The 57,671-nt window shown below is 32.6% G+C and carries 54 protein-coding genes and 4 tRNA genes; 22 read left to right on the forward strand and 36 right to left on the reverse strand.

Annotated features, from left to right (window positions below):
• Positions 1-197 precede the first annotated feature (197 nt).
• Positions 198-908 carry a hypothetical protein gene (locus HXZ69_RS03735; protein ID WP_286495049.1) on the forward strand — a complete coding sequence of 237 codons (711 nt, stop codon included), beginning with the start codon at positions 198-200 and terminating at the stop codon, positions 906-908.
• 56 nt (positions 909-964) lie between these two features.
• On the opposite strand, the gene HXZ69_RS03740 is transcribed toward HXZ69_RS03735, so the two are convergent.
• The gene (locus HXZ69_RS03740; protein WP_280052022.1) at positions 965-1,345 is read right to left on the reverse strand and encodes a PUR family DNA/RNA-binding protein; all 381 of its coding nucleotides are present in this window, start codon (positions 1,343-1,345) and stop codon (positions 965-967) included.
• A gap of 117 nt (positions 1,346-1,462) precedes the next feature.
• Complete coding sequence (locus HXZ69_RS03745) at positions 1,463-3,220, reverse strand: ABC transporter ATP-binding protein (protein ID WP_286495050.1); 1,758 nt, start codon at positions 3,218-3,220, stop codon at positions 1,463-1,465.
• On the opposite strand from HXZ69_RS03745, the gene nusB reads away from it, so the two are divergent.
• The 6 genes from nusB (at position 3,211) to HXZ69_RS03775 (ending at position 8,149) form a co-directional block, all read left to right on the forward strand.
• Positions 3,211-4,233, forward strand: coding sequence for a transcription antitermination factor NusB (gene nusB, locus HXZ69_RS03750; protein WP_260509518.1), 1,023 nt, complete (start codon positions 3,211-3,213; stop codon positions 4,231-4,233). The genes HXZ69_RS03745 and nusB overlap by 10 nt on opposite strands.
• Positions 4,234-4,277: 44 nt before the next feature.
• A complete protein-coding gene (locus HXZ69_RS03755) occupies positions 4,278-4,769 on the forward strand; it encodes a DUF1573 domain-containing protein (RefSeq protein WP_221853954.1) in 492 nt (163 codons plus the stop codon).
• Between the two features lie 24 nt (positions 4,770-4,793).
• The gene (gene yajC, locus HXZ69_RS03760) at positions 4,794-5,150 is read left to right on the forward strand and encodes a preprotein translocase subunit YajC (RefSeq protein ID WP_221853955.1); all 357 of its coding nucleotides are present in this window, start codon (positions 4,794-4,796) and stop codon (positions 5,148-5,150) included.
• A 70-nt stretch (positions 5,151-5,220) separates the two neighbouring features.
• Entirely contained in the window at positions 5,221-5,823 is a 603-nt protein-coding gene (gene coaE / locus HXZ69_RS03765) for a dephospho-CoA kinase (protein WP_221853956.1), read from the forward strand.
• 72 nt (positions 5,824-5,895) lie between these two features.
• Positions 5,896-7,449, forward strand: coding sequence for a sensor histidine kinase (locus HXZ69_RS03770; protein WP_221853957.1), 1,554 nt, complete (start codon positions 5,896-5,898; stop codon positions 7,447-7,449).
• A 4-nt stretch (positions 7,450-7,453) separates the two neighbouring features.
• Entirely contained in the window at positions 7,454-8,149 is a 696-nt protein-coding gene (locus HXZ69_RS03775) for a response regulator transcription factor (protein WP_221853958.1), read from the forward strand.
• 2 nt (positions 8,150-8,151) lie between these two features.
• Here the strand turns inward: HXZ69_RS03775 and HXZ69_RS03780 are convergent, their stop codons facing one another.
• The 5 genes from HXZ69_RS03780 to HXZ69_RS03800 all read right to left on the reverse strand — a co-directional run bounded on the left by HXZ69_RS03780 (position 8,152) and on the right by HXZ69_RS03800 (position 12,850).
• Positions 8,152-8,331: a glycosyltransferase family 2 protein gene (locus HXZ69_RS03780; protein ID WP_221853959.1), complete on the reverse strand. Its 180-nt coding sequence runs from the start codon at positions 8,329-8,331 to the stop codon at positions 8,152-8,154.
• Between the two features lie 193 nt (positions 8,332-8,524).
• Entirely contained in the window at positions 8,525-9,241 is a 717-nt protein-coding gene (locus HXZ69_RS03785; protein ID WP_221853960.1) for a hypothetical protein, read from the reverse strand.
• 701 nt (positions 9,242-9,942) lie between these two features.
• Positions 9,943-10,353 carry an ABC transporter permease gene (locus HXZ69_RS03790; RefSeq protein WP_221853961.1) on the reverse strand — a complete coding sequence of 137 codons (411 nt, stop codon included), beginning with the start codon at positions 10,351-10,353 and terminating at the stop codon, positions 9,943-9,945.
• A 262-nt stretch (positions 10,354-10,615) separates the two neighbouring features.
• Positions 10,616-11,662, reverse strand: coding sequence for a dTDP-glucose 4,6-dehydratase (gene rfbB / locus HXZ69_RS03795; RefSeq protein WP_286495056.1), 1,047 nt, complete (start codon positions 11,660-11,662; stop codon positions 10,616-10,618).
• A 21-nt stretch (positions 11,663-11,683) separates the two neighbouring features.
• Positions 11,684-12,850: a nucleotide sugar dehydrogenase gene (locus HXZ69_RS03800; RefSeq protein ID WP_221853963.1), complete on the reverse strand. Its 1,167-nt coding sequence runs from the start codon at positions 12,848-12,850 to the stop codon at positions 11,684-11,686.
• Positions 12,851-13,097: 247 nt separating this feature from the next.
• Between HXZ69_RS03800 and panB the strand changes: the two genes are divergently transcribed.
• From panB to HXZ69_RS03845, 9 genes are all read left to right on the forward strand, one after another.
• Positions 13,098-13,913: a 3-methyl-2-oxobutanoate hydroxymethyltransferase gene (gene panB, locus HXZ69_RS03805; protein ID WP_221853964.1), complete on the forward strand. Its 816-nt coding sequence runs from the start codon at positions 13,098-13,100 to the stop codon at positions 13,911-13,913.
• Positions 13,914-14,011: 98 nt separating this feature from the next.
• Positions 14,012-14,695 (forward strand): RluA family pseudouridine synthase, encoded by a 684-nt coding sequence (locus HXZ69_RS03810; protein ID WP_221853965.1) that lies wholly within the window; start codon positions 14,012-14,014, stop codon positions 14,693-14,695.
• Positions 14,696-14,719: 24 nt separating this feature from the next.
• Positions 14,720-15,580, forward strand: a complete 861-nt coding sequence (locus HXZ69_RS03815; protein ID WP_221853966.1) for a lysophospholipid acyltransferase family protein — start codon at positions 14,720-14,722, stop codon at positions 15,578-15,580.
• 13 nt (positions 15,581-15,593) lie between these two features.
• Positions 15,594-16,586, forward strand: a complete 993-nt coding sequence (locus tag HXZ69_RS03820; RefSeq protein ID WP_286495060.1) for a glycosyltransferase family 2 protein — start codon at positions 15,594-15,596, stop codon at positions 16,584-16,586.
• A 106-nt stretch (positions 16,587-16,692) separates the two neighbouring features.
• Positions 16,693-17,481, forward strand: a complete 789-nt coding sequence (locus HXZ69_RS03825; RefSeq protein ID WP_221853968.1) for a GLPGLI family protein — start codon at positions 16,693-16,695, stop codon at positions 17,479-17,481.
• A gap of 65 nt (positions 17,482-17,546) precedes the next feature.
• On the forward strand, positions 17,547-18,332 hold the full coding sequence (locus tag HXZ69_RS03830; protein WP_221853969.1) for a GLPGLI family protein: 786 nt from the start codon (positions 17,547-17,549) through the stop codon (positions 18,330-18,332).
• A gap of 98 nt (positions 18,333-18,430) precedes the next feature.
• Positions 18,431-19,033, forward strand: a complete 603-nt coding sequence (pncA, locus tag HXZ69_RS03835) for a bifunctional nicotinamidase/pyrazinamidase (protein ID WP_221853970.1) — start codon at positions 18,431-18,433, stop codon at positions 19,031-19,033.
• Between the two features lie 139 nt (positions 19,034-19,172).
• Positions 19,173-19,949, forward strand: coding sequence for a GLPGLI family protein (locus HXZ69_RS03840; protein WP_221853971.1), 777 nt, complete (start codon positions 19,173-19,175; stop codon positions 19,947-19,949).
• Positions 19,950-20,045: 96 nt separating this feature from the next.
• Positions 20,046-22,793 carry a TonB-dependent receptor gene (locus HXZ69_RS03845; RefSeq protein WP_286495062.1) on the forward strand — a complete coding sequence of 916 codons (2,748 nt, stop codon included), beginning with the start codon at positions 20,046-20,048 and terminating at the stop codon, positions 22,791-22,793.
• A 46-nt stretch (positions 22,794-22,839) separates the two neighbouring features.
• Here the strand turns inward: HXZ69_RS03845 and HXZ69_RS03850 are convergent, their stop codons facing one another.
• Genes HXZ69_RS03850 through dapF form a run of 3 tightly spaced genes read right to left on the reverse strand, consistent with a single transcriptional unit; the run spans position 22,840 to position 26,078 of the window.
• A complete protein-coding gene (locus tag HXZ69_RS03850) occupies positions 22,840-24,240 on the reverse strand; it encodes an FAD-binding oxidoreductase (RefSeq protein WP_286495063.1) in 1,401 nt (466 codons plus the stop codon).
• Between the two features lie 29 nt (positions 24,241-24,269).
• Entirely contained in the window at positions 24,270-25,292 is a 1,023-nt protein-coding gene (mltG, locus tag HXZ69_RS03855) for an endolytic transglycosylase MltG (protein ID WP_125349426.1), read from the reverse strand.
• Positions 25,293-25,301: 9 nt separating this feature from the next.
• On the reverse strand, positions 25,302-26,078 hold the full coding sequence (gene dapF, locus HXZ69_RS03860; protein ID WP_125349427.1) for a diaminopimelate epimerase: 777 nt from the start codon (positions 26,076-26,078) through the stop codon (positions 25,302-25,304).
• Positions 26,079-26,241: 163 nt separating this feature from the next.
• Here dapF and HXZ69_RS03865 point away from each other — a divergent pair, with 163 nt between their 5' ends.
• The 3 genes from HXZ69_RS03865 to HXZ69_RS03875 all read left to right on the forward strand — a co-directional run bounded on the left by HXZ69_RS03865 (position 26,242) and on the right by HXZ69_RS03875 (position 28,872).
• Positions 26,242-27,759: a Do family serine endopeptidase gene (locus HXZ69_RS03865; RefSeq protein WP_286495064.1), complete on the forward strand. Its 1,518-nt coding sequence runs from the start codon at positions 26,242-26,244 to the stop codon at positions 27,757-27,759.
• 263 nt (positions 27,760-28,022) lie between these two features.
• Positions 28,023-28,322, forward strand: coding sequence for a hypothetical protein (locus HXZ69_RS03870; RefSeq protein ID WP_286495066.1), 300 nt, complete (start codon positions 28,023-28,025; stop codon positions 28,320-28,322).
• A 67-nt stretch (positions 28,323-28,389) separates the two neighbouring features.
• Positions 28,390-28,872, forward strand: a complete 483-nt coding sequence (locus HXZ69_RS03875; RefSeq protein ID WP_286495068.1) for a hypothetical protein — start codon at positions 28,390-28,392, stop codon at positions 28,870-28,872.
• Here HXZ69_RS03875 and HXZ69_RS03880 read toward each other — a convergent pair.
• A complete protein-coding gene (locus HXZ69_RS03880) occupies positions 28,844-29,359 on the reverse strand; it encodes a hypothetical protein (RefSeq protein ID WP_286495070.1) in 516 nt (171 codons plus the stop codon). The genes HXZ69_RS03875 and HXZ69_RS03880 overlap by 29 nt on opposite strands.
• Before the next feature lie 100 nt (positions 29,360-29,459).
• On the opposite strand from HXZ69_RS03880, the gene HXZ69_RS03885 reads away from it, so the two are divergent.
• Positions 29,460-30,035: a DUF3575 domain-containing protein gene (locus HXZ69_RS03885; protein WP_286495072.1), complete on the forward strand. Its 576-nt coding sequence runs from the start codon at positions 29,460-29,462 to the stop codon at positions 30,033-30,035.
• A 40-nt stretch (positions 30,036-30,075) separates the two neighbouring features.
• On the opposite strand, the gene HXZ69_RS03890 is transcribed toward HXZ69_RS03885, so the two are convergent.
• From HXZ69_RS03890 to HXZ69_RS03980, 19 genes are all read right to left on the reverse strand, one after another.
• The gene (locus HXZ69_RS03890; protein ID WP_286495074.1) at positions 30,076-31,395 is read right to left on the reverse strand and encodes a dihydrolipoamide acetyltransferase family protein; all 1,320 of its coding nucleotides are present in this window, start codon (positions 31,393-31,395) and stop codon (positions 30,076-30,078) included.
• A 235-nt stretch (positions 31,396-31,630) separates the two neighbouring features.
• On the reverse strand, positions 31,631-31,924 hold the full coding sequence (locus HXZ69_RS03895; protein ID WP_038331074.1) for a DUF3467 domain-containing protein: 294 nt from the start codon (positions 31,922-31,924) through the stop codon (positions 31,631-31,633).
• Positions 31,924-36,201 (reverse strand): DNA-directed RNA polymerase subunit beta', encoded by a 4,278-nt coding sequence (gene rpoC / locus HXZ69_RS03900; RefSeq protein WP_125349433.1) that lies wholly within the window; start codon positions 36,199-36,201, stop codon positions 31,924-31,926. The genes HXZ69_RS03895 and rpoC overlap by 1 nt, the downstream gene beginning before the upstream one ends.
• 62 nt (positions 36,202-36,263) lie before the next feature.
• Positions 36,264-40,106 (reverse strand): DNA-directed RNA polymerase subunit beta, encoded by a 3,843-nt coding sequence (gene rpoB / locus HXZ69_RS03905; protein WP_125349434.1) that lies wholly within the window; start codon positions 40,104-40,106, stop codon positions 36,264-36,266.
• Between the two features lie 102 nt (positions 40,107-40,208).
• Entirely contained in the window at positions 40,209-40,577 is a 369-nt protein-coding gene (gene rplL / locus HXZ69_RS03910) for a 50S ribosomal protein L7/L12 (RefSeq protein ID WP_019974307.1), read from the reverse strand.
• A gap of 46 nt (positions 40,578-40,623) precedes the next feature.
• Complete coding sequence (gene rplJ, locus HXZ69_RS03915) at positions 40,624-41,136, reverse strand: 50S ribosomal protein L10 (RefSeq protein WP_286495168.1); 513 nt, start codon at positions 41,134-41,136, stop codon at positions 40,624-40,626.
• A gap of 18 nt (positions 41,137-41,154) precedes the next feature.
• Complete coding sequence (gene rplA, locus HXZ69_RS03920) at positions 41,155-41,850, reverse strand: 50S ribosomal protein L1 (protein ID WP_038331070.1); 696 nt, start codon at positions 41,848-41,850, stop codon at positions 41,155-41,157.
• Between the two features lie 17 nt (positions 41,851-41,867).
• Complete coding sequence (gene rplK / locus HXZ69_RS03925; protein WP_038331069.1) at positions 41,868-42,308, reverse strand: 50S ribosomal protein L11; 441 nt, start codon at positions 42,306-42,308, stop codon at positions 41,868-41,870.
• A gap of 73 nt (positions 42,309-42,381) precedes the next feature.
• Entirely contained in the window at positions 42,382-42,930 is a 549-nt protein-coding gene (nusG, locus tag HXZ69_RS03930) for a transcription termination/antitermination protein NusG (RefSeq protein WP_219033762.1), read from the reverse strand.
• 32 nt (positions 42,931-42,962) lie between these two features.
• On the reverse strand, positions 42,963-43,151 hold the full coding sequence (gene secE / locus HXZ69_RS03935) for a preprotein translocase subunit SecE (RefSeq protein WP_038331172.1): 189 nt from the start codon (positions 43,149-43,151) through the stop codon (positions 42,963-42,965).
• A 15-nt stretch (positions 43,152-43,166) separates the two neighbouring features.
• Positions 43,167-43,237, reverse strand: a tRNA-Trp gene (locus HXZ69_RS03940).
• Between the two features lie 60 nt (positions 43,238-43,297).
• On the reverse strand, positions 43,298-44,485 hold the full coding sequence (tuf, locus tag HXZ69_RS03945; RefSeq protein WP_038331067.1) for an elongation factor Tu: 1,188 nt from the start codon (positions 44,483-44,485) through the stop codon (positions 43,298-43,300).
• A 185-nt stretch (positions 44,486-44,670) separates the two neighbouring features.
• A tRNA-Gly gene (locus HXZ69_RS03950) sits at positions 44,671-44,743 on the reverse strand.
• 73 nt (positions 44,744-44,816) lie between these two features.
• Positions 44,817-44,897, reverse strand: a tRNA-Tyr gene (locus HXZ69_RS03955).
• Between the two features lie 31 nt (positions 44,898-44,928).
• Positions 44,929-45,002, reverse strand: a tRNA-Thr gene (locus HXZ69_RS03960).
• 130 nt (positions 45,003-45,132) lie between these two features.
• On the reverse strand, positions 45,133-45,432 hold the full coding sequence (hpf, locus tag HXZ69_RS03965) for a ribosome hibernation-promoting factor, HPF/YfiA family (protein WP_038331066.1): 300 nt from the start codon (positions 45,430-45,432) through the stop codon (positions 45,133-45,135).
• Positions 45,433-45,434: 2 nt separating this feature from the next.
• Positions 45,435-46,334, reverse strand: a complete 900-nt coding sequence (locus HXZ69_RS03970) for a tyrosine-type recombinase/integrase (protein ID WP_286495076.1) — start codon at positions 46,332-46,334, stop codon at positions 45,435-45,437.
• Positions 46,335-46,416: 82 nt separating this feature from the next.
• On the reverse strand, positions 46,417-46,611 hold the full coding sequence (gene rpsU / locus HXZ69_RS03975) for a 30S ribosomal protein S21 (RefSeq protein ID WP_038331168.1): 195 nt from the start codon (positions 46,609-46,611) through the stop codon (positions 46,417-46,419).
• A 68-nt stretch (positions 46,612-46,679) separates the two neighbouring features.
• Complete coding sequence (locus HXZ69_RS03980; RefSeq protein ID WP_038331167.1) at positions 46,680-47,822, reverse strand: acyl-CoA dehydrogenase family protein; 1,143 nt, start codon at positions 47,820-47,822, stop codon at positions 46,680-46,682.
• Positions 47,823-48,061: 239 nt separating this feature from the next.
• On the opposite strand from HXZ69_RS03980, the gene HXZ69_RS03985 reads away from it, so the two are divergent.
• Complete coding sequence (locus tag HXZ69_RS03985; protein ID WP_286495079.1) at positions 48,062-48,706, forward strand: OmpW/AlkL family protein; 645 nt, start codon at positions 48,062-48,064, stop codon at positions 48,704-48,706.
• Between the two features lie 98 nt (positions 48,707-48,804).
• Here HXZ69_RS03985 and HXZ69_RS03990 read toward each other — a convergent pair whose 3' ends face one another.
• The 5 genes from HXZ69_RS03990 to HXZ69_RS04010 all read right to left on the reverse strand — a co-directional run bounded on the left by HXZ69_RS03990 (position 48,805) and on the right by HXZ69_RS04010 (position 55,868).
• Complete coding sequence (locus HXZ69_RS03990; protein WP_125349438.1) at positions 48,805-49,734, reverse strand: cation diffusion facilitator family transporter; 930 nt, start codon at positions 49,732-49,734, stop codon at positions 48,805-48,807.
• A gap of 58 nt (positions 49,735-49,792) precedes the next feature.
• A complete protein-coding gene (pruA, locus tag HXZ69_RS03995; protein ID WP_219033765.1) occupies positions 49,793-51,421 on the reverse strand; it encodes an L-glutamate gamma-semialdehyde dehydrogenase in 1,629 nt (542 codons plus the stop codon).
• Between the two features lie 113 nt (positions 51,422-51,534).
• Positions 51,535-52,254, reverse strand: a complete 720-nt coding sequence (locus HXZ69_RS04000; RefSeq protein ID WP_114998848.1) for a DUF1003 domain-containing protein — start codon at positions 52,252-52,254, stop codon at positions 51,535-51,537.
• A gap of 66 nt (positions 52,255-52,320) precedes the next feature.
• Positions 52,321-54,882, reverse strand: a complete 2,562-nt coding sequence (locus HXZ69_RS04005) for a hypothetical protein (RefSeq protein ID WP_286495082.1) — start codon at positions 54,880-54,882, stop codon at positions 52,321-52,323.
• The gene (locus HXZ69_RS04010; RefSeq protein ID WP_286495084.1) at positions 54,879-55,868 is read right to left on the reverse strand and encodes a hypothetical protein; all 990 of its coding nucleotides are present in this window, start codon (positions 55,866-55,868) and stop codon (positions 54,879-54,881) included. Before HXZ69_RS04010 ends, HXZ69_RS04005 begins: the two co-directional genes overlap by 4 nt.
• Positions 55,869-55,968: 100 nt before the next feature.
• Here HXZ69_RS04010 and HXZ69_RS04015 point away from each other — a divergent pair, with 100 nt between their 5' ends.
• Positions 55,969-56,328, forward strand: a complete 360-nt coding sequence (locus tag HXZ69_RS04015) for a DUF2200 domain-containing protein (protein WP_219033767.1) — start codon at positions 55,969-55,971, stop codon at positions 56,326-56,328.
• Between the two features lie 5 nt (positions 56,329-56,333).
• Here HXZ69_RS04015 and HXZ69_RS04020 read toward each other — a convergent pair whose 3' ends face one another.
• On the reverse strand, positions 56,334-57,590 hold the full coding sequence (locus tag HXZ69_RS04020) for a type IX secretion system plug protein (RefSeq protein WP_286495085.1): 1,257 nt from the start codon (positions 57,588-57,590) through the stop codon (positions 56,334-56,336).
• Positions 57,591-57,671: the final 81 nt, after the last annotated feature.

Here is a 57,671-nt window from a genome sequence, read left to right on the forward strand (position 1 = left end):
TGAACTCGTTATAGTGTACTCAAACTCTTTTCTCTTCTTTTTATACTACAATTTAAGATTTTCAAATCTAAAGGAACCTGTTTCAGAATCTCACGAGATGCGAACCTGAAATAAATTCTACTTGACATTTTGTAATTAAATGATTTTACTAAATAAAGCTGATAAATTAAAATATTGTAATTTTAGAAAAAATAAATATGGACAATAGGTCTATTATAAGTAAATATAAAGATTTACATAATGAAGTTTTAAGTGATTTTTCAATTAAATGGAATCCTGAAAAATCTAAAAATTTTAAATCAGATGTTATTAAATTCTTTTACTTTGAAAAAGAATTTGATTGGAATATATTATTAAATGCTCTATACGTAATTGATGACACAGAATACGCCAAGAAAAATTACTTAAAATTTAAATTATCTGGACCTACTAAAATACTAGATATAGGAGAACAATACCTGAGGCTTTACGGAATTTTAAATGCTGTTTATCAACAACAATTAGCAATAATTAACTTAATTGAGATTCATAAAATTCCACACAAATCCAAAATAGTTAATGATTTAAAAAAGTATAAAATAATTGAATTAAGAAATAAAATTGGTGCTCACTCTACGAATTACATAAGCAATGACTCTAAAGATTTTGATGTTTACGAAATTTCACGGGTTGATTTAGAAAATGATAAAATTCTATTAATAAAAAATCAAGATATTGATGAATCTTATGATCTTGAATCTCTATTATGTGAGTTTGATTATGAGATTCAAAGAATATATTCAATAATATTAAACAAATTTCTCAAGAAAAAGAATATAACTAAATATCTAACTATTTTGGATAATATAGATTTTGAAAAAGATGGAGGATTGTTGATAGGAGACATAAAAATATTCAAGCATAAATAAAAACCTCCGCTCAAATTATTGAGTGGAGGTTTCTTTTTACGCATATTTAGTAAAGTCTATATATCGTCAAAATCGATATTGGTAAAAGATTCAACTTGCGTTTCGTCTTTACCCACAACTTTAATTTTTGGATCAAAATCTTTCTGATGTCTTTCCGAAATTACCTCTTGTCCTTTTTGAGCAAAAACAAAATCGGTCGTTTCGTCTAACATATCTTTGAAACTTTCAAAATCTTCTTTGTACAAGTAGATTTTATGTTTTTTGTAATACACATTTCCATCTTCCTGCGTATTTTTTTTACTTTCAGTAATCGTCAAGTAATAATCCCCTGCTCTTGTTTCGCGGACATCGAAAAAATAAGTTCTTCTTCCAGCCCTTAATACCTTTGAAAAGACTCCTTCTGCATCCACCTTTTCTTGGTTTTCAAAATCATTCATAAGTCTAAATAGAGTTTAATTGTTAAATGTTTCCTAACAAATCTAAAAAAAATTAAGAAAATAACAACGTTTTAAACAATTATTTTCTATTATTTTATTAAATCTATATAAATAAACTTAATCTAGCAGTTGTTTATTGTACAATTCATAATAATAACCATGCTTATTTAATAATTCGCTGTTCGAACCATTTTCTAAAACATGACCATCTTCTAAAACCAAAATCTGATCAGCGCGCTTTGCAGAAGACACACGATGCGTAATAATGATGGTTGTTTTACCATTAATCTCAGAAGATAAATTATTCAAGATTTGTTCTTCGGTTTCGGTATCTACAGCAGACAAACTATCATCAAAGATTAATATTTTCGGATCATTTACCAATGCACGAGCTATAGAAACACGTTGTTTTTGACCTCCAGAAAGCGTAACGCCGCGTTCACCAACAACTGTTTCGTAACGTTCTTTAAATCGATCAATATTATCATGAACAACAGCTTTCTTCGCAAAAATTTCAGCCGTTTGCTCATCTGTATCGTCAGAACCAAACAAAATATTATTGGTTAGCGAATCCGAGAAAAGGAAAGCTTCTTGCGGAACATAACCAATTTCTTCTCGAATAGATTCTACATTAATATCATGAATATTTTTACCATCAATCAAAATTTCACCAGAAGTCGGTTCCAGCGAACGCGCAACTAACAAAGCAATTGTCGATTTTCCTGAACCTGTTTTTCCAAGAATCGCTAAAGTTTCACCTTTATTAATTTTGAACGAAACATTATCCAACGCCTTAATTCCTGTGTTTTCGTAGATATACGTCACATTTTTAAATTCGATTGTTCCTTCTACTTCATGATTGACTAATTGTTTTTCTTTCACATCAGTTTCAGCATTCAAAAATTCGTTGATACGAAACATTGATGCTTCCGCACGCTGCACAACCATTGTAATCCAACCCAACGAAGTAAATGGCCAAATTAACATATTTAGGTAAAGGAAAAATTGTGCAATAGAACCAATATCCATTGTTCCTTCTATATATTTTACTCCTCCCAAATACAAAATCACCAAATTACTCACACCAACTACAACAACCATCAATGGTCCAAAAGCTGCCTGAATTTGAGCTAAATTAAGCGCACGTTTCTGATATTCGTCTGCTTCTACTTCGTATTTAGATTTAATAAATTCTTCCGAATTGAATGATTTTATCACACGAATTCCAGCAAAAGTATCTTGTACAGATGACGAAATCGTAGATTGTTGTTCTTGTACGCGCTTACTTTTCTTGTTAATATTTCGTGCAACATTATAAATTAACAATGATAAAATCGGTAATGGAGCTAATGTATAAAGCGTTAATTGTTGATCAATTTGCAACATAAAATACGCAATGATCACAACTCGCGATACCAAATCAATTGGATACATAATTCCAGGTCCAAGATACATACGCACCAATCCGACATCTTCGGTAATACGATTCATCAAATCGCCCGTTTTGTGTTTTTTGTAAAAGGACAACGATAATTTTTGATACTTATCGTAAATCACATTTTTCAAATCGAACTCAATATAACGCGACGCCACAATAATCATTTGTCGTGTACCAACCGTCAAAACTCCTCCCAAAACTTTAAAAAAGAAAAAAGCCAAACTGGCATACATCAAACCATCTTTCAAAAGATCGAGGTTATCTGTTCCTTCTTTCTTAAAATTTCGTAGCAATTCTTCAACTGTATTAATCGCTTCTCTAATATATGTAACGGAATAAACCTGCACCCAATTGGCACAAATCGTAAAAATGAAGCCCAAAAATATTCTCCATTTATACTTCCATAAAAATTTATTTAACTTTTGTAATGATTTCACAAAACAAAATTACATTCTTTTTTTTACCTTTGCATCAATTTATTAGACGTTATATCATTGAAATTATGTTGGGAAGAAGACAACTACGCGAAAAAGTAATGCAGAATATCTATGCTTACAATAGTTTAGGAACTGAAGGCGAAGAAAGAGCGGTCGAGAAAAATATGATGAAAAGTATCGATCAAATCTATGATTTGTACATTTATCTCCTAAATTTGATTAAAGTTCAAAAGGACATTGCAGAGCATAAAATTGAACTTGCAAAATCAAAAAACTTTCCAACCCAAGAAGATTTAAATCCAAATTTAAAATTTGTTCAGAATAAAATATTCAAAATTATTGAACAAAATCTTGAATTATCTCGTTATTCAAATGACAACAAATTTTTACTTTGGGATATTTATGATTCTTATCCAAACAATATCTTTAAAAATTTGACAGAAAGCGAATTGTACAAAACGTACATGAGCAGCGACAAACATTCTTTTGAAGAAGACAAAGAATTTATCTTGAACTTTTTCGTAGAATTTATTGCTGAATATGAAGATTTGCACGATTACTTAGAAGGAATTCAGATCACGTGGGCAGACGATGTACATATTGCAAATGCGATGGTACACACAACGATAAAATCGTTCCGTCAAAACAGTTCTCCGTTGATTTCTTTGTTCAAAGTTTACAAAGATTTAGATGACAAAAAATTTACTGAAGAATTATTCCGTAAAACTATTCGTCACCAAGTAGAAACAAGAAAAATCATTGACGAAAAAGCTCAAAACTGGGAATTAGATCGTATTGCGACAATCGATTTGATTATTTTAGAAATGGCTTTGACAGAATTTTTATATTTCTCAAATATTCCTGCAAAAGTTACAATCAACGAATATGTGGAATTAGCGAAGAGTTATTCGACAGAAAAATCGCGTGTTTTTGTTAACGGAATCTTAGATAAAACATTAAAAGAGTTAAAAGACAATAATAATTTACCAAAATACGGTAGAGGTTTATTATAATCACTATTTTTTCTTAATTTTGACTAAGACAAATAATTATAAAAATGAAAAGTAAATTATTTATTTTAGGTGCATTTGCATTATCATTCGCAATCAGCTCTTGTGGAGAGAAAAAAGCTAGCGACAATTTTACAGCAGAAGAAACAGCTCAACAAGCTGAAAATGTTGTAGATCCAGCTACAGCTCCAGTTTTAACATTAGCAGAAGCAAATCACGATTTTGGAGATGTAAAAGCTAACAATAAAGTAGAAACATATATCAAGTTCAAAAACGATGGTAAATCTCCATTAGTTATTCGCGATGCGTCTGCAACTTGTGGTTGTACCGTTCCTGAATTCCCTTCTACTCCAATTGCGGTAGGAGCTACAGATTCTATCAAAGTTGTTTACACAGCTGGAAACATGAACGGAAAACAACAAAAAACAGTAACTTTAGTAACAAACACAGTAAACGGTCACGAGAAATTTGATATTTCTGCAAACGTTGTTGGAGCTACTGCAAATGATCAAAATGCGCAACAAGCATTTGGACAATAAGTATTAAATCGATAAAATATAAAAATGATTCAAACAATCTTTTTACAAGCTGGTGCACAAGGCGGAGGAATGTCTATGCTTTTGATGTTCGGAGGAATGTTCGTAATTATGTACTTTTTCATGATTCGTCCTCAACAAAAGAAAGCGAAACAAGAAAAACAATTTCAAACGGATATCAAACGTGGTGATCAAGTTGTAACAACTTCTGGAATTCACGGGAAAATCAACGAAATTTATGACGACGCTGTTATCATCGAAACTGGAGCTGGAAAAATTAAATTTGAAAAGGCTGCAATTTCTCGTGAATTAACTGCTGCACGTTATTCAAAAACGACTGACAAAGCTGAAAAATCAGACAAAGTAGTAGAAGAAAAAAACTAAGTTTAAGGTTAACATATATTTAACTGATTGCCGAAGGAATTATTCTTCGGCATTTTTTTAACTTCAAACCATGAAAAACAACCAACCTTTTGTAGCAGGTATTACTGGCGGAATAGGATCTGGCAAAAGTACAGCAGCAAAATTCTTCGAAGAATTAGGTATTCCGGTTTATAATTCTGACACAAGAGCGAAAACGATTCAGAATGAAAACTCTGAAGTAAAAGTTAAAATTATTGCAGCTTTTGGTGAAGAAGCGTACAATGAAAATGGTTTGAATAAACCATTTATATCAAAACAAGTTTTTCAGAATAATGAAAAATTGAAGCTATTAAATTCAATTGTTCATCCAGCAGTTTTCCAAGATTTTGAAGATTGGAAAAAAGCTCAAAAATCGGACATTGTAATGAAAGAAGCTGCCATTTTAATAGAAAGTGGTAGTTACAAAGATTGCGATGTTGTGATAAGTGTAGTGGTCGATATAGAAACGCGAATTGCACGAACTATAGAAAGAGATGGTTTATCACGAGAAGAAATTCTTGCGAGAATAAACAATCAGATTTCGGACGAAGAACGAATCGCTAAATCAGATTTTATTATTGATAATAATGGCGATTTAGCTCACTTGAAAAATGAAGTGGAACAAACGTTTATCAAAATCAAAAAAATGATTTAATCGTCCAAATTTTAACAAAAAGATAGAAATTAGAAAAGATTAAACTATTTTTAATCATTCAATAAAAAATAAATGAAAAAAGGATTTTATAAAATCTTAATCGTTATCATGAGTGTTGCGCTTATAGGATTGATAATTATTCAATTCTATTGGCTAAACTTAACAATTCAGAATGGTACAGACAGTTTTAACAACAATGTGTACCAAGCGATGAATTATACAACAGAGAAAATAAACAAAAACGAATTAGAGCGTTATTATAAGAAATTCAATAATATACAATCTGATTTAAAATCAAATAAAGATAAACCGCAAGTTGTAACCAATCAAGTCATCAAAGATTCGCTTGGTGTAACGTACGCTTATGTAACGCGCTATGTAGTCGAAAAATCGATGTTGCCATCATCTGGAAAATACAATGACAGCTTAACGAAAGCGAATATTTATTCGCAAGAACGCGTTTTCAAAATAGACAAAGATTCTTCTGCAAGAGGAATTCCGAATCTTAATCTGAATTTTGAACACGCTTTACAAGACGGAACATTTACATTGGAAAGTGCTGCACGTTGGGACGCTGGTTCTACGCCAATCGACAAACGTGTGAATTATGCGATGCTAGATTCTATTTTGAAAAACGAATTACGCAACAGAGGAATTCACCAAGCAATGCCAATTTTGGCAGTTTTGAAAAAAGATTCGACAGAAACAAATGTCAAATCAAAAGATTTCGATCGCAATAAAATTGAGTTTATGGTTCCGCTATTTTTGGATAGAAAGGATCATATCGAATATTATTTGGCAGCAAATTTTGTTAACCGAAATTTAGCCATTATTGCACCAACCGTTCCAGTTATTTCGTTGACATTTATCTTAACCATGATTATTATTACGGTTTTCTCCTTGTCAATTTATTATATGCAATTGCAACGCAAGAGTTCGGAAATCAAAACAGATTTCATCAATAATATGACGCACGAATTCAAAACGCCTATTGCAACCATTAATATTGCGTCTGATGCATTGCGTAATGAAAAGATATTTACTGATCCTGAAAAGGTGAAATATTATGCAGATTTGATCAAACAAGAAAACAAACGTATGAATGCTCACGTTGAGATGGTCTTACGAATGTCGAAGCTTGATCGCAATCAAATGGACATGAATTTTCAGGAAGTAAATTTGAATGGTATTGTACAAAAAAGTGTTGAGCCGATAAGATTTATTGTAGAAGAAAGAAATGGTACAATATTTGAGGAATACAACGCAGAACAATCATTTGTAAAAGGAGATCCCTTCCATTTAGAGAATATCGTTATTAATGTATTGGATAATGCTCGAAAATACTCTCCAAACACACCAGAGATTAGAGTAAAAACATACAACAAAGACAACAATTTTTTAATTGAAATTTCTGATAAAGGAATGGGAATGTCGCAAAACGTTCTGAAAAAAATATTTGAACAATTTTATAGAGAAGAAACGGGAAATATACACAATGTAAAAGGTCATGGACTTGGGTTGGCTTATGTCAAAAAAATCGTTCAGCTTCACGGCGGACAGGTTTGGGCAGAAAGTTCAGCAGGAAAAGGAAGTACTTTTTTCATTAAAATCCCTCTAAAATCATAGATCAATGAGTGATAAACAACGATTACTTTTAGTAGAAGATGATCCAAGCTTCGGAAGTGTATTAAAGGATTATTTGGTTATAAACGATTTTGACGTAACGCACGCAATCGATGGTGAGGACGGTCTTACCAAATTTAAAGAAAGTGATTATGATCTATGCATCCTTGATGTAATGATGCCTAAAAAAGATGGTTTTACATTAGGAAAAGAGATCAAAGAACTAAAAAGTGAACAACCAATTATATTTTTAACAGCGAAAAACATGCGCGAGGATGTTTTGAATGGTTACAAAATTGGAGCAGACGATTATGTCTTAAAACCATTTGATTCAGAAGTTTTATTGTACAAAATAAAAGCTGTTTTACAACGTAATTCTGGCGAAGAAGAAAAATTTGAACAAGAAGATTTCAAAATTGGTAAGTTTACGTTCAATGCAAAATTGAGACAATTAATTTACGATGGTAAATCACAGAAACTTTCGCCAAAAGAAAACGAATTATTACGTTTATTGGCAGTTTACAAAAATGATTTAATGCCTCGTGAGATTGCCTTAACACGTATTTGGCACGATGATAATTACTTTACATCACGTTCTATGGACGTATATATTGCGAAATTACGTAAGTATTTGAAGAAAGATCCAGCAGTAGAAATCGTGAATATTCACGGTGAAGGATTCCGACTTTTAATTCAGGAATAAGATTAATCTTTATAGAAAAAAACCTCAACATAGTTGAGGTTTTTTTGTGGTATTGTACCGTCATTTACAATAATACATTTCCAATTTTGATAGGTTTGATCTAAGACTGATTGTAGACATTCGTCCATATAAATAGACTGATTGTAGCAAGGAACAATAACCGAAATAAGAGGTTGTTGCATGATGTGTATATTAAGTGTTTCTAATTTAGCTGTTTACAATGTTACTTCATTTGTAAGAATATACAAGTTATTATTTGATGGCATTGCTCTTCTATTTTTTAAGCGTATTTATTTATCATTATTTATTTTATACGATAATTAAGATATTCTTAATGAAAAGTAGATTTACTAATTATAGCTTATGCTTTCTTATTTATAGGAATGTGGTGAGTGTATAGTGAAAAGGATGAAAGAGTTTAGCTTGTTCGTTGTCTTGTGTCACAATGGATATGCCGACAAAAGGAAAAATTGTTGATGAGTTTTGTTGTTCTTGTATTTGTGGTGATAATTTAATTTCTGCAAGTGGTGTAGCAAGGTTATCTATTGGAACATAGAAATTTTGAAAATTGATAAGATTTAACTCTAATTCTTCGGTGCAAACCAACCATCCTATACTGATTTCTAAAAAAGCGTTTGGGAATTTGGATTTGTGTTGAAATACTAGGCCTGCTTGTATTTTTAATTCATTTGTTTGGGCATTATATTCCACATAAAACGGGGATAGTTTGCACTTTTTGTTGAGTGAACGATGTTGTAATTTACCATTTTTGTAGGCTTCTACTAGTGCTGTGTACATGGTAGATTGATTGGTTTCTTTTTTTATAGTAGAAAAAAATGAAACCAATTGGTTGTGAAAAGTTCCGTCTTTTTGTTTCCAGTTGAATGGTAGTATGTGTTTCTTGAATGATGCGGAAAACATCGATAATTCTTTGAAACGTCTCTTAACTTCTATTGTATTTGGATGTTGTTGTGCTGAACTATTAACAAATCCGCCTGCATATTTTTTGACAAAAGATTTACCATTACGTTGAAAAAAAATTAAATTTCCTAATTTACCATTTATATTAAATTCATTATCTGTTTTAGCCATAAATTTACTATATTTAACTATTGAAAATCAATTAATTAAATTTAGCGAATTTATTTCTATTTTTCTCCTTTTTAATTATTTTTTACTTCTTCAACTGTATTCCTAAGTTATTTTTATAGTAGTTCTATGCTACCTCTGTGCTACCTTTATGTCGCCTCTAAGCCGACTTAAAGAGGAGGTTTGTTATAGGAATTTGTGATGATACTTCATGTATATTAGCTATAATGATGCTGAATAAATTTGTGGATTGCTTAATTTTGATTTTGATTTGTTTTATACAAACAGATTGTTTAGTGTTTCTTGCTAAATGTAGATTAGTAGAGGTTAGCTATTAGGTTTTGTTGTAAAGTAAAGTTGTTACCGATTAATATGAGCTTTTTCTAATTATAGGTATTTATATCCTTTAAATAGTCCTAATTTATATAGTAATTTTAGTAATCTTGATTTTTTTAGTAACTCTAATTTAGTAGAAATGTTGTCATTTCCATTTTATTAGTTTTAAAGATGTTCTAAAGCCAATATCTTTAATATAATTTATATACGAAATATCAAACGTTGAGTATTTCAAAATAAAAAAAATATGATTTTTAATTCTTTTATGAATTAGTTTCTTTTGTGAATTATTTAGCTTTTTTTTTAAAGTTTCTTTAATTTGCTAACCTCCTTATTATTAATATTTATAAGATTTGAATGATTTTTTGCTAACTGTGAATATATTCGGAAAAAGTATAAACGGCAGTAATCTGATTGATATAATAAACTGGGATATTGTTGATAGCAAAGCTAAAAATTAAAAGTACCACCAATAGAAATGGAAAGTAGAGAAAATTAATATCTAAATTAACACCGAAATAAATTAAAAAGACGACTAACAAAATAAGTTTCAATCCTAGATTGAAACTTATTTTATACATACCAGCCATTAGAAGCGCTTCTTTAGGGAAATTAATTTTAGAAATAATTCCCTTTCCTGCGTTTACAGAAACCATAGAGCTTTGAACTGTATCAGCAAATACACTCCATAAAATTGTACCAATCACAACAAACAAAGGATAAGGAATACCAACTCCTTGTACTGAAACAACACCTGATCCATTTAAAAACAGCCACACTAATTAGTTAATAATAACTGGAGCAAATGCCAAAAAATACCCAAATAAGACTGTCTATACTGTGCTTGTATGTCCCTTTTAGCCATCTGAAAAGCTAAAAAGTGAGAATTTGATATATCTTTAAATATATTTTTTAATTCCTTGAGGAAATGTGTTTTTTTTGTCAGAAGAGTAAACTACTGTTTTTAAACTCATAAAAACTTTTTAGGTTAAGGTTTTAAGTTTATAGATTAATTTCTTCATTAACCTATAAAACCCTTTTTTAATTATATTGTTTTTCGTAATAATTTTGATAATCGCCAGATGTTACATTGTCCAGCCATTCTTGATTTTCTAAAAACCAATCGATTGTTTTAGATAAACCTTGTTCAAATGTCACCGATGGTTTCCAACCCAATTCTTCGTTGATTTTAGTTGCATCAATAGCATAACGTAAATCATGTCCTGGACGATCTTTCACAAAAGTGATTAATTGTTCTGAAGTTCCCGCTTCTTTACCTAATTTTTCGTCCATTTGTTTACACAATTCTTTTACCAAATCGATATTTTTCCATTCGTTGAAACCTCCTACATTGTAAGAATCTCCATTTTTTCCCTCGTGGAAAACCAAGTCAATCGCTTTTGCATGATCGATTACAAATAACCAATCGCGTGTATATTTTCCATCTCCATAAATAGGTAGCGGATTTCCGTTCAAAATATTATGAATACACAACGGAATTAATTTTTCTGGAAAATGATTTGGCCCATAATTATTCGAACAATTTGTCATCACAATTGGTAAACCATAGGTATCATGATAAGCTCTTACAAAATGATCCGAAGATGCTTTTGATGCCGAATATGGTGAATGCGGATCATACGATGTTTCTTCCGTAAAGAATCCTTCATCACCCAAAGCGCCAAAAACCTCATCTGTAGAAACATGATGAAAACGTTTTCCTTCGAAATTATTGTTCCAAATTGTTTTTGCAGCATTCAATAAGTTTACTGTTCCAATCACATTTGTCATCACAAAGTCTAATGGATTTGTGATCGAACGATCCACGTGAGATTCGGCAGCTAAATGAATAACACCATCTGGCTGATGTCTTTCAAAAACTTCTAATATATGTTTTGCGTCAGTAATATCAGCTTTTACGAATTCATAATTTGATTTACTTTCGATATCTTTCAAATTCTCTAAATTTCCTGCATATGTCAATGCATCAAGGTTGATAATCTTCGTTTCAGGATATTTTAAGACAAATTCTCTTACAACGTGAGAACCGATAAATCCAGCTCCACCTGTAATTAAAATAGTTTTCATAGTATTTTATAGTTGTTATTTTTAATCGTTTCCAAACAAATCGCGCGTATAAACTTTCTCTTTCACGTCAGCTAATTCAGGTGCATTTCGATTCGAGATAATCACATCACATTCTTGTTTAAAAGCTTCAAAATCATTCATCACTTTCGATCCAAAGAAAGAATCTTCTTTCAGAACTGGTTCATAAACCACCACTTCAATTCCTTTTGCTTTGATACGTTTCATTACTCCTTGAATTGCTGATGCTCTAAAATTATCTGAACCTGATTTCATAATTAAGCGGTAAACACCAACTTTTTTAGGATTTTTTGCAATGATAGAATCTGCAATAAAATCTTTTCGCGTTCTGTTTGCATCAACAATTGCTTGAATAATATTATTCGGAACTGCATCATAATTAGCCAATAATTGCTTCGTATCTTTTGGCAAACAATATCCTCCATAACCAAACGATGGATTGTTATAATGCGAACCGATACGAGGATCCAAACCAACTCCTTCGATAATTTGTTTACTATCCAAGTTGAATGTTTGTGCATAACTATCTAACTCATTAAAATAAGCGACACGCAACGCTAAATAGGTATTCGAAAATAATTTGATTGCTTCTGCTTCTGTTGAATGTGTAAACAATGTCGGAATATCTTTCTTAATTGCTCCTTCTTTTAACAAATTAGCAAAAACTTCTGCTCTTTCACTTTGTTCACCGATAATAATTCTTGATGGATACAAATTGTCGTATAAAGCTTTTCCTTCTCGCAAAAATTCGGGAGAAAAAATAATATTTTGATAGTCTAATCGTGATTTTAAATCTTCAACAAAACCAACCGGAACAGTTGATTTTATAATAACTACAGCATTCGGATTATATTGCTTGACATCCTTTATAACCGATTCTACGCTTGATGTATTAAAATAATTTGTTTTTGGATCATAGTCCGTAGGCGTTGCAACAACCACATATTCTGCATTTGCATACGCAGTTTCTTTGTCTAAAGTCGCAAGAAAATTAAGCTCCTTATTCTGCAAAAAATCTATAATTTCTTTATCTTCAATTGGAGATTTTTTTGCATTGAGCATTGCAATCTTTTCTGGAACAACATCTAACGCCACTACCTCATTACGCTGAGCTAATAAAATTGCGTTAGACAGACCAACGTAGCCTGTCCCCACTATTGCTATTTTCATTTATGGTTATTTAAAATTAGTTTAAGAGAACAAATTTAGTGAAATTCTCTCAATTCGAACACCAATTTACTAAAAATGAGCAAATAGACAAGTATATTTACTTTTACAAAATTGTGAAAATTGTTATTTCATTTTTAACTAACCGTTTATCTTATTCCTCATCTGTCAAACTGGAAAAAATATCAGTCAAAATTAGTTCTGTCTTAATATTCAAATTAACTTTACAAAAGTTAAAAATATAAACGTAATGTCTGTAAATAAAGAAATCAAACGTATCACTACCGAAACTGTGCGTAACATGAAATTTACCGGAGAAAAAATTTCGATGTTAACGGCTTACGATTTTACAATCGCTTCGCTTGTAGATGCGGCTGGAACTGAAGTTATTTTAGTTGGTGATTCTGCAGCGAATGTAATGGCTGGTCACGAAACTACTTTACCAATTACTTTGGATCAAATGATTTACCATGCTCAATGTGTCGTTCGAGGAGCTAAACGTGCTTTGGTTGTGGTTGATTTACCTTTCGGAACTTATCAATCTGATCCACAAAAAGCCTTAGAGTCTTCTGTTCGAATCATGAAAGAATCTGGTGCACATGCGATCAAATTAGAAGGTGGAAAAGAAATTGAAGAATCTATTCGTCGTATCGTAAATGCTGGTATTCCTGTTATGGGACACTTAGGTCTTACACCACAATCTATTTACCAATTTGGTTCATATAAAGTACGTGCAAAAGAAGATGCGGAAGCAGAAAAATTAATTAGCGATGCTAAATTATTAGAGGAATTAGGATGTTTTTCATTAGTAATGGAAAAAATTCCAGCTGATTTAGCTGCTAAAGTAACAGCCTCTGTTAATATCCCTACAATTGGAATTGGTGCAGGTGCAGGTTGCGACGGTCAAGTTTTAGTTGTACATGATATGTTGGGATTAAACAACGAATTCAAACCAAAATTTGTTCGTAAATATTTAAACTTAGAAGATCAAATTCACCAAGCAATTGGACAATATGTTCTGGATGTAAAATCGGGCGACTTTCCAAATGTGAATGAACAATATTAAATAAGTCATGAGTAATAAGTTTTGAGTAGTGAGTTTTTCAATAACAACTTGAGGAAATTCTAACTCAAAACTTTTATCTCACCACTCAAAACTCACTCATGAATCCAAAAATTTTATTCGAAGATAATCATTTGTTAATCATCAACAAAAAAGCAGGTGAATTAGCACAAGGAGACGAAACAGGCGATATTCCGCTTATCGATAGTCTGAAGAACTATATAAAAGAACGCGATAACAAACCTGGAAATGTTTTCTTAGGGTTGGTGCACCGTTTGGATCGTCCAACTTCTGGTGTGTTGATTTTTGCTAAAACTTCGAAAGCGTTAACACGAATGAACGAAATGTTTCAGAAACGAAATATTGACAAAGTTTACCGTGCAATTGTTCAAAGTAAACCGTCAAAAGACTTCGAAAGATTAGAACATTATCTAAAGAAAAATCCAAAAAATAATAAAACAACTGTTTATTCTAAACCAACGCCTGATGCTAAAAAAGCAATTTTAGAATACACCTATTTAGGTGCTTTGGATACTTTTCATTGTGTCGAAGTGAAGTTATTTACAGGTCGTTCACATCAAATTCGCGCGCAACTTTCTTCAGTTGGTTGTCCTATCAAAGGCGATTTGAAATACGGCGCTAAACGTTCTAATCCTGATGGAAGCATTTGTTTACATGCGCATCGCATCACGTTTGAGCATCCTGTCAAAAAAGAAGAATTGACAATTGTAGCTCCTGTTCCGAAAGATGCAATTTGGCAAGCAACGAACAAATTTAATTCGTAAATTTGTCGCTTATTTGTTTGTTAAATGAACAGCATTTTTTATTTCATAATTTTTCAAATTTCACGTTTACCACTTTCGGTTTTATACAGATTTTCGGACTTTCTGTTCTTTCTGTTGTACACGGTTATTGGTTATAGAAGACGTGTCATTAGAACAAATTTAGAAAACTCTTTTCCTGAAAAATCTCACGAAGAAATCAAAGCAATTCATAAAAAATTCTATGCAAATTTTTGTGATTATTTGGTCGAAACTTTAAAAAGTTTTTCTATTTCTCAAGAAGAATTGGACAAACGATTTACATATTCTAATCTCGACGTTTTTAATGAAATAAAAACTGAAAAACGAGATGTCATGTTGATGTGTGGGCATATTTTTAACTGGGAATGGTTTATTGGAACGGTGAAACATTTACCAACAAAAGAAAGTGCAGCTGTTTATCATAAAATTCGAAATCCATTTTGGAACGATAAAATCAACGCTATGCGTGGGCGTTTCGGAACAAAAGCATTGGACATGAAAGATGTGTTGCGTTTTATGATGAAAGCTCCAAATGATGGAGAATTAGCCTATTTATTTGTCGCAGATCAAAGTCCAAAACAATCGGCTGTTCATTATTTTATTGATTTTCTCAATCAGAGAACTCCCGTATTTAATGGTTTTGATAAAATTGCACGCCGCAAAGATATGGCTGTTGTCTTTTGTCAAACCGAAAAAATAAAACGCGGTCATTATCACACAACTTTTATTCGACTACAACCTCAACGAGATAAATTTGAAGAAAATGAAATTGTTCATCAATTTTTTCATCATTTAGAACAAACTATTCAACAACATCCAGATAATTGGCTTTGGAGCCACAAACGTTGGAAATATGCCGATTTGTAATTTTTAAATATTCATGAAAACAGCAATTGCAATCCTAAATTGGAATGGCGAAAAATTATTGCCTCAATTTTTACCTTCGGTTATTAACAATTCTAAAAACGCAACAATTTATGTAATTGATAATGCGTCGACTGACAACTCTATCGAATTGTTGACAACTCAATTTCCTTCTGTCAAAATCATTCAGAACAAAGGAAATTATGGTTTTGCACAAGGCTATAACGAAGGTTTAAAAGAAATTGATGCAGAATATTTCTGTTTATTAAATTCGGATGTCGAAGTAACTGAAAATTGGATAGAACCAATTGAAAAATTGTTTGACAACAATCCTGATATCGCCGCAATTCAACCCAAAATATTAGACTACAAAAACAAAGAATATTTTGAATATGCGGGTGCTGGAGGAGGTTTCATTGATAAATTTGGTTATCCATTTTGTCGCGGACGTGTTTTTTCAACTTTAGAAAAAGACAATGGGCAATACAACGATACCGCACAAATTTTTTGGGCAACCGGTGCAAGTTTATTCATCCGAAAAAAAGATTTCTTTGATCAAAATGGTTTTGATGAAGAATTCTTTGCACATATGGAAGAAATCGATTTGTGTTGGCGGTTAAACAATGCTGGGCGAAAAATTTATTATTGTGGAGAATCAACTGTTTATCATTTGGGCGGTGCAACTTTGGATAAATCCAATCCAAAAAAATGGTATTTAAATTACCGAAATAGTTTGTGGATGATGCTTAAAAATCTACCTGCAAACAAACTTTTTCCGATGCTTTTCACACGTCTTTCAATGGATGGAATTGCTGCTGTTGCCTTTTTACCCAAACAAGGACTTCCACATGTTTGGGCTGTTTTCTTATCACATATGCATTTTTATTTTGGTTTTATAAAAATGTATAAAAAGCGTCAACAACATCAAATTAAAAATTATTCAGATAAAGAGTTATTGCCATTTCAATATTTCGTGCAAAAACGTCAGTACTTTAAGGATTTAAAATAATCTATCTTCAAATATTAAATCATTTCTTAAAATTTCTATAATTTTTTAAGTCTATTATTGTAGAAATAAAATCTTTTACTATCATTGTAGAACAAATCAAACTACAATGAAAAAAATATTGACAATCTTTACATTATGTTCTTTTCTAACAACTTCTTTTGCACAAAAACTTGAAGTGAATTATCAAGAAACTACTGATATTAATGTAGATGAGTTAAAGAAAAACATGAAAGTTGAAACTTCTGGTTCAGTTAATTTACCAAAAGATTTTTACGATAATATGTTTAAAAGTATGTCTGAACCAAAAGATTATACGTTGACTATTTATGACAATACATCAACTTATAAAAAGGTCGAAAAATTAAGTAATGGACAAGGAGGTGGAGGTTTTTCTATATCTGTTAGTTTTTCTGGTGGAGGAAACGGAATTTTGAAAGACTTGTCAACAAAAGAATATTCAAAAAGTGTCAACTTAATGGATAAGTCATATTTAATAAAAGATAAACTAACCGAATACAAATGGCAATTGACACGTGAAACAAAAAAAATAATTGGTTTTGATGTCAAAAAAGCAACAGCTGTAATTGATAGTACAAAATCTGTTGTTGCTTGGTATACTCCGAGTATCGCTGTCAAAGACGGACCTTCTATGTACAATGGTTTACCTGGATTGATTTTAGAAATGGAAATTATCAACACTTCAAAATCTGATAAAAAATCTTTTGGAAATGTAACTATAAAAGCTACAGAAGTTAAAGAAGTTCCAGATATGAAACCGATAGAAAAGCCAAAAGAAAAAAATGTAATTACAGAGAAAGAATTCAAAGAATTATCTGATAAGCAAATGGAACGATTCAAATCGATGCGCTCAGAAACTATTGATAAAAAAGATTAATTTTTTTAATTACTCATTAAACATTTTATACTATTTCTTGTCTAAGAGCTATAATCACATTTAAAATGAAAAAAATAATTTCAGTTTTTATTTTTCTATTTAGTTTTTCTGCCTTTGCGCAACAAGAAAAAGTAGAAATTTCGTACACAACGCGTATTATTTTGCCAGACGATTTTACGTTTCAACCTCCGGGAGGTGGCAATGGACGTACGATGCCAAAAGAAATGCAAGAGCAATTCAAGAAAAATATTCAGGAGCCGCAAGAAGCTAAGTTGACTATTTTGGGAGATGAATCTTTGTATAAAATGGTTGAAAAAATATCAAACGATCAAAGTCAAGGAATAAGGGGTCCACGTGGAGGCGGAATGCGAATGATGTCGATGAATGGAGATAATATTTATAAAAATAGTACAAATCATTTGCTTTTAAAAGAGCAAAACATGATGGGGAAAAGTTATGTTGTGAAAGATTCTTTGCAAAATTTTGATTGGAAATTAACGCGTGAAACGAAAACAATTTTAGGAAACGAAGCCAAAAAAGCAACTGCTATTATTGATAGCGTTCAGACAACAGTTTGGTACATTCCAACTTTGAAATATAAAACTGGTCCAGAAAATTATTGGGGATTACCAGGTTTAATCGCAGAAGTACAAACAGAGATTAACAGAGGAATGTTTAAAGGTTCTAAAATTATTTCTTTGACAGATATCAAAACATCAACAAATACAAAACCAATCGAAAAACCAAAAGATAAAGGTGCTATTTCTCAAACAGAATTTGATAAATTGATGCAAGAACAACGCTCACGTTTCGAAGAAATGAGAAATTCTGGCGTAAATAAACGAGATTAAGGTTTCTTAAAATTCGATTAATTTTCATAAAAATTGGTTCAATTTCATATTATAAAACTTATATTTAATTCTAAATTAATCTTAAGAAATAAAATACTATGAAAGCTTTAATCATCGTAGATATGCAATACGATTTTTTACCAGGAGGTTCGTTAGCTGTGAATGATGGAGATAAAATTATCGAACGCATAAATAAATTGCAAGAAAAGTATGATGTTGTTGTGGCAACGCAAGATTGGCATCCAGCAAATCACAAAAGTTTTGCTTCGCAACACACAGATAAACAACCTTTTGATGTAATCGAATTAGGTGGAAATCGTCAAGTTTTGTGGCCAGATCATTGTGTACAAGGCACTAAAGGAGCAGAAATACACAAAGATATCAAGCAAAATAAAATAAGTGCAATCATCCGAAAAGGTATGAATCCAGAAGTTGATTCGTATAGTGCTTTTTTTGATGTGAATAAAAAGAATCCAACAGGGCTAAATGGATTTTTGAAAGATCATAATGTAACGAGTGTATACATTTGCGGTTTAGCAGCTGATTATTGTGTGTATTATACAGCAAAAGATGCTTTAGAATTGGGATATACAACATATATTTTAGAAGGAACAACAAAGGCTATTAACCAAGAACTTTTTGATGAATTGAAAGAAGATTTTATCAAAAAAGGAGGAAATGTCTCGACGTATTTATTATAAAAAAATAATAAATTGCTAGATAAAAATGTCATTTGAAAATCCTTAACTTTTTGAATGACATTTTATTTTTAGAATAATTTAAGCAAATATCTGTAACATTAGTCAACAAAAGCAGACTAATTAGACAAATACAACAATTATGAGAAAAGCAATCTTAACATTTGCCTTAGGAATTATCACAACAACAATTTCTATCGCGCAAGACAATAAAACACAAAATATAGACGCAACTTATGTTTGCGAAATAAAAGTTGATTACGAACAAACTATGAAGGAGATTCCTTCTCAATATAAATCTCAGTTTGGACCAATGTTAAAAGCTGAAATTGATGCAGGAATTTTCATGACATATTTTTATAAATATAATGGTAAACAATCAACCTTTACTTTAGAACAAAAAGTAAATAATGGACAAGGTGGTTTAGGATTTATTGCGCAACAAATAACAGCAATGGATAACAAACCAACTTACAAGGATTTTACTGCAACACCAAATATGTACTATAAAGAAGTTGATTTTGGTGTAAAACAGATATTAATCAAAGATCAAATTCCAGATTTTAAATGGAAAATTTCTCGTGAAAAAATGGATATCGCAGGTTATCAAGTTACAAAAGCAGAAGGTGTAATGTTAGACTCTATTCCTGTTACAGCATGGTTTGCCCCTTCTATCCCTGTAAAAGATGGTCCTTATTCATTTGCTGGATTACCAGGATTTATCATCAAAGCGAATTTTAAAGTAAAAGGAACTGAAATGATTTATACCTTAAAAGATTTAAAAATTTCGGATAAAGAATTAAAAGTAACATTACCAACAAAAGGTGAAGTAATGAACGAAAAACAATATATACAATTTATTCAAGATTTTCAGAAAAAAATGCAAGAACAAATGAATAGCGGTGTAGACACCCAATAATTCATCAAACAAAATATAAAACGCATCTGTTTTTAACACATAAACAGATGTGTTTTACAAAAAACTCTATTTTGAGTCATCAACTAAAAAATACATATGAAGAAATTACTCTATCTAATTTTATTTACTTCTGCTGCTCAAATCTCATTTGGACAAGAATGTAAATTAAAAGGATCTGTTGCAAATGATGCTGGAATTCCTGTTACAGATGCTTCTGTCTCTATTTTTGATAGTAAAAACGAAGGAAAAGGTTTTGTTTTTACAAGCAATATGGGTGAATTTGAATTCAAATTGCCTTGTGGACAAAAATATGACATCGAAATTGAGCAAGCTGGTTACGAAACATATGTTGAGAATGTTGATTTGACTGAAAATGTCAACAAAAAAATAAAGCTTAAACAAGGAAAAGAAATTTCCTTAAAAGAAACAATTGTAAAAGCTCAACAAGCAATCAAAGTAAAAGGTGATACAATTGAGTTTGATGCAGATTCTTTCAAAGTTGGAAATGAGGAAACATTAGAAGATATCCTTAAAAAATTACCTGGAATTGAAGTTCAGAATGGTAAGGTAATGTACAAAGGTAAACCAATGTCGCAAGTAACAGTTGGTGGACGTGAAGTTTTGGGTGGTAACGAAAAATTATTGAACAAAAATTTACCTTCGGATGCGGTTTCTAAAATACAATTAAACACGAAGTTTAAATCAAATCCTTTTGCTTCTTCATTACAAGAAGATGACGAACAATTCTCGTTAAACATCGAACTAAAAGATGATATGAAACGTCTTGCATTTGGTAATGTAACACTAGGTGGAGATGCGGACAAACATACAGATGCACAAGCAAAGATTTTCTATTTCTCAGAAAAAACAGACGGGACATTAATCAATGATTTTAATACATTCGGGAAACAAGTTTTTGATCAAGATGATTATATGAGCTTCTTTGGTGGGTACTCTGAATTTAATTCTGAAGGAAGTATCTATTCATTAAGAGGAAATTCGAACAATCTAAACTTAATGACAAAAAATGATGCGCCGAGTATGAATACCTATAATGGTGCTGTGCATTTTGGTGTTGAACCAAATAAGAAACTAAAAATCTCTGGGTTTGGTTTACTTAATACAAATAACATTCGTTACAATTCTAAATCAGAACGTTATTACAACAACATCGAAACACCTTATACAACTGTCGATCAGGAACAAAATAAGAGCAATATTTTGATGGGAATGTCGCGTTTGCGTTTAGATTATAATCCGAATGATAAAGGACAAATTAAATATCGCTTAAACTTTAATTATTTAGATAGCGAAAACGAACAATTGGTTGATAGCTATTATAACGATCAAAAAAATAGCTTTAGAAATGTAAATTCTGAACAAAAGAATTACTCTTTATCACAAACTTTATCTTACATCCGTAAAGTTGGACGCGATGATAATGTTGGTTTATATTTCCGTCATCAATATCAAAAAGATACGCCAGATTACAATGTTTTATCAACAGCAAATCCGTTCTCGTCTTTTAATTTGTTCAAGAATTTATCTCAAGTAAATAATCAATATAATATCAATCAAGATCAAAACTTTGTTTTGAACACTGTTCAATTATACGGAATCTACAATCACTTGTTGACAAATACATCTAACCTTAAAGTGAAAGTTGGAACAAATTTTAGTACGCAAGATTTTGAAAATAAAATCTATGATTTTCAGAAATTAATGAATGATAATTCATTAATCAGTAATACAGATTTAGATTACAACGAGACTTTTGCTGATGTAACATTGACAAAAAAATTAGGAAACTTTCAAGTAGATGCTGGAGCTGGAGTTTCGTTCTTTAATGAAAAATCGAAATACCAAGATGGTGAAAAACTAAATCGTTCGGAAACGAAATTTTTACCTCACCTGAATTTGCAATACAAGTTCAACAATGCAACAAGTGTTCGCGCAAGTTATTCACAAAGCTATAGCTATCCGTACACAAAAGATTTTAATGATTCGTACACCATTCAAAGTTATCAATCTATTTTCTACGGAAATAGAAATTTAAGACAAGCTTTGACACATACAGCAAGTCTTAATTTTAGTCATTTTAACTCATTCACATTCTTTAATATTTTTGCGAATTTGAGTTATACATTACAAGAAAAAAGTATACAAACGCAATCTGTTTTAAACCGTGATTTTATCATCTCTGGAAACGATACAATTGTAAATAACTATCAATTCAATACCTTAATTAATTCTGGTAATAACCAAGAAACTTATTCAGGATATTTCATGATTGGGAAGCGTTTTGCTAAATGGTACAATGCACGATTAACAGGTAATATTTCTACTTCTAATTATTATACAATTACACGAAATATTGAATATGAAAATGGAGTTGTTAAAAATGATGATTTGAAGGATGTTAACAATAAAAGTTTTAATCAAACTTATAATTTAGAGAACTCATTTACATTCAAAAAGAAATTTGAATTAAAGGCTGGAGTTAATTTAAACCTAAGTAAATATCAATCATTATCTGAACAGAAATTTACGAACTGGCGTCCATACGGGGAAGCTGCTTGGTCCGCTACAAGTAAATTATTAGTTCAGACCGATTTCTCTTATCGTTTACAATACCGTGATGGAGTAGAAATAAACACAGCAAAAGAGTGGAATGCTTCTGCACGATATAATATTGCGAAGAAAACTTATTTAACTCTTACAGGTGGAAACTTATTAGGAAACAACGTAATTGTTTCGAATGGATTTAATGATAACTACATATCGACTACAACTAAAAATGTTTTGGGAAGATATTTTATCGTGAGTTTACGATATAAGTTCTAAAATAAATGAATTAAATAGTAAAAGCCCTTCTATAGAAGGGCTTTTACTATTTAATCACTTGTGGATAATCAAACAAATTATTTGGATCATATTTCTTTTTTAATTGCTGCAATCGAGCCAAATTATTTCCGAAATAAGCATTATTTGCATCAGGAAAATTAATATCCGGGTAATTTCGGTATTGTTTTATATTCCCAATATTTCTTAATAATTGTTGTATTTCTTCAAATGATTTTGTCAACTTTTCTTCTTGCGAAGGCAAATCCCAATACGCTTGTAACTCGCTCAAATAATTAATATCGCGATGTGGATAAGCAGAATCTGAAGCTTTGACTTCATTGATTTTTCCACCCAAAGTATTTATCTGATAAATCATTCCTTTAGAAGCGACAACTTTTGCAAAAATATCTTCCAAACCTTTCTCAATATCTTCAATTCCTGTGTACAAACCAGCAGAAGAATTTTTGAAATAAATCGGCTCTGTTACGCCATAATAATTTTTGAGCGCAGCAGCCAGATTTCTATTTTTCATCGGTTTATAATCATTCGATAATGGAATTAAACTCGAAAATATTTTCTCAAAATCTGTTTGATTTACTGCAAAATTGGTAAATAAAATGGTCAAAAACTTTCCATTCAACACAAAAGCAGAAAAAGCTTCTTTAGGTAATTTTTCCGTTGCTTGGAACCAAAGTCGAATTAATTTGACAAATTTATCTGATGTTAGATTTGTAAACTTCATACGATATCCGCTGAAAGATTGTGGGACTGGATAAGTTTTGAAATGTAATTCCGTTACAACGCCAAAATTTCCATTTCCGCCGCCTTTACACGCCCAAAGTAAATCGGGATCTTTATCAGAGTCGATTGTATTTCCTTTGTAATCGATCATTTTTACACGAAGCAGATTATCACAGGTCAACCCATATTTTCGGCTAAAAAAACCATAGCCACCGCCCAAAGTCAAACCACCAATAGCCACAGTTCCACATGATCCAGCTGGAATAATTCTTTTCTTAGGTAAAAAATTAGCATAAATTTCCTGCAATAAACAAGCTGGTTGTAATTTCACTTTATTCTCTTGCAACCACGTAATTTTGTTCATCAGTCCAAGATGAATCAACAATCCGTTATCAACATTCGAAAAACCTTCAAAACTATGCCCTCCACTTCGAATTGCAATTTTTAGTTTCTTTTCGTTTGCTAATGCAATTGCTTTTTTTATTCCAGTTTCGGATTTACAAACTGCTATAATTTTCGGAAACTTCTCAATTCTTTTGTTGAATGATTTTCTGTATTGATCATACTTTTCATCATCTTTTGTCAAGATTATTAAATCATCATCCAAAAAATCATCAAACGAATAAAAAGACATAAAAAAAATTCCTAAACTACCTGTACCAAGCAGTTTTAGGAATTCTCTTTTTGTATAATTTGATTGTAACATAGCTAAAATTGGTTTAGCTAAAGATACAACTATTTGATATTATTCTCTTTTAACCAGTTTCTATAATTCTCAGCATTTTTCAAATGTTCCTGATAATCGTTGGTATAAATGTGATAACCTGGTTTTTTAGGATCTGCAACAAAGAAAATAAAATCGTGATTTGCTGGTGATAAAACCGCATCAATTGCTCCTAAATTTGGTAAACAAATTGGTGCTGGTGGCAAACCTTTGTTACGATAAGTGTTGTACGCATTCGACGACCACGTCCATTTTTTGTACACACGTTGCACTTTTTGATCCCAACCATTTTCCATTTTATATGCATAAATAGAAGTTGGATCGGCTTCTAAACGCATATCTTTTGCCAAACGATTCATATATGCTCGTGCAACCTTTTGTTGTTCATCCATATTATCAGACGATTCTAATTGAACAATAGATGCTAATGTTGTAACTTGTAAAGGTGTCATGTTGAGCGCTTTTGCTTTTGCTAAACGTTCTGCATTCCATACTTTGTCGTGTTGCGCTACCATTTTGTCCACAAACTTTTCTGGTGTTAATCCCCAATACACGAAATACGTTTCTGGAATGAAATATTGCTTTACCGTTTCGTCGTTTAACGTTGTATCGTTTTTTTCTTTCACAAAATCACGAATAGCTGTCAAAACTTCGATAGAATCCATATCAATTTGTTTGGAAACTGATCCCGCCAAATGGTAAATTGTTGGTTCATTTTTGATACGAAGTTTCACTTCTTCTTGCTCTCCTCCTTGCAAACGATCAATAATATCGCGGTTAGAATCTGAGCTTGAGATTTTATATTTTCCAGATTTTATCGTTGCTGGATAATCTGCATCTTCTGCATATTGTTTGAACAATTTTTCATCCTTCAAAAATGGTTTTAAAGAATCTAAAACTTGCTCAAATTTAGCTCCACGAGAGATATAGATATAACCATCTTTGGTTGCATTTCCTTTGAAACCGTCTATAAATGTACATCCTACAAATGCGAATGAACAGATTAATATTAATACTAAATTTAATTTTTTCATTGGATTGAATTAAATTTCAATTTCACCTTCAAAAACTTTTACTGCTGGTCCATTTAACCAAACATTGACAAAGTTATGATTATTTTCTTCAAAATTTACAGATAAATCTCCTCCCATTGCTTTTACTTTGATATCTTTTTTGTCTACCAAATTTTTAACATAAGCAGAAATCGCAGCAGCTGTAATTCCTGTTCCGCAAGCCAAGGTTTCGTCCTCAACTCCACGTTCATATGTACGTATCGTAAGACTTTTATCTGGCATTACTTCAACAAAATTTACATTAGAACCTTTCTCAAAATAGGGCGCTCCATTGCGAATCGCTTTTCCTTTTTTATAAACATTAACATCTTTTACATTTTCCACAAATTCTACGTGATGCGGCGAACCTGTGTTCATAAATAAATATTTGTCGTGATCTTCTACTTCATTTACATCAATCATCTGTAAACGAATAACTTCTTGATCTACGATACCATGATGCAAACCATCAATCGCATTAAATGTCATTTTGTCATTAGCCACATCCAAATCATTTGCAAATCGAATAATACAACGTCCTCCGTTTCCGCACATTGTACTTTCGTTTCCATCCGAATTGAAATACACCATTCTGAAGTCTGAATTTTCATCATTTTGTAACAAAATCAAACCATCAGCTCCTATCCCAAAATTACGATCACATAGCCTATTAATCAATTCTGTAGAGATTGGAAACGTTTTTTCTCGATCATCAATCATGACAAAATCATTCCCAGCTCCTTGGTATTTATAAAATTTTAATTTCAACTTCTTAAATTTTAAACAAAGTAAAGACATTTTTGTCACTCTTAACTAATGTTATAAAAGATTTATAATATAGTGTTAACATGCGTTAAACGGTTTGAAATGTTAAAATTTTGGTCTTAAATTTGATTTAATCTAAAAACATTAAAAACTTATATAATTAAAGATGAAAAAATATACAGGATACTTATTAGTTGGATTAGTGAGCTCTATGACAACTATGGGAGGTTTTTATTTGATGAACGAAAATGGAAGTAATCCATTTATTACAAATGCAAGTAATCAGAAAAATGGAGACTTTGAATTTGTAGATTATAAAGGAAATTACAATTACGATGCGCCAAACTTTGTGCAAGCATCTAATAAAGCTGTACATACAGTTGTGAGTATCAAAAATTATTCGAATCAAAGACAGCAACAACAGCAACAAATGTTTGATCCTTTTGATTTCTTTTTTGGTCAACCAGAACAACAACAAAGAAGAAGACAACAACAGCAACCAGATCAAGATCAACCATCCGGAATGGGTTCTGGTGTAATTATTTCTCAAGATGGATATATAGTTACAAATAATCACGTGATACAAGGTGCTTCTAAGATTGAAGTGACTTTGAATAATCAAAAAAGTTATATTGCTGAATTAGTTGGAACTGATCCAAGTACAGATATTGCCTTATTGAAAATTAGTGAAAAAGGTTTACCATTCACAAAATTTGTCGATTCTGATGCCATTAATGTTGGAGATTGGGTGTTAGCAGTTGGTAATCCATTTGGATTGACTTCTACTGTTACAGCAGGTATTGTTTCAGCAAAAGGGCGTAGCATTAATATTTTAGGTAAAAATTCTGAATCACCAATCGAATCGTTTATTCAAACCGATGCAGCGATTAATCCAGGAAACTCTGGTGGTGCTTTGGTGAATGCAAACGGAGATTTAATTGGTATTAATACAGCTATTTCTTCGCCAACAGGAGCTTATTCTGGTTACGGGTTTGCTGTTCCTGCAAACTTGGTAAAAAAAGTTGTTGAGGATATCAAATCGTACGGAATTGTACAACGTGGATATTTAGGTATCAAAGGTTTTGATTTATCGAATGAAGATGCTGTAAAACAATATAACAAACAGTTCAAAAAGAACATTAAAACCGATAATGGAGTAATGGTAACTGAATTGGTTGCGAAAGGATCAGCAATTGATTCTGGAATCGAAGAAGGAGACATCATTACAGCTGTTGATGGAAAACCAATTACATCTTTCTCTTCGTTATCATTCATCGTAGGTAGCAAACGTCCTGGTGACAATGTTGCACTTACTGTAAGACGTGGAAACTCTGAGAAAACATACAACATCACATTGAAAGATGCTAAAGGAAGCACTAAAGTGAGAAGCAAATCTGACTTAACGCCAACTGAAGTTCTTGGTGCAGAATTTGAGCCATTAACAGAACGTCAAAAAGATAGTTTCGGAATTAATTATGGTGTCATGGTAAAACATTTAGATAATGCAGGAAAATTAGCAGCAGCAGGTGTTCAAGAAGAATTTATTATCTTATCTATCAATGATAAAAATGTAAGTTCACAAGACGATATCGAAAAAATCTTAAAAAATTATAAAGGTCGCGTGTCAATTAAATTTGCAGATTATTACGGACGAATCTATACAAAAGGATTCACGATGGATTAAAATTTTGAGTAGATTTTAAATTTTAATAAATCATTATAAATAGCTACAACAAGATAAGTTGTAGCTATTTATATTTACATTATATTTGTTTAACGAAAAACTATCCCATATTTATTAAAAAAATTATTCTTTCACTCTTTCTTTTGTTTAGTTCTTTTTCTTATTAACAAGAAGTTCTATGGGGACCAACCTTAAGCTACTCTAATCAATCTGGAAACTTTGGTAAAGCAGGTTTATTTTTTCTTTTCGGCTTAGGTGATAATATGGTTGATTTTAAATTAGACTCAAATGCTAATATGGGATATATGCGAGATAATTTTCACGTAATTCCTGAAGTTGGCATTACAGGATATGTTGCCGCGAGCCAGTTGATGTATATTTTTCCATTTGTAGAAAGTGAATTTACACCTTATACAATTACTCCAAAAGCTGGTATTTCATTAGCTTCTTTTGTAGATTTTGGTTTTGGATATGGTTTTAAGATTAATAAAAAAGATAGTTTTAAACCTATCAAAGGTTTTCAATTTTCAATTGGAGTAAATATACCTCTCAATTTGAAATAAAAAATCATTAATGATGATGAAAATTTATTTTTTGGGAGAAAGCTAAATAATTCATTAATTTTATCACATGAAAAAGTTCATCGCAATCTTTGTTTTTATCATTAGTTTTCAAGCGAAAGCACAACAAAATTTATCCGATTATTTTACAATTAATCTTGGTTATGAATATTGGAACGGAAATTACGGAAAAGTTGGAACAGATTTGTTCTTAGTACAAGATAATAACAATATTTTGACGTTTAGCGCCAATGCTAATTTGGGTTATATGAAAGACAAATTTCGTGTAATTCCAGAAGTTGGAGCTGGATATATGTTCAATTTTCGCAACAATACTGGTGATCCATATAGCTCTAACTTTAACTCTGCTTTTTATGTTATCCGTACTGAAGTTTCTCCGTGGACAATTACTCCAAAAGCTGGTATCGCAGTTTTGAGCATTGTAGAGTTAAATGCTGGCTATTCTTTCGAGTTTAGAGAAAATAAGGATTTTAAAGATATGAGCGGTTTCCGAGCTGGATTAACTATTCACTTGCCGACTCAGCTTTTTTAGCATTTCTAATACTTTTACGCAATTCTTTCAAACGAATATATAAATCTGAAGTCGACGCATTTTCTTCAATTGCATTAAAAATAAAGACACCTTTATCAATATAAAAGAAGATGATAGCTTCGTGATCTGCTACTTTAAAAGCATTTGTAATCCCATTTATTTTGTTCTCAACCCAAGATAATTTGCATGTTTTCAAATCAAAAATATGATCTTCATTACCCAAAATATCTTTGAAGATTAATTGTTCTCCTTGCGCATACAACACACCACTTCCTTGAAAAGATTTCATTTTAAGAAATCTACCTTGCGGACGCCCAATATTATAACGTACAACAGCCTTTAGATCTACCTGATTTGGCAAACTTTTCAGTGTATGTTGTTCATTTTTCTCTCTGACTTTCGCATCAGATACGGCAATAACAAAGAATATCGAAACAAAAATTCCGAAAATCAAAAATATAATTAGGATTGATATGATTGGTGCCATAATGTACTTAAATGTTAAGTAAAGTTATAAAAAAGCTTGAATTAAAATCTAAATAAACCATTTTTTTTACCTTAGCTTCGCAAACTGATAAAAATTACGAATGAATAAATTAATTTGGTTATTATTTCCCGCCACAATCTTTGCTCAAAAAGGCGAAACACAAATCAAAGCAAATGCCTTAACTATGCCTCTTGCAATGATAAATCTTGGTGTAGAGCATGCACTAACAGATAGAATAACTTTACAAGCTGACGGATTTATCTCTCCTTGGAAATCATTTGCAGGAAATCATTTACAAATGTATATGGCTTTTGGTGAAGGTCGATATTACTTTGATAAATCTTTTAGTAAGTTTTATGTAGGTCCAAATATTGGTGTTGGTTTCTTTGATATTCAAAAATGGAATTATTGGAACACTGATAAATACCAACGAGGAATAGCAATTTTAACTGGTGCTACAATTGGTTATCAAGTAAAAATCAACGAATATTGGGGATTGGATGTTTTTGTTGGTGGAGGACATTCACAAGGAAATTACAAAGGATATTATAAAGAAGATTCTCCTAATTTTGGTCGATACGATTCTGCGCAATCATTCAATAAAAGTGGAGAATGGTTACTTTACAAAGGTGGCGTCATGCTTACATATAAATTTAAACGAAAAAAATCCAACTAAAATTAGTTGGATTTTTTTATCTATGTTTCTTGTACTCTTTTTACACAGGCGTATTCATATCGAAAGCCTCAAGATATTCGGCAACACGTTTTACAAACATACCTCCCAAAGCACCATCCACAACGCGGTGATCGTAAGCATGAGATAAGTACATTTTGTGACGAATTGCAATCATATCTCCTTGTGGAGTTTCGATAACAGCAGGTTTTTTCACAATTGCACCAACAGCTAAAATAGCTACTTGTGGTTGAGGAATAATTGGCGTTCCTAATGTATTTCCGAAAGAACCAATATTTGTAATTGTATATGTTCCTCCTTGAATTTCTACTGGTTTCAATTTATTGTTACGAGCTCTATTCGCTAAATCATTAACTTGAGAAGCTAATCCGGCTAAATTATATTGATCTGCATTTTTGATAACAGGAACAATTAAATTTCCACTTGGTAAAGCTGCTGCCATTCCAATATTGATATTTTTCTTTTTGATGATTTTATCTCCATCAACCGAAATATTAATCATTGGGAAATCTTGAATTGCTTTTGCTACAGCTTCAATAAAAATTGGCATGAAGGTAATTTTCTCACCATGTTTTTTCTGAAACTCATTTTTATTTTTATCTCTCCACAACACAATATTCGTCATATCAACTTCTACGAAAGACGTTACGTGCGGAGCAATTTGTTTTGCTTGTAACATATTTTGCGCAATAATCTTACGCATTCTATCCATTTCGATGATTTCATCACCTTCACCAACAGAAATAGGCGCAGATTGCACTTGTGGTGCTTGAGGTTGAGCAACTGGTGCAGCAACAGAAGTCGTAACAACTGTTTTCGCTGGTTGATTTCCTCTATTTTTAACGAAATCCAAAATATCATCTTTCGTTACACGTCCGTCTTTTCCTGAACCTAAAATTTGATCTAACTCAGCCTGAGAAACACCTTCTTCTTTCGCAATAGATTTTACTAAAGGAGAATAAAATTTATCATCTGACGAAGTAATAAGCGTTTCAGTTTTGATTGTTGCAACTTCAGCTTCGATAGATTTTGCTGCATCAGCAATTTCCTGATCGCTATTTGTATCTACTTCTTCTACCGAATCAGCTTGTTCTACAACTCTATCAACAGACAAAATTGCGATAGGCTCACCTACTTTTGCAATTTTGTCTACTGGAACTAAGATTTCTTTTAAAACTCCTGCAACTGGCGAAGGAACATCAGAATCTACTTTATCTGTTGCGATTTCTACAACCGATTCATCTTCACTAATCGAATCGCCAATATTTTTGATCCAATTTGTTACAGTAGCTTCCATTACACCTTCTCCCATAGAAGGTAGAATTAATTTATAGTCAGACATTCTTGTGTTATTTGCTAAATACAAATCTAAACATTTTTTCGATTCAAAAAAATACTGTTAAAAAGATTAATGTATTTTATTTTTAAATTATTCGCATTAATATCATAAATAATTATCAATTTAATAATTGATCTAACATTTATAAGATTATTTTTAATGATTTGATAGTTTTGATTGCATAAAAAAATCCCCCAATCTAAGATTGAGGGACTTTTTGAAATATTAAGAATGATTCTTAAGCTTCGTAAGTTGCAGTACCGTTGTTTACTTGAGGTTCTTTGATTTCACCAAAGCTTTTCTCAAAGTTAGTTACGTTTTCTGCTAACGATTGAGATAATTGTTTTGCTTGTAATGGAGACAAAATAATTCTTGATTTTACTGATGGTCTAGCACCTGGTAAAAATTGAACGAAATCTACAACGAACTCAGATGGTGAGTGGTTGATGATTGCTCCTGTAGCATAAACACCTTGAGCTACTAATTCGTTTAACTCAATGTTTAATCCTTCGTTTTGTTGATTTTCTGACATTATAATTCTTGTTTTGCGTTTATTAATTCCTCGTATTCACGGTTAGATCCTACGATGATGTTTTGATACTCTTTTAATCCAGTTCCGGCAGGAATTAAGTGACCAACAATAACGTTTTCTTTTAATCCTACTAAACCGTCTACTTTACCAGCTACAGCTGCTTCGTTAAGAACTTTTGTAGTTTCCTGGAACGATGCCGCAGACATGAAAGATTTAGTTTGTAAAGACGCTCTTGTAATACCTTGTAAAACTGCCTCTGCTGTTGCAGGTAAAGCCTCACGAGCTGTCACTAAGTTTTTGTCTTCACGTTTTAATTTAGAGTTTTCGTCACGTAATTCGCGAACTGTGATGATTTGTCCTGGACTTAATGTGTCAGAATCACCAGCATCTTCTACGACTTTCATTCCAAATAAACGATCGTTTTCTTGCATGAAATCGTCTTTGTGCTCTAAACTATCTTCTAAGAATCTTGAATCTCCTGAGTCTACAATACGAACTTTACGTAACATTTGACGTACGATAATTTCGAAGTGTTTGTCATCGATTTTTACCCCTTGTAAACGGTATACATCTTGAATCTCGTTTACTAAGTATTCTTGAACCGCTGTCGGCCCTAAGATTCTTAAAATATCTTCTGGTGTAATTGCTCCATCTGATAAAGGCTCACCTGCACGAACGAAGTCATTTTCTTGAACTAAGATCTGTGCTGATAATTTAACTAAGTAACGACGGATTTCACCATTTTTAGATTCAACGATGATTTCGCGGTTACCACGTTTTATTTTACCGAAAGATACAACTCCATCCATTTCACAAACAACTGATGGGTTAGATGGATTACGAGCCTCTAACAACTCTGTAATACGAGGTAAACCTCCTGTAATATCGCCAGATTTAGCTGACTTACGAGGGATCTTAACTAAGATTTTACCTGCATTAATTTTTTCACCATCATTTACCATTAAGTGTGCACCTACTGGTAAGTTATATGTTTTTTCTTCACCATCAATCGTGATAACTCTTAACGCTGGAACTAATTTTTTATTACGTGATTCAGAAATAACTTTTTCTTGGAATCCTGTTTGCTCATCGATTTCAATTTGGAAAGTTACCCCTTGCTCTAATTGTTCGTATTCGATTTTACCAGTAGATTCTGCGATGATTACCCCGTTATAAGGGTCCCAACTTGCAATCTCTTGACCTTTTTGAACTTTAGCTCCGTTTTTGACAGATAAGATAGTACCATAAGCGATGTTAGTTTGTTGACGAACGTTTCCTAAATCGTCAATTACTTTCATCTCTGTAGAACGAGAAACAACTGTATCTACTTTGTTACCTGCATCATCTGTCGATTCAACAGTACGTAAGTCATCAAACTCAACTGTACCATCAACTTTAGCATTAATTGTATTTTGCTCAGAAACGTTACCCGCAGTACCCCCAACGTGGAAAGTACGTAATGTTAACTGTGTACCAGGCTCACCAATAGATTGCGCAGCAACTACACCAACTGATTCACCTTTCTGAACACCTTTACCTGTAGCTAAGTTGCGTCCGTAACATTTAGCACAAATTCCAGTTTTCGCTTCACATGTTAATGGAGAACGAACTTCTACATTTTCAATACCAGCTGCTTCTAAGGCATCACCAATATCTTCTGTAATAATGTTACCAGCAGAAATGATTAATTCACCATTATCTGGGTTGTAAATATCATTTAATGAAGTACGACCTAATACACGAGAAGATAAACTTTCGATGATTTCTTCTTTTTTCTTAAGTGCAGATACTTCTAAACCTCTTAATGTACCACAATCTTCGTGCATTACGATAACGTCTTGTGCAACGTCAACTAAACGACGAGTCAAGTATCCAGCATCGGCAGTTTTTAAGGCAGTATCCGCAAGACCTTTACGCGCACCGTGCGAAGAAATAAAGTACTCTAAGATAGACAGACCTTCACGGAAGTTAGAGATAATTGGGTTTTCGATGATATCCCCACCAGTAGAACCAGCTTTTTGAGGTTTAGCCATCAATCCACGCATACCTGATAACTGACGAATTTGCTCTTTAGATCCACGAGCTCCAGAATCAAGCATCATGAATACAGAGTTAAATCCTTGTTGATCTTCTGTCATACGTTTCATTACAATTTCTGTTAAAGTTGCGTTTGTTGTTGTCCAAACATCAATAACTTGGTTGTAACGTTCGTTATTTGTAATAAGACCCATGTTATAGTTCATCTTAATGTTCTCAACTTGGTTGATCGCACCTGAGATAAGGTCTTTCTTTTGTTCTGGGATTAAGATATCTCCTAATGAGAATGATAAACCACCCTCGAAGGCATTACGGTATCCTAATTGTTTCATATCATCTAAGAAAGCAGCCGTCGTAGGGAAATCTGTAATCTTGATAATTTTATTAATAATTGTGCGTAACGATTTTTTCGTTAATACTTCATTAATATAACCTACTTGTTTCGGAACGATTTGGTTAAATAACACACGTCCTACTGAAGTTTCGATTAATTGATTTTCTACTAACTCCTCTCCTACACGAATTGTTCCTTTTACACGAATTGGCGCGTTTAAGTCAACAGCTCCTTCGTTGTATGCAATTTGAACTTCTTCATCTGAATAGAAAGTTAATCCTTCACCTTTTACTGTAAATTGGTGGTCTGTACGACGAATTTTCGTCATGTAGTAAAGACCTAAAACCATATCCTGAGAAGGTACAGTAATTGGAGATCCATTTGCAGGATTCAAAATATTTTGAGAAGCCAACATTAATAATTGTGCTTCTAAAACAGCTTCTGGTCCTAATGGTAAGTGAACAGCCATCTGGTCACCATCGAAATCGGCATTGAAGGCAGTACACACTAATGGGTGTAAACGAATTGCTTTACCTTCGATTAATTTCGGTTGGAATGCTTGGATACCTAAACGGTGTAACGTAGGGGCACGGTTTAATAAAACTGGATGACCTTTGATTACATTTTCTAAAATATCCCAAACAACTGGCTCTTTTCTATCGATAATTTTCTTAGCCGATTTAACTGTTTTTACAATTCCACGCTCGATTAATTTACGAACTACGAATGGTTTGTATAATTCAGCTGCCATATCTTTTGGTAAACCACATTCGTGTAATTTAAGTGTTGGTCCAACAACAATTACAGAACGAGCAGAATAATCTACACGTTTACCTAATAAGTTTTGACGGAAACGACCTTGTTTACCTTTTAATGAATCAGATAATGATTTTAACGGACGGTTACCATCAGCTTTTACAGCAGATGCTTTACGCGTGTTATCAAATAATGAATCAACCGCTTCTTGTAACATACGTTTTTCATTACGTAAGATTACTTCTGGCGCTTTGATTTCCATTAATCGTTTCAAACGATTGTTACGGATAATTACACGACGATATAAATCATTTAAATCTGATGTTGCAAAACGACCACCATCTAATGGAACTAACGGACGTAATTCTGGTGGAATAACCGGAATAACGCGCATTACCATCCATTCTGGACGGTTTACGTGGTGCATATTTGACTCACGTAACGACTCAACAACTTGTAAACGTTTTAACGCTTCTGTACGACGTTGTTTAGAAGTTTCGTTGTGTGCTTTGTGTCTTAATTCGTAAGATAACTCATCTAAATTGATACGAGATAATAGGTCTTCTAATGCTTCAGCACCCATTTTCGCAACGAATTTATTAGGATCTGTATCTTCTAGATATTGATTCTCGATTGGAAGAGTTTCTAAGATATCTAAATACTCTTCTTCTGATAAGAAATCTAATCTATTTAATTCTTCACCTTCTGGTCCTTTTGCGATACCTGGTTGAATCACTACATATCTTTCATAGTAAATTACCATGTCTAATTTCTTAGATGGTAATCCTAAGATGTAACCAATTTTGTTTGGTAATGAACGGAAATACCAAATATGTGCAATTGGCACAACAAGATTGATGTGTCCAATACGCTCACGACGAACTTTCTTTTCAGTAACTTCAACCCCACAACGGTCACAAACGATACCTTTATAACGGATTCTTTTATATTTTCCGCAGGCACATTCGTAATCTTTTACAGGTCCAAAGATACGCTCACAGAATAACCCGTCACGCTCTGGTTTGTGCGTTCTATAGTTAATCGTTTCAGGTTTTAAAACTTCACCTTTAGATTCTTGAAGAATCGATTCTGGAGAAGCTAACCCGATACGGATTTTTGAGAATTGACTTGTTTTATTTTTTGTTGACATATAGAAATGTATCTAACAATTATATTATTATAACGAAAAAGGTAGAATAATAGGTTGCCCTATTATTCTTCCAAGTTTATGTCTAATCCAAGACCTTGTAATTCATGTAACAATACGTTAAATGATTCTGGAATACCAGGTTCTGGCATTGGCTCTCCTTTTACGATTGCTTCGTAAGTTTTCGCACGTCCAATTACGTCATCCGACTTAACTGTTAAGATTTCGCGTAAGATATTAGATGCACCGAATGCTTCTAATGCCCAAACCTCCATCTCTCCGAAACGTTGTCCACCGAATTGTGCTTTACCTCCTAATGGTTGTTGAGTAATTAATGAGTATGGTCCGATAGAACGCGCGTGCATTTTGTCGTCAACCATGTGTCCTAATTTCAACATGTAAATCACCCCTACAGTAGCTTTTTGATCAAAACGTTCTCCAGTATTACCGTCATATAAATATGTTGTACCGTGTTTTGGAATACCTGCTTCTTCTGTGATGCGATCGATATCAGCGATTTCAGCACCATCGAAGATAGGTGTAGCAAATTTTTGACCCATTTTAAGTCCAGCCCATCCTAATACCGTTTCATAAATCTGACCGATATTCATACGAGATGGTACCCCAAGTGGATTAAGTACGATATTTACTGGCGTTCCGTCTTCTAAGAAAGGCATATCTTCGTCGCGAACGATACGTGCAACAATACCTTTGTTACCGTGACGTCCTGCCATTTTATCCCCTACTCTTAGTTTACGTTTTTTCGCAATGTAGATTTTTGCTAATTTAACGATACCTGCAGGTAACTCGTCTCCAACAGAGATTGTAAATCTTTCGCGGTTAAGTGCTCCTTGTAAATCATTGTACTTAATTTTGTAATTATGTAACAATTCTTTTACTAATTCGTTCTTATCCTCGTCTGTTGTCCAAAGAGATTCTGCTCCAGTTAAATTTAAGAAATCTTCAACATTAGATAAGATTTTTTGTGTGTATTTTACACCTTTCTTGATTACTTCTTCATTCAAGTCGTTGTAAATACCTTGAGAAGTTTTTCCGTTTAATAAAACGTATAATTTCTCTAATAAAATCTCTCTTAATTCGTTGAATTTAACGTCGTACTCAGCTTCTACACTATCAATAATAGCTTTGTCTTGAGAACGTTTACGTTTATCCTTAATACTACGTGAGAATAATTTTTTGTCGATAACAACACCACGTAATGATGGAGAGGCTTTAAGAGAAGCATCTTTTACATCACCTGCTTTGTCACCAAAGATCGCACGTAATAATTTTTCTTCTGGAGTTGGATCAGATTCTCCTTTTGGAGTAATCTTACCAATCAAGATATCACCAGGTTTTACTTCTGCTCCAATACGGATCATACCGTTTTCGTCTAAGTCTTTTGTAGCCTCTTCTGAAACGTTAGGAATGTCTGAAGTTAATTCTTCCATACCTAATTTTGTATCACGTACATCTAATGAATACTCATCGATGTGGATAGATGTAAACCAGTCTTCGCGAACAGCTTTTTCAGAGATTACAATAGCATCCTCGAAGTTGTACCCCTGCCAAGGCATAAAGGCAACAACCATGTTACGACCAATTGCTAATTCTCCTCCTTCTGTTGCATAACCTTCAGATAAAACTTGTCCTTTCTCTACACGATCACCAACTTTTACAATTGGTTTCAACGTAATTGTAGTTCCTTGATTCGTCTTTCTGAATTTTGTTAAATTATATGTTTTCTCAGCAGTATCGAAGCTTACTAATTCTTCGTCTTCTGAACGATCATATTTAATTGTTATAATGTCAGCATCAACATAAGTTACTGTACCTTCACGTTCTGCATTTACTAAGATTCTTGAATCTTTTGCAACTTGTTTTTCTAATCCAGTACCTACAATTGGTGCTTGAGGTTTTAATAATGGAACTGCCTGACGCATCATGTTCGATCCCATTAACGCACGGTTGGCGTCATCATGCTCCAAGAAAGGAATTAATGATGCTGAGATAGAAGCAATCTGGTTAGGTGCAACGTCAATTAAATCAACTTCTGCTGGCGTTACAACAGGGAAATCCCCATCTTCACGAGCAGTTACACGTTCAGTAGCAATAGTACCATCGTCTGTCATGTCGATATTGGCTTGAGCAATTACTTTTGATTCCTCCTCTTCCGCAGTTAAATAGATTGGTGCTGATTCGACGTCCACTTTTCCATCTTCTACTTTTCTGTACGGTGTTTCGATGAACCCTAAGTTATTAACTTTAGCGAATACACATAATGACGAAATCAAACCAATGTTTGGTCCCTCAGGAGTTTCAATTGGACATAAACGTCCGTAATGAGTGTGGTGTACGTCACGTACCTCGAATCCCGCTCTTTCTCTTGATAAACCTCCAGGTCCTAATGCTGATAAACGACGTTTGTGTGTAATCTCTGATAATGGATTTGTTTGGTCCATGAACTGAGATAACTGGTTCGTTCCGAAGAATGAGTTGATAACAGATGATAATGTTTTAGCATTAATCAAATCGATTGGTGTAAACACCTCGTTGTCACGAACATTCATTCTTTCACGGATAGTTCTAGCCATACGAGCTAAACCTACTCCGAATTGGCTAGCCATTTGCTCACCTACCGTTCTTACACGACGGTTAGATAAGTGGTCGATATCATCCACCTCTGCTTTAGAGTTGATTAATTCGATTAAGTATTTAATAATCGAAATGATATCTTCACGAGTCAATACTTGTACGTCCTCGCTAATGCTTAAGCCTAATTTTTTATTTAATCTGTAACGACCTACTTCACCTAATGAATAACGTTGATCAGAGAAGAATAATTTGTCAATAATTCCTCTTGCTGTTTCCTCATCTGGTGGCTCAGCGTTACGTAATTGTCTATAGATATACTCTACTGCCTCTTTTTCAGTATTAGTAGGGTCTTTTTGTAAAGTATTATGGATAATTCCATAATCAGCAGAATTGATGTCTTCTTTGTGTAATAAAATCGTCTTAACACCAGAATCTACGATTTGATCGATGTGATCTTTCTCTAAGATTGTTTCACGGTCTAAGATAATTTCATTACGCTCGATAGATACAACTTCTCCTGTATCTTCATCTACGAAATCCTCGTGCCATGTATTTAATACACGTGCAGCAAGTTTACGACCTACAACTTTCTTTAAATTAGCTTTATTAACTTTTACTTCTTCTGCTAAGTCGAAAATTTCTAAGATATCTTTATCTCTTTCGTATCCGATAGCACGTAATAAGGTAGTTAATGGTAACTTTTTCTTACGATCGATGTAAGCGTACATTACGCTGTTGATGTCTGTTGCGAACTCAATCCAAGATCCTTTGAAAGGAATGATACGAGATGAGTACAATTTTGTACCATTCGCGTGGAAAGATTGTCCGAAGAATACCCCAGGAGAACGGTGTAATTGAGATACAATAACACGCTCTGCACCATTAATAATGAATGATCCTGAAGGAGACATATAAGGAATTGTTCCTAAGTATACGTCTTGCACTACAGTTTCGAAATCTTCGTGTTCTTCGTCCGTACAGTACAATTTAAGACGAGCTTTCAATGGTACGCTGTACGTTAATCCTCTTTCGATACACTCATCAATTGTGTAACGTGGTGGATCTACGAAATAATCTAAGAATTCTAAAACAAACTGATTGCGAGTATCCGTAATTGGAAAATTCTCAGCAAATGTTCGGTAAAGACCTTCATTTTTTCGTTGGTCAGGTCTTGTTTCCAACTGGAAAAAATCTTCAAACGATTTGATCTGAATGTCAAGGAAATCTGGGAACTGAGCGACTGCTTTTGCAGAAGAGAAGTTCAATCTTTCTTTTTTCTCAGTCGAGTTGCTTAATGTTGCTTTAGTGGCCAATTTCGAATGAATTTTGGTTTATATAATGACTTTATGCGTAAAAAGGTTTAGACCTAACACGTCCTGTGTTAGGTCCAAACCTATATTTTTGAGTAATAAAAATTACTTCAATTCTACTACTGCACCAGCTTCTTCTAGCTGTTTCTTTAAAGCTTCAGCTTCGTCTTTAGAAACTGCTTCTTTAACTGTTGCTGGAGTTGAATCTACTAAATCTTTAGCTTCTTTTAATCCTTTTCCAGTTAATTCTTTAACTAATTTAACAACTGCTAATTTAGATGCACCTGCTTCTTTTAAGATTACGTCGAATTCTGATTGCTCTTCAGCAGCTTCACCTGCTCCACCTGCAGCAACAACTACAGCAGCAGCAGCTGGTTCGATTCCGTATTCATCTTTTAAGATTGTAGATAATTCATTAACTTCTAATACTGTTAAGTTTACTAACTCTTCAGCTAATTTTTTTAAATCTGCCATTTTAATGCTTTTTGTTTTTTAAACTTTTATTTGATATGAGTGTGTCTTATTCTTCTGAAGCTCCTTCTTCTGCTTTTGCAGCCTCTTTGTTCTCTAATTGAGAAACAACAGTTTTGATTGGAGATTGAAGTAACATGATGATGTCTGCGATTAATTCTTCGCGAGATTTCAATGCTACTAATTGTGGTAATTTGTCATCACCTATGAATGTATTATCTTCAATCCAAGCTCCTTTTAAAATAGGTTTTTCAGATTTTTTTCTGAAAGTATCGATTACTTTAGCTGGTGCATTACCAACTTCAGCAGTCATTAATGCTGTATTTCCTTTTAAAGATCCGTAAAGCTCTTCGAAGTTTTTGTCTTCGATTTGCTCCATAGCTTTCTTTAATAAAGTGTTTTTTACTACGCGTAAAGATACATTGCTTTTGAAGCAAGCTCTTCTTAATTCAGTAGTATTAACAGCGTTTAATCCGTCGATATCTGCTAAGTAGATGATTTTTGCTTCTGCTAATACAGCTTGCAATTCATCTATCATATTTGCTTTATCTTGTTTTGTCATTGCCATAATCTACTAATTTTAAGCGTTTACACTTTTTGGATCTACTGATACACCTACAGATTGAGTTGTAGAAAGCGTGATGCTTTTTACATATGTTCCTTTAGCAGCTGTTGGTTTTAATTTAATTAAAGTTTGAATTAACTCATTCGCATTTTCTTTAATTTTATCAGCATCGAAAGATACTTTACCAACTGCAGCGTGGATGATTCCGTAACGATCTACTTTGAAGTCGATTTTACCTGCTTTTACTTCAGAAACGGCTTTACCTACTTCTAAAGTTACAGTACCTGATTTTGGGTTAGGCATTAATCCACGAGGTCCTAAAACACGTCCTAATGGTCCTAATTTACCCATAACAGCTGGCATAGTAACGATAACGTCAACATCTGTCCAACCTTCTTTAATTTTTTGTAAGTATTCGTCTAATCCTACATAGTCTGCACCTGCTGCTTTAGCTTCTGCTTCTTTGTCTGGAGTAACTAATGCTAATACTTTTACATCTTTACCTGTTCCGTGTGGTAATGAAACTACACCACGAACCATTTGGTTAGCTTTCTTAGGATCTACACCTAAACGAACTGCTATATCTACAGAAGCATCAAACTTAGCGTAGTTAACTTCCTTTACTAATGATGATGCTTCATCAATAGAGTAAAGTTTGTTTTTTTCTACTTTAGCTAATACTTCTTTTTGTCTTTTTGTTAACTTTGCCATTTCCTAAAATGTTTTAATTATTCTGGAGCTTGCCCACCTTTTACAGTTATACCCATAGAACGTGCAGTTCCAGCAACCATTTTCATAGCAGATTCAACAGTAAAACAGTTCATGTCCGCTAATTTGTCTTCAGCAATAGCTCTAACTTGATCCCAAGTAACAGTACCAACTTTTTGACGGTTTGGTACACCTGATGCTTTTTTCAATTTCGCAGCTTCCATTAACTGAATAGCAGCTGGTGGAGTTTTAATTACGAAATCGAATGATTTGTCTTGATACACAGTAATAACAACTGGTAACACTGCACCTTGTTTTTCTTGTGTACGTCCATTAAATTGTTTACAAAACTCCATGATGTTAACACCTGCAGCACCTAAAGCTGGCCCTACTGGTGGCGAAGGATTTGCTTGTCCTCCTTTAACTTGAAGTTTTACAACTTTTTCAATTTTTTTTGCCATTTTTTTAATTCTTAAAATTAAGCGTTATGTGGAAGCAGCCTAAATTTCTACTTTTAATTTGTTGATAGATTGATTATGCAATCTTTTCAACTTGGTTAAAACTTAACTCTAGTGGTGTTTTACGTCCGAAGATTAAAACCATCACTTCAAGTTTACGTTTATCTTCAATGATTTTTTCAACTGTTCCGTTGAAGCCATTGAATGGTCCGTCGATTACTTTTACAGTTTCTCCTACGATGTAAGATATTCCTAAGTTTGTATCAACGTTTTCTGCTAATTCGTCAACTTTACCTAACATTCGGTTAACTTCCGATTGTCTCATTGGTACAGGATCACCTCCTTTCGTTGCACTCAAAAAGCTAATTACACCTGATGTATTCTTTACCATGTGAGGAATTTCCCCTACAAGTTCGGCTTCTATCATGATGTAACCAGGAAAGTGTACTTTTTCCTTTTGATATTTTTTACCGTTACGGATTTGAATCACTTTTTCCATAGGAACAACAATTTGTCCTACATAATCATTCAAATTTTGGTACTGAATTTCTCTTTCAATATAATCCTTAACTTTCAGCTCTTGTCCAGCTACAGTCTTGATTACATACCATTTCTTTTCACTCATGATTCTAATTACTAAACGGGATATTTTACAAACTAAAAAGCGCCGTAGATAAAGTTAAGCACTTGTGTGAATAATGTATCTACCGCATATAAAAATATAGCTAACAAAACTGTAGCTATTGCAACAATAATTGTGTCTCTTTGTAGATCTGAGAATGATGGCCATGTAACATGATCTTTAAATTCTACAAAGGAATCTTTAAAATATTGTACGACTTTCATATCGTTTTCATTTAGCACGGGCACAAGGATTCGAACCCTGATCAACGGTTTTGGAGACCGCTATTCTACCATTGAACTATGCCCGTAGATAAAAAGAGTGGTAATCATTGAAGATTACCACATCTTCTATATTATATTTTGACTAATTAGTCTAAAATTTCAGTTACCTGACCAGCACCAACTGTACGTCCACCTTCACGGATTGCGAAACGTAAACCTTCGTTTAATGCGATTGGTTGTAATAATTCAACTGTAATAGTTAAGTTATCTCCTGGTAAAACCATCTCAACTCCTTCTGGTAAGTTGATTTCCCCTGTTACGTCAGTTGTACGTACGTAGAACTGTGGACGGTAACGGTTATGGAATGGAGTGTGACGACCACCTTCTTCTTTAGTTAAGATATAAACCTCAGCTTTGAATTTTTTGTGTGGTTTAACAGATCCTTGTTTTGCGATAACCATACCACGACGGATGTCAGTTTTATCAACACCACGTAATAATAAACCTACGTTATCACCAGCTTCACCTCTATCTAAGATTTTACGGAACATTTCAACACCTGTTACAGTAGAAGTTAATTTTTCTTCTCCCATACCAACGATGTCAACTGGATCCCCAGAGTTAATTACACCAGCCTCGATACGTCCTGTAGCAACAGTACCACGACCTGTAATAGAGAATACATCCTCTACTGGCATTAAGAATGGTTTATCTTGATCACGAACTGGTTGCTCAATCCACTCATCAACATTGTTCATTAAGTTTAATACAGTTTCAACCCATTGAGGCTCACCGTTTAATGCACCTAAAGCAGATCCTTGGATAACTGGAGTGTTATCTCCGTCATATTCGTAAGAAGATAATAAATCTCTTACTTCCATTTCTACTAACTCTAATAACTCAGCATCGTCAACCATATCAACTTTGTTTAAGAAAACAACGATACGAGGAACGTTTACTTGGCGACATAATAAGATGTGCTCACGAGTTTGAGGCATTGGACCATCAGTAGCAGCTACTACTAAGATACCACCATCCATTTGAGCAGCTCCTGTAACCATGTTTTTTACGTAATCCGCGTGACCTGGACAGTCAACGTGTGCGTAGTGACGGTTAGCAGTTTCATACTCTACGTGAGATGTATTAATTGTAATACCACGCTCTTTTTCTTCTGGAGCATTATCGATTTGATCGAAAGCTTTTGCTTCTGAATAACCAGCATCAGCTAATACTTTAGTAATCGCTGCAGTCAAAGTTGTTTTACCGTGGTCAACGTGACCAATAGTACCAATATTTAAGTGCGGCTTATTACGGTTGAAAGTTTCCTTTGCCATTTTACTTTTTATTAATTTCTATTGTTATACTTAAATTAAAAAAATAACTTTAAATTATTTTCAAGTGTAAAAGTACACTTTTTGATTTATATAAAGATATTAATTTTTGACTCGCGTTAACCTTGGTTTAAATGAGTTTCAACAACTACTTAAAAGATTAACTATACTGGACGAACCAGAATTTGAGCGGGAAACGGGACTCGAACCCGCAACATTCAGCTTGGAAGGCTGACGCTCTACCAATTGAGCTATTCCCGCATTCACTTCTAAAAAGCTTTGCAAATTTAAAGATTAAATCCTAAACCACAAAAAATTTTAAAAATTAAGTTTGTGGGGAGAGCAGGATTCGAACCTGCGAAGGTTACCCAACGGATTTACAGTCCGTCCTCGTTGGCCGCTTGAGTATCTCCCCGCCTTATTTTTTTGTTCTTCTAAAAACCTTGAGCCGATAGAGGGACTCGAACCCACGACCTGCTGATTACAAATCAGCTGCTCTAGCCAGCTGAGCTACATCGGCATTTTTGTTTTTAAAAGCGTTATTTAAAAGAACAGTCCGTTAAATATGTTTGTTTAACGGACTGCAAATTTACGTTGTTTTTTGAATTAACCAAATTTTTAGGTTCTTTTTTTAGTCAATTCCCTATTTTTTATCTTTCGCTAATTTTTTCTTTTTTTCTGATAATTAATTTTTTTAATGTATCTACCGCTAAATCAATACATTCTTCAAAAGATTGTCCTGTTTTACTTACAACAATATCATCTCCTGGTACTTCTAACTTAATATCAACTGTCTTGTTATTTTTTTCTGCAGTATTCTCTAATTTAAAAGAAACATTCGCTGCAATGATTTTGTCTGACAAAGTTTCTAATTTTTCTAATTTTTTCTCTAAATACTCCTCTAAACCTGGTTTAGTATTGAAGTTTACTGCTTGAAAGTTAATTGTCATAATTACTCTTTTTTGTTCTCACGTGGGTGAGCTTTGTTAAACACTTTTTTTAAATTTTCTATACTCCCATGTGTGTAAATTTGAGTCGATGACAAACTTGAATGCCCTAAGATATCTTTTACCGCATTCAGATCTGCTCCGGAATCTAACATATGGGTCGCAAATGAATGCCTCAACATATGAGGACTTTTTTTATGTTTTACGCTTATAAGACTAAGATAGTATTTTACTTTCGAATAAACAAGATTATCATACAAAGGTTTTCCTTTTTCTGTTACAAAAACATTCGTACATTGTAAGGTAATTTCATTATGTTTTCTGGTGCTATAATTCGTTAAATCGTCTAACAAAAAGGTAGAAATAGGAATTATGCGTTCTTTATTTCTTTTTCCAAGAACTTTTATAGAAAGTGTATTCGGATCGATATCATTTTCTTTCAAACCAATTAATTCTGCACGTCGAATTCCTGTTTGATACATTACATCAATCATTAATCGATCACGTAAACCTTCAAATGTGTCTGGAAAAAACTCATCATTATTCAACAAATCATTCAATTCTGCTTCTGTAAAAGGCACTAAAACTTGTTTATTTTGTTTAAGTGAATGAATTTGCTCGATTGGATTAATGGAAAGATGATTTTCTTTGACCAAATATTTATAAAACGTTCGTAAAGCGCTTAATTTGCGATTAACTGTTTTCTCAGACTTTTCTAATTCTGATAAATGCATCACAAATGCACGAATATGATTTTTTGTTGCAAGTTGTATTTCCGACGAATTTTCTTCTTGTTGATAGAACTCAACAAAATCGTCCAAATCTCTTTTGTAGCTGGTAATTGTTAGCGTAGAATATTTCTTCTCTAGCGCTAAATAATCTAAGAATAGTTGAATAAATTCCATAAAAAAACCTATTCATCAAAGTTACAACTTTAATAAATAGGTCAACAGAAATTAATTTCTTTATATCGTTTAAAACGCCAATTTATGCTTCCTCCTTTTCGATTAAGGCTTGTTTGTAGATTGCTCTACTCATCTTAATTCTATTTGTAACAGAAGGTTTTGTAAATTGTTGACGTGCTCTTAACTGACGTACAACACCTGTTTTATCAAATTTTCTTTTGTATTTTTTTAGAGCTCTTTCGATTGACTCTCCGTCTTTTACTGGTATAATCAACATAATTTTATCTATTTCTTTTTGAGATGGCAAATATACAACTCTTTAGTAATTAAACAAATCGTTTTGTATTAATCTTTCAAAATATTTCTTCCAATCACTAATTTTTGGATCTCAGTTGTTCCTTCACCGATTGTACACAACTTAGAATCACGGTAGAATTTCTCTACTGGGAAATCTTTTGTATATCCGTATCCACCAAATATTTGTACTGCTTCATTCGAGATTTTAACACAGGCTTCCGATGCATAATATTTTGCCATTGCACCTTCTGTCGTCATTGGTTTTTTATGATTTTTTAAATAAGACGCTTTACGAATTAATAATTCTGAAGCTTCGATTTCTGTAATCATTTCAGCCAATTTAAAGTTAATTGCTTGGAAATTTGCAATTGCAGTTCCAAATTGATGACGCTCTTGTGCATATTTCAATGCTGCTTTATAAGCTCCTTTCGCAATTCCTAAAGATAAAGCTGCGATCGAGATACGACCACCATCTAAAATCTTAAGTGCTTGCTTGAAACCATCACCAACATTTCCTAAACGATTTGCATCCGAAACACGTACGTTATCGAAGATTAACTCTGCCGTTTCCGAAGCACGCATTCCTAATTTATTTTCTTTTTTACCCGATGTAAAACCTGGCGTTCCTTTTTCTATTACAAAAGCTGTCGCGTTATTTTTAGCTCCTTTCTCTCCTGTTCTTGTCATCACAACCGCAACATCACCAGAAATTGCATGTGTAATAAAGTTTTTTGCTCCATTAATCACCCATTCATCACCATCTTTTACAGCTGTTGTAGACATTCCTCCAGCATCAGATCCTGTGTTGTGCTCTGTTAATCCCCAAGCACCAATCCATTCTGCTGTTGCTAATTTTGGTAACCAACGTTGTTTTTGTTCTTCGTTTCCGAATTCTAAAATATGATTTGTACAAAGTGAATTATGTGCCGCTACAGACAAACCGATAGAAGGATCAACTTGTGAAATTTCATCTACAATTGATACATATTCATCATATGACAAACCACTTCCTCCATATTCTTCTGGAACAACGATTCCCATGAATCCCATTTTTCCAAGTTCTTTGAAAACTTCAACTGGAAAAGTTTGAGCTTCATCCCACTCCATTATATTCGGTTGAATGTATTGTTTTGCAAAATCTCTTGCCGATTGCGCGATTAATGATAAATTTTCATTTTCTAAGAAATCCATTTTTTTGAGTTTTTTTGTTTTTTTATGACTTTCCTCCAAAAGTAATAAATTTCTATTAAGTGAAAAGTTTTTCTTTTACGATTATTTTTACTCATTAAAAATAATTGACTATCAGCGTGTTTAAGTTAATAATATCCTTAAAAAAAACAAATGTTTAAAGTCATTTTCGGAAATGATATTTGACATTTTAATTCGGATGAATTAATCCGAGTTTTGTTTCGAAAAATAAAATAAACATTATGAAAAAAGGACTATTAATATTAGGAGCAATCTTTGCATCAACAATTTCATTTGGACAAGAGGCTAGTGAATTACATATGCGTGTAAGAGCAACTGGTGTAGTTCCTATGGAAGATGCTAAAATAGAAGCAATAGGTGGAAATGTAGCAGTTACAAACAATCTTATTCCAGAAATTGACTTTACCTATTATATTACAAAAAATATCGCGGCCGAATTAATCTTAGGAACATCTAAACACGAAGTTGTAGCGGTAAATACTGCATTAGGAAATTTAGATTTGGGACGAGTAATGCTGTTACCTCCAACTCTTAATGTACAATATCATTTGTATCCAACCAAAAACCTAAAACCTTATGTTGGTGCTGGAATTAATTATACAATCTTCTATGATCAAGGGCAAGGAAAAGGGAGAAACGCAGCCGTAACTAGTGTAGATTACAAAAACAATGTAGGTTTCGGATTTCAATTAGGATTTGATTACAAAATCAATGATAAATTATACTGGAACGTAGATGTTAAAAAATTATACTTAAACACAGACGTTACAGTTGGTGCAGCTTTAGACAAACAAGTTTATGTACCAGCAGATGTAGATCTTAATCCTTGGTTAATCAGTACTGGTATTGGTTTCAAATTATTCTAAAATCGACCTTTTATATATATTATGATTTTTTATTAACCAACTAAAAGATCAAAAAGAGAAGCAATTGCTTCTCTTTTTTTATTTAATATAATTTATTTTTACTCCTCCACTCTTTTATCTTCGATGTGATTTGTTCGAAAATATTCTCGAACCGAGACAAAAGTAGGCTCTATATGCACTAATACATCTTTTACTTGTGGCATTTTAGCTTGTACAGCATCTTTCAGATCATGACTAATTTTATGTCCTTCCACCACCGAAATCGTTCCATCGACTATTGCATGTAAATCGACATAATAATTCATTCCATTCTTACGCACATTACATTTTTCAGTCGCCATAACACCCGGAACATGCGAAGCGATTTCTCTAATTTGTTCAATTTCATTTTCGTACAATTGCTCATCCATAATTTCTCCCAACGCAGGTCGAAGGATTTTGTACGCATTATATAAAATAAAACTTGATGCAAAAAGTGCTGCAACATCATCTGCTGCCTCCCAACCTGGTCCCATTACCAATGAAATCGAAATTCCGATAAACGCCATTAACGATGTAATTGCGTCCGAACGATGATGCCAAGCATCTGCTTTTAGAGAAGAACTATTGGTTTCAACACTTTTTCGCATTACATACTGAAACGATAATTCTTTGAATAAAATAATTCCTCCAAGAACTAATAAGGTAAATGGTTTGGGCTGATGATGTGGTGTAATAATATTGTTAATACTTTCTTTTGCAATGATAATCGCAGAAACAATAAGGAAAGTAACCACTAAAAATGTGATTAACGCTTCTGCTTTTCCGTGTCCATAAGGATGATTTTCATCTGCAGGTTTTGCAGAATACTTTAGTCCAAAGAAAACAAATATAGAAGAAAAAACATCTGCCGAAGACTCGATTGCATCTGCAATAAGTGCGTAAGAATTCCCAAAATAACCAGCCAAAAACTTAATTCCAGCCAAAGAAGCGTTTCCTACAATACTAAAAATTGAAGCTTTGATTGCTTTTTCCGAATTATCATTCATACCAAAAAAATAAGCCCTACAAATGTAAGGCTTATTCTAATTTTGTATCTCGAAAATATTATTTTTCTAAGAATGGGTATTTGTAATCTTTTGCAGGAACAAATGTTTCTTTGATTGTTTGAACAGAAGTCCAACGTAACAAGTTCATTGCAGAACCTGCTTTATCATTTGTACCAGAAGCACGCGCTCCACCAAATGGTTGTTGACCTACAACTGCACCTGTTGGTTTATCGTTGATGTAGAAATTTCCACAAGCATTTTTCAATGCTTTAGCAGCTAATTCTACAGCAGCACGATCTTTCGCGAAGATTGATCCTGTTAATGCGTAAGCAGAAGTTTCGTCAACTAATTTTAAAGTTGCTTCAAATTCATTTTCATCATAAACATAAACTGATAATACAGGTCCGAAGATTTCTTCTACCATTGATTCATATTTAGGATTCGTTGCTTTGATAACTGTTGGTTGAACAAAATATCCAACTGAATCATCATAAGTACCACCGATTACAACTTCAGCTTCAGAAGATGCTTGTGCACGATCGATATATGCTTTAGATTTTTCGAAAGAGTTTTTATCGATAACCGCTGTCATGAAATTAGAGAAATCCTCTGGAGATCCTAATCTAACAGTTGCTAACATTTCTTTCATTTGTTTCTCAACTTCGTTCCATAAGTTAGATGGAATATAAGCACGAGAAGCAGCAGAACATTTTTGTCCTTGGTATTCAAATGCTCCACGAACTAAACCTACAGCAACTTCTGTTGGACAAGCTGATTTGTGAACCATTACGAAATCTTTTCCTCCTGTTTCTCCTACGATACGTGGATAAGTTCTGTAATTGTTGATGTTATCTCCAATTTGTTTCCATAAAGTATTGAAAACTTTTGTAGAACCTGTGAAGTGTAAACCTGCGAAATCTTTGTGTTCTAAAACTGTTTTTGCAGTTTCTGCTCCATCAGTTAAGATCATGTTGATTACACCATCTGGTAAACCAGCTTTTTTGAACACTTCCATTGTTACTTTAGCAGCTAAAGTTTGTTTATCAGAAGGTTTCCAAACTACAACGTTCCCCATCAAAGCCATACAAGATGGTAAGTTACCAGCGATTGCAGTAAAATTGAATGGAGTAATTGCGAAAGTAAATCCTTCTAATGGACGATAATCTACACGATTCCAAATTCCAGGAGAAGAAATTGGTTGATCTGCATAAATTTCTGTCATGTATTGTACATTGAAACGTAAAAAGTCAATCAACTCACAAGCTGAATCAATTTCTGCTTGCATTGCATTTTTAGATTGACCAATCATTGTTGCAGCATTTATTTTTGCACGGTAAGGACCAGCAATCAAATCTGCAGCTTTCAAGAAAATTGCCGCTCTATCTTCCCAAGGCATTGCAACCCAAGCTTCTTTTGCAGCTAAAGCTGTATCAATCGCTTTTCTTACATCATCTTGTGTTCCTTCGTGGAAATAACCAACAACTTTTTGGTGGTCATGTGGAGGACGAATTTCTTTTTTATTTCCTGAAAAAATTTCTTCAGAACCAATGTATTGAGGAACTTCAGTTACCTCGTTAAACATTTTTTTGTAAGCGTCTAATAATTGCGCACGCTCTGGCGTTCCAGGAGCATATGATTTTACCTCTTCGTTAACAGCGTGAGGAATTTGAGCAAATGATTTTGACATTTTGATTATTTTGTTTGTTTATACTTTTCAAAGTTCAAATTTAAGAAAAATAAATGGAAATGTTTCAGTTCAGATAATTAAGTCTTTTATCACTTTAGACATAAAATCATCCATTATTCTTCCTTTTTATTTTCTTTTTTATCTTTTGTATGAAGAATTTGATTTTCGATATTTTCTAAATACTGGATTTGCATTTCCTGTATTTCTAATAATTTCTTATTCTGATGAACCAATAAATGATCTATTTTTTCGCTTAATAATTTTATTTCCAGTTCGGCTTTCAAATTAATTTTATAATCATGTTCGGCTCTATCACGGTCTTTATCTTCTTGACGATTTTGACTCATCATAATAATTGGAGCTTGTATTGCTGCTAAACAAGACAAAATCAAATTGAGTAAAATAAATGGATAGGGATCAAAACCTTTGTTGTGCAACATCCAAAAATTAAGAAACATCCAAGCCAATAAGAAAATAAAAAACGAAATAATAAATGTCCAACTTCCTCCAAAAGATGCTACTTTATCTGCGATTCTATCGCCTGTTGTCAATGGCTTTGATGTATTTTCTTTTATATTTTCGGAAAGAATAGAATTATCACGAATTGCTTCTACTACATCTTGATCCAATTTTTCCATTTCACCTTTTTCTTGCGAAATCAAATTTGCAAAAAATTGACGACGATATTTGTTCAATATTTTTATCGAAACATAATCTTCTTCGGTAATTGCTGGATAATCTTGCTCAATCAATTTAAAAATCTCTTGCTGAATTTCTTTTCCTTTTACAGCTTCGTAGCGATTAATTGGTTCTTGAGTTACAAAACATTTCATAATAATCTATTTTAGTCAAAAATCACATCACAAAAAACGCTCCTAAAATTAGAAGCGTTTTAATTATTAAAAGTTATTTGTGTAATAATCGAAATATTTACAATTTGATTTTATTTCTTGATATGTTTTCGTGTCCGAATATTGTTTCAAATTTTTAAAATTAGAACGATAATTTGCCACTTTAAACGCTAAAATTTTATCTTCGTTGTCATATTGATTTTCGTACAAACGTTTCAACACAGGGTCTTTTGCATTATAAAATCTTCCTTGTTCATTCTTAGACAATGCAAACAAAATTTGCGCTTTCATTTCTTTGTCTTTTGTCGAATCAAAAGCTTTTTTCAAATAATTTTCTGACGGCGTAAAATTATCTACGTAGTTTCCACCCCAACCGAAACTTTTGTAAAAGAAGTTGCTTGTCGCTTCATATTGATCACCATAATTATTAAATTTTGGTCCATTATCATTGTTTCGATCAAATGTCAACAAATAACGATAATAGCCTAAAGTCGTCGTATTGTAAAAGAAATTCCCCAACAAATAATTCGCTTTTGCAGCTTCTTCGGTATTCTTCTTTGCTATTTTATTCAATTCAATCATCGCATTTGTCAATTCTAATTTTGACATTTTTGGTTTGATAAATTTGAATTCATTCAAATATGGTGTTGCGATCACTTGATTTTCGTCACAATTGAAACATTCAATCTTATTATATCCAAAGATTTTATTCGGAATATTATGATAACCATCAAACTGATTTTCTACCCAAGTTTTGCTTTCTTTTTCTGTTGTATAATCGTAATCATAAACAAAATAAGCACTTTCTGACGTGTGATATTTTTGATCAATCTTCTCAAATTCTTTTTTCGCCAAATCAAATTTCATTTCGCCTAAATACAATGTTCCTTTGAAATCGGCTAAATAATCTGATAATTTAAACTGAATTTCTTTTGATTTTTTTGTTCTCCAATCCCATGAACTCGATTTTACTTTTGCATTAATCAAATATTTTTCGAAAGCTGTTTTATTCGATTTTTTATCCAATTTATCTAAATCATTGATAATCGCCCAATCTGGATTTGAACCTAATTGTGTAATTTCATTATGAATCAAAAATGCTTTTCCTTTGTCACCTTGCAAAAAATATCGATTTGCTAAAACATCTAAAATCACATTTTTCAAGTTCATTTTTTGATCATCTTCATCCGAATAACCATAGACATCTTCTGGTAATTTTGGATATTCATAATTCAAAATCGACGCATATTTTTGCATCAATTGATTCTCAAAACTATCTGTAATTTTCTTTTGTTCGAAAATTTCTAATAAAATTTCAATCACTTTTTTCTGTTGTTGAAATTCTTTCGAAGTTGAATTTACTTTGGTTAAATACGTTTTTGTTTCCGCAAAATTTTTGTTCAATAAATTCAAATATGCCACCGATAATTTCCAATATTCTTTGTCGTCAGCTTTTATCGCTTGTGATTTTGCCAGAGCAATCAATTCATTAATCTGAACTTCATCTTTTGAATCTTCGGGGTTACTGTAATAATTGCCATTTGTTTTTACAGGTAAATATAAATCTGTATATTTTTTTCGTTCTTGAGAAGAATTCCAATAATAATCTTCAGGATTTTGTTGCAAATATTCGCGTTCAATTAAATTAATAGAACGTGCAAATAAAATTCTCGCTTGTGGCGCATTTACATCATTCGCAATAATTTTTTTCGCAGGAGCTAACGGATTCGAAAAATCATTATAACCAATCAATAAATACAAATCATTTTTTTCTTGAATCGTTTTGGCATTGGCTAACATTTTCTCATAATTCAAATCATCTGTCACGCGCATCGATTGATAAGCACTCATTTTTCGATCATTCGAATGAGAAAAAACTTCGAAAAAGTCATAATTCGCCTGAATATAATTTCCAAGTGCACGCTCCGCTCCACCTTTTTGATCTAACGCATAATAATACATCGAATTTTTGAGTCCTTGCGACGCCACATACATATTAAAATAATTGATAGCGTCTTTATATTCGTGGAAATAATGCGCAAAACGCACCAATTGATAACCGTAACGAACTTTTAATTCTTTGTCCGTTTCTGCATTCCAACTTTTCTTTAGAACCTCAAGAACTTTTCTATAGTTTAGATTATTGACATTTTTTTCTGGACGATCTACATACGACCATTCACCATTATCGATATAATAAAAAGCCATATAAGGCTCTAAATACTTGGCATACGACAAGTAAAGTAAACTTTGCTTATTCTTTTTTACCCAATCTGTTGTCGCAAAATTATAGTTCGTATTGGACGATTTTCCATTCTTTACCATCAAATCAATTTCTTGTTTCGATACTTTAAAAACCAACTCAAACGCTTGCTGATAGCTAATTCCTAACGTTTTTTGCCAATCCAAAATATTCTCATTCTTTTGATTTGCATCCATCGTATAATATGGATTATCCAACGTCATCAAAAATGGCTGATATTGAGGCGCTTCGCTTAAAGTTTGCGAAAAAAGATTGTAGTAATAATAATCTTCTCCACCTCCATCAGCACACGCAAATACTTTGGTTAAACCAAAAGTTAAGCATAAAGTAAGTACTATTTTTTTCATAATTGTGTTGGTATTGTTTTCAAAAATTTTGAGTCTAAATGAAAATAAATCAAGCGATAATTGTAAGATAATTTTGTATCGATAAATGATTTTGTTTCAATTAATAATTCAGGAGAAATCATTTCAACTTTTATTGTAAAACCTTTGCTCACATAAAAATTTCGTACAAAAAAATCATCTTCCACTTCATAAAATCCATTTCTGATTTTCTTTACAGGTTTTCCTATCAAATCTTGCTCCGAAAAAGAATTGATTAATTTTATTTTTCCTTGATGATTTGTCAAAATTGCCCACGAATAAATTGGCAAAGCAACATCTAATTTGATTGGATAATCGTTCAAGTTTTTTAAATAATCTTTTGCTATTTTCAAATCTAAAATCGAATTATTTTCAGATTGATCAGTTGGATTTTCGGTTGCATAACACATCAAAACCATTTTATCCAAAGGCGGAACTCCTTCTTTGTCTTTAAATTTGACTTGATGCAAACGCAAAGTTGCCGAAAGTTTTTTGCCCGAAATATGTTTCAATTCCGACAAAAACATAAAATAATTTTCGCGCGTAGATTTCGTCCAATCACAATCTATCTGAATTTCATTGAAACTTTTTAGATTTCCTCTTTCAGCCGTTTCACTCAAAAAATTATACACATCTTTTGCTAAAATTTTGATTTGATCTTTTGATGTATTCAGAAAAGTTTGATTGGTAATAAAAACCGTCGGAATATAATTGACATTGAGTTTCGTTGCATCAAAATTCTGAATAATTCCAACTGGAGAAATTTTATTCAACTTTTTATCCACATCAAAAAAACGAACATAAATATTTTCCACTTTTAGTGAATCAACCGCTTTTTTCTCTGTTTCATTCACCGAATAATTACTTCGCCAATAATAAAAATCAATTGGTGATTTTTTGGTTTCAGAAGTACATCCAACCAAACTAATTATCGTAAACAGTATTAAAAATCTAAATAAAAATTTCATACTCAAATTTAACTCAAAATCTATAAATCACAATCGATGAAAATAGTGAGATTTTATCAAATTAATTGTCGAAATTTATCCTCTATAATATTCTTAAAAAATGAATGATAAAAATTTTCAGCGTGTAATCGAAATGTCTTTTGCAAGTGTTTATCCGCATTACATCACAAAAGCAGAAAAGAAAAACCGAACAAAAACGGAAGTTGATCAAATTATTTTTTGGTTAACAGGTTATACTGAAAAAGATTTGGAAGAAATTTTAACGAAGAAAACTAACTTTCATGATTTTTTTGAAAATGCACCAAAGTTTAATCCAAATGCAACTAAAATAAAAGGTGTGATTTGCGGTTATCGTGTGGAAGAAATTGAAAATCCATTGATGCAAAAAATTCGATATTTAGACAAATTAATCGATGAATTAGCCAAAGGAAAAATAATGGAAAAAATTTTGAGAAGTTAAGCTACTTATCTCCTCGAATTTCCAGTTCCATATCCCATCAACACATCGTATCGTTGTCCCCAAGGGCGATAGTAAAACAATGCTTGATATTGATTTTCGGTTTGCCAAAAACTTCCGCTCACATAACTTGGATCGATTTTGCCTGTTTTGGTATTTTTTACGACATATTGATAATTGTAATAACCTTGTTTCAAGAATAATTCGGTTACCCAAAATCCTGCATCGTCTTTTTCTAATTTCGAATTTTCATCAATTTCCCAATTATTAAAAGCACCTACAACATACGGAACGTATAATCCATTTTGATCTTCGAAAGCATCTAAGGCAAAATAAACCCATGAATAATCTGCTTCAGAATTTGCTGCATATTCGTTTCCATAACGGTTATTTCGGATATAAAAATTACCATTAATGTCTGGATAATCATCATAAGGTAAATTATATTTCGGAATATCTGCACGCAAAACAGTGTGATAAACACTATCTTTTCTGAATGTTTTTTCTGTTGTTAAACTCGGAACTTCTAAATTTTTGTTATCAAACCAATTGTATTCTGCACCACCGTCAAACAAAATATTAGTATCATTATATGTTAATTGATTTGGACGAGAAAAAGATGGTCGATTGACAAAATAACCTTCGTTCCAATTGTTATTTTTCATCAAAAATAATCTTGCACCATCAGGAACTTCAGTTAAATTTTGTGTTCCACTCGAAACTTGAACTTGCAAACGCTGATTCAATTCTTTTACGGTTGGATTATTGTAACGAGAAACCATCACTCCAACATCCGCAATTGGTTGATAAACGGCAAAACGTTTCGTGAAAATTGGGTTTGAATCATTTTCTAAATACACTTTTAACACATAATTTCCAGGTAATTTTACATTCATTTGATCATTCGGAAATTGAATTTGATAATTGGTATATTTTTGATACGTATTGAATGAATTCTTATATGTTCGCGCATAATCAGCATTAACACCATTTAAAAATTCGGTTTGAAAAATATTCGATTCTGACCAATCTGCATTTCTGTGTTCAATAGAATATTGATAACGCTTATAACCTGCACTGATATCATCAAAAAGAAAAATTAATCTTTCGCTAGAACCTAACTTGATAACGGGTGTATTATCGTTTGTTTGCGGATTAAAAACTTGAACCGTCTTGATATTCTTTGGAGGAATTACATCTTGAAATTGCCCAAAAAGAATTGAAGTCAATAGACAAAGTATAATCGAATAGAATTTCATTTTCATTATAATTTTGATTGTTAAAAATACAAAAAAAGCGCATGCCTTTTTGAAAAAGACATACGCTTATATAACTCTAAAATTTAT

It is taken from the genome of Empedobacter sp. R132-2 (assembly GCF_030324375.1).
Taxonomy (GTDB): domain Bacteria; phylum Bacteroidota; class Bacteroidia; order Flavobacteriales; family Weeksellaceae; genus Empedobacter; species Empedobacter falsenii_B.

Bases quoted from the DNA above. Each gene is read 5' to 3' on its own strand.
- nusB (WP_260509518.1), top strand. From the start codon at position 3,211: ATGATTTCACAAAACAAAATTACATTCTTTTTTTTACCTTTGCATCAA.
- rfbB (WP_286495056.1), bottom strand. From the start codon at position 11,662: ATGAAAACTATTTTAATTACAGGTGGAGCTGGATTTATCGGTTCTCAC.
- HXZ69_RS03985 (WP_286495079.1), top strand. From the start codon at position 48,062: ATGAAAAAAGGACTATTAATATTAGGAGCAATCTTTGCATCAACAATT.
- HXZ69_RS03880 (WP_286495070.1), bottom strand. From the start codon at position 29,359: ATGGCACCAATCATATCAATCCTAATTATATTTTTGATTTTCGGAATT.
- hpf (WP_038331066.1), bottom strand. From the start codon at position 45,432: ATGACAATTAACTTTCAAGCAGTAAACTTCAATACTAAACCAGGTTTA.
- HXZ69_RS03980 (WP_038331167.1), bottom strand. From the start codon at position 47,822: ATGGATTTCTTAGAAAATGAAAATTTATCATTAATCGCGCAATCGGCA.
- pruA (WP_219033765.1), bottom strand. From the start codon at position 51,421: ATGTCAAAATCATTTGCTCAAATTCCTCACGCTGTTAACGAAGAGGTA.
- rplK (WP_038331069.1), bottom strand. From the start codon at position 42,308: ATGGCAAAAAAAATTGAAAAAGTTGTAAAACTTCAAGTTAAAGGAGGA.
- HXZ69_RS03815 (WP_221853966.1), top strand. From the start codon at position 14,720: ATGAACAGCATTTTTTATTTCATAATTTTTCAAATTTCACGTTTACCA.
- HXZ69_RS04010 (WP_286495084.1), bottom strand. From the start codon at position 55,868: ATGAAATTTTTATTTAGATTTTTAATACTGTTTACGATAATTAGTTTG.
- pncA (WP_221853970.1), top strand. From the start codon at position 18,431: ATGAAAGCTTTAATCATCGTAGATATGCAATACGATTTTTTACCAGGA.
- mltG (WP_125349426.1), bottom strand. From the start codon at position 25,292: ATGAAAAAATTAAATTTAGTATTAATATTAATCTGTTCATTCGCATTT.
- HXZ69_RS04005 (WP_286495082.1), bottom strand. From the start codon at position 54,882: ATGAAAAAAATAGTACTTACTTTATGCTTAACTTTTGGTTTAACCAAA.
- HXZ69_RS03735 (WP_286495049.1), top strand. From the start codon at position 198: ATGGACAATAGGTCTATTATAAGTAAATATAAAGATTTACATAATGAA.
- HXZ69_RS03830 (WP_221853969.1), top strand. From the start codon at position 17,547: ATGAAAAAAATAATTTCAGTTTTTATTTTTCTATTTAGTTTTTCTGCC.
- secE (WP_038331172.1), bottom strand. From the start codon at position 43,151: ATGAAAGTCGTACAATATTTTAAAGATTCCTTTGTAGAATTTAAAGAT.
- coaE (WP_221853956.1), top strand. From the start codon at position 5,221: ATGAAAAACAACCAACCTTTTGTAGCAGGTATTACTGGCGGAATAGGA.
- HXZ69_RS03740 (WP_280052022.1), bottom strand. From the start codon at position 1,345: ATGAATGATTTTGAAAACCAAGAAAAGGTGGATGCAGAAGGAGTCTTT.
- yajC (WP_221853955.1), top strand. From the start codon at position 4,794: ATGATTCAAACAATCTTTTTACAAGCTGGTGCACAAGGCGGAGGAATG.
- HXZ69_RS03870 (WP_286495066.1), top strand. From the start codon at position 28,023: ATGGTTGATTTTAAATTAGACTCAAATGCTAATATGGGATATATGCGA.
- HXZ69_RS03875 (WP_286495068.1), top strand. From the start codon at position 28,390: ATGAAAAAGTTCATCGCAATCTTTGTTTTTATCATTAGTTTTCAAGCG.
- HXZ69_RS03785 (WP_221853960.1), bottom strand. From the start codon at position 9,241: ATGGCTAAAACAGATAATGAATTTAATATAAATGGTAAATTAGGAAAT.
- HXZ69_RS03755 (WP_221853954.1), top strand. From the start codon at position 4,278: ATGAAAAGTAAATTATTTATTTTAGGTGCATTTGCATTATCATTCGCA.
- rplL (WP_019974307.1), bottom strand. From the start codon at position 40,577: ATGGCAGATTTAAAAAAATTAGCTGAAGAGTTAGTAAACTTAACAGTA.
- HXZ69_RS03990 (WP_125349438.1), bottom strand. From the start codon at position 49,734: ATGAATGATAATTCGGAAAAAGCAATCAAAGCTTCAATTTTTAGTATT.
- rplA (WP_038331070.1), bottom strand. From the start codon at position 41,850: ATGGCAAAGTTAACAAAAAGACAAAAAGAAGTATTAGCTAAAGTAGAA.
- HXZ69_RS03810 (WP_221853965.1), top strand. From the start codon at position 14,012: ATGAATCCAAAAATTTTATTCGAAGATAATCATTTGTTAATCATCAAC.
- HXZ69_RS03885 (WP_286495072.1), top strand. From the start codon at position 29,460: ATGAATAAATTAATTTGGTTATTATTTCCCGCCACAATCTTTGCTCAA.
- rplJ (WP_286495168.1), bottom strand. From the start codon at position 41,136: ATGACAAAACAAGATAAAGCAAATATGATAGATGAATTGCAAGCTGTA.
- panB (WP_221853964.1), top strand. From the start codon at position 13,098: ATGTCTGTAAATAAAGAAATCAAACGTATCACTACCGAAACTGTGCGT.
- HXZ69_RS03775 (WP_221853958.1), top strand. From the start codon at position 7,454: ATGAGTGATAAACAACGATTACTTTTAGTAGAAGATGATCCAAGCTTC.
- HXZ69_RS04020 (WP_286495085.1), bottom strand. From the start codon at position 57,590: ATGAAAATGAAATTCTATTCGATTATACTTTGTCTATTGACTTCAATT.
- HXZ69_RS04015 (WP_219033767.1), top strand. From the start codon at position 55,969: ATGAATGATAAAAATTTTCAGCGTGTAATCGAAATGTCTTTTGCAAGT.
- HXZ69_RS03825 (WP_221853968.1), top strand. From the start codon at position 16,693: ATGAAAAAAATATTGACAATCTTTACATTATGTTCTTTTCTAACAACT.
- HXZ69_RS03780 (WP_221853959.1), bottom strand. From the start codon at position 8,331: ATGCAACAACCTCTTATTTCGGTTATTGTTCCTTGCTACAATCAGTCT.
- HXZ69_RS03800 (WP_221853963.1), bottom strand. From the start codon at position 12,850: ATGAAAATAGCAATAGTGGGGACAGGCTACGTTGGTCTGTCTAACGCA.
- rpoC (WP_125349433.1), bottom strand. From the start codon at position 36,201: ATGTCAACAAAAAATAAAACAAGTCAATTCTCAAAAATCCGTATCGGG.
- rpsU (WP_038331168.1), bottom strand. From the start codon at position 46,611: ATGTTGATTATACCAGTAAAAGACGGAGAGTCAATCGAAAGAGCTCTA.
- HXZ69_RS04000 (WP_114998848.1), bottom strand. From the start codon at position 52,254: ATGAAATGTTTTGTAACTCAAGAACCAATTAATCGCTACGAAGCTGTA.
- HXZ69_RS03895 (WP_038331074.1), bottom strand. From the start codon at position 31,924: ATGTCAGAAAATCAACAAAACGAAGGATTAAACATTGAGTTAAACGAA.
- nusG (WP_219033762.1), bottom strand. From the start codon at position 42,930: ATGAGTGAAAAGAAATGGTATGTAATCAAGACTGTAGCTGGACAAGAG.
- HXZ69_RS03820 (WP_286495060.1), top strand. From the start codon at position 15,594: ATGAAAACAGCAATTGCAATCCTAAATTGGAATGGCGAAAAATTATTG.
- HXZ69_RS03970 (WP_286495076.1), bottom strand. From the start codon at position 46,334: ATGGAATTTATTCAACTATTCTTAGATTATTTAGCGCTAGAGAAGAAA.
- HXZ69_RS03850 (WP_286495063.1), bottom strand. From the start codon at position 24,240: ATGTTACAATCAAATTATACAAAAAGAGAATTCCTAAAACTGCTTGGT.
- HXZ69_RS03890 (WP_286495074.1), bottom strand. From the start codon at position 31,395: ATGTCTGACTATAAATTAATTCTACCTTCTATGGGAGAAGGTGTAATG.
- HXZ69_RS03865 (WP_286495064.1), top strand. From the start codon at position 26,242: ATGAAAAAATATACAGGATACTTATTAGTTGGATTAGTGAGCTCTATG.
- tuf (WP_038331067.1), bottom strand. From the start codon at position 44,485: ATGGCAAAGGAAACTTTCAACCGTAATAAGCCGCACTTAAATATTGGT.
- HXZ69_RS03770 (WP_221853957.1), top strand. From the start codon at position 5,896: ATGAAAAAAGGATTTTATAAAATCTTAATCGTTATCATGAGTGTTGCG.
- HXZ69_RS03845 (WP_286495062.1), top strand. From the start codon at position 20,046: ATGAAGAAATTACTCTATCTAATTTTATTTACTTCTGCTGCTCAAATC.
- HXZ69_RS03840 (WP_221853971.1), top strand. From the start codon at position 19,173: ATGAGAAAAGCAATCTTAACATTTGCCTTAGGAATTATCACAACAACA.